Consider the following 53676-nt stretch of genomic DNA (forward strand, 5'->3'; position numbering starts at 1 on the left):
AACGACATCGCCGGCGACGGCACCACGACCGCGACCGTTCTGGCGCAGTCGATCGTCCAGGAAGGCCACAAGGCGGTTGCCGCCGGCATGAACCCGATGGACCTGAAGCGCGGTATCGATCTGGCTGTCACCGAAGTCGTCGCGGCTCTCGGCAAGGCTGCCAAGAAGATCAAGACCTCCGAGGAAGTTGCCCAGGTCGGCACGATCTCGGCCAATGGCGACGAGTCGGTCGGCAAGATGATCGCGGAAGCGATGCAGAAGGTCGGCAACGAAGGCGTCATCACGGTTGAGGAAGCCAAGACCGCCGAGACCGAACTCGAAGTCGTCGAAGGCATGCAGTTCGACCGCGGCTACCTGTCGCCCTACTTCGTCACCAACGCCGACAAGATGGTCGCCGATCTGGAAGACGCCTACATCCTGCTGCACGAGAAGAAGCTCTCCAACCTCCAGGCCATGCTGCCGGTTCTCGAGGCTGTCGTTCAGACCTCCAAGCCGCTGCTCATCATCTCGGAAGACGTCGAAGGCGAGGCTCTGGCCACGCTGGTCGTCAACAAGCTGCGTGGCGGCCTGAAGATCGCCGCCGTCAAGGCGCCGGGCTTCGGTGATCGCCGCAAGGCCATGCTGGAAGACATCGCCATCCTCACCGGTGGCCAGGTCATCTCGGAAGACCTCGGCATCAAGCTCGAGAACGTCGGTCTCAACATGCTCGGCCGCGCCAAGAAGGTGTCGATCTCCAAGGAGAACACCACCATCGTCGACGGCGCCGGCAAGAAGGCCGAGATCCAGGGCCGCGTTGCCCAGATCAAGCAGCAGATCGAAGAGACCACCTCGGACTACGACAAGGAGAAGCTGCAGGAACGTCTCGCCAAGCTGGCGGGCGGCGTTGCGGTGATCCGCGTCGGCGGTGCGACAGAAGTGGAAGTCAAGGAAAAGAAGGACCGCGTTGACGACGCTCTGAACGCGACCCGCGCGGCCGTGGAAGAAGGCATCGTTGCAGGCGGCGGCGTCGCTCTCCTGCGCGCTTCGGCCAACATCAAGGCTGCCGGCGCCAATGCCGACCAGGCTGCTGGCATCAACATCGTGCGTCGTGCTCTGCAGGCTCCGGCCCGCCAGATCGCTGCCAACGCCGGTGCGGAAGCTTCGATCGTTGCCGGCAAGATCCTTGAGAACAAGGGCGCGACCTTCGGCTACAATGCCCAGTCGGGCGAATATGGCGACATGATCGCCATGGGCATCGTCGACCCGGTCAAGGTCGTGCGCACGGCTCTCCAGGACGCGGCCTCGGTCGCCGGCCTGCTCGTCACCACCGAAGCCATGATCGCGGAGGCTCCGAAGAAGGAGTCGGCTGGCGGCGGCATGCCTGGCGGCATGGGCGGCGGCGGCATGGGCGGCATGGGCGGCATGGATTTCTAAGAAATCCATAAAGCACGCCCATGAGCTTAAGTTGCTCAAGCCCGCAAGCGGGCTTGAGTGGCGGCATGGATTTCTAAGAAATCCATAAAGCACGCTTCAGCTACGGAAAGGGCGCCGCAAGGCGCCCTTTTTCGTCGTGCCGTTACAGTTATCAGCACTGTGGAGACTTCCCCTTACCCTACAATCCTAGATCAACGGCGCCCCTGTCATGGCCCGCGCCATCAAATCGCCCAGCGGGTCTCGCCTTGCTGGTACTGCCTATTTCATGAGCAGTTTCCCAGCAAAATCAGCAGCTTCGAGTGCGATCTGGTGACATCGCGCAAATTTGTCGGACAATATTTTTTAACATATTTGCGATTACTAAAGGGCAAGAGCACGGCTGGGTTGCTCCAGCGTGTGGCGTGTCGGGTAATCATCGATGCAATTTCTCCGGCGATTTTTGCAAAACCGCGACGGCAACGTGCTGATTGTCTCGGCGCTTGTGCTGCCGCTACTGATCGGCATGGCCGCGCTGGTCACTGAATATGGCGGCGCCCTGGTGGAGCGTGCCGACAATCAGCGCGTCGCCGACCTGTCCGCCTATGCGGGCGCCCTCGCCTACAACAAGAACCAGTCCACCGATCAGATGACCGCCACCGCCGTCAGCGTGGCGGTGCTCAACGGCGTTCCCGCCGGCAACGTGCAGGTGAGTCTGGTCGCTTCGCCCAAAACGGCCGGCGTCAACGCCGTTTCGGTGTCGATCAATACCTACAAGACCTTGCTCCTGGCGCGTGTCATGAGTGATCGCCAACAATTGCAGATCTACGCCAATTCCGTGGCCGAGATCGGCGCCAAGCCGCAGACGCCCGGATGCATGCTGGCGCTTGACGGCACCCAGACCGGCATAACGCTGAGCGGCGGCACCTCGATCTCGGCGCCGAAATGTACCGTTTCCTCGAACAACACGGTGACTGTTCCCTGCGGCACCAGCATTTCGGCGATCGGCGTCAACTACAATTCGGCCGCTGCCCCGAGCCAGCCCTGCAACGGCATCACCGGGCCCGGCGGAGCGGCGGCGGTGATCACCAAGACGTCGACCCCCGATCCGCTGGCCGGCAATTCGGCGGTCACGGCCGCCGTGGCCCGATTCTCGACGGTCGCGGCAATGTCGGCAGCGACTGCTCCCGCCGCGCCGACCAACACCACCGGGACCAACATCGACTTTGCGTGGGATCAAACCGCGACGACGAATGCCGCCATAGCCGCGGGCTGTACCGCTTCCTGGTCCCAGCCGACCTGGACGTTCAGTTGCGGCAGCAAAACGACGGTCAATCTGGGCACCGTGACCATCGGCGGCGGCATCAATCTGAACTTCGCCACTTCGGGGGCCGCGACGACCGTCTACAATTTCGCGGGTGACTTCACGACCAGCGCCACAACCAATTTCGGTCCAGGCACCTACAATTTCGCCAAGACCTTGACCACCGCGGGGACCACGACTTTCGGCGCAGGCACTTACAACATCGGCAAGCAGGTCACCACGGCCGGCACCACGACCTTCGGCGCAGGCGCTTTCAACTTCACCAAGGGCCTGACGACGGGCGGCGGCGGCACAACCACCTTCGGCGCCGGCACCTTCAAATTCGGCATGAGCGACAACACCTGCGGCGGCACCGCGCGGGTCAGCCTGTGCAACACCAGCACGCTCACCTTCGGCGGACCGAGCACGTTCGAACTGGGTGGCGGGCTGAACAACACCGGCGGCTCGACGATCACTTTCGGCTCCGGTACGTCGAACAGCTACAAGATCGGCCCCGGCGGCAATGGCGATGCCATCACGCTCGGCGGCGGCTCCAAGACAGTCATGGCCGACGCCACCAGCTCGGGCGTGTTCCAGGTCGTCGGCAATGTGAACGGAGGCGGAGGCGGCAGCTGCTTCGTTATTCCCGCCACCGCGCAACATGACGTAGAGGGCAACTTCATCGCCTCGGGCGCGGTGCTGCTCGGCGCCGGCGTCTACACGATCGATGGTTATTTCGCTCTGGGCGGCAGCGGCGGCGGCAGCGCCAGTTGCGGCGGCAGCACGATCAGCGTCAGCGGGACCAACGTGACATTGGTGCTGTCGGGTAAGGCCAAGTCGAATTCGGGAAGCTGCAGCGGCTATGTCTTCTGCGTAGCGGCCGGCTACAGCAACATCGTGCTTACCGCCCCCCAGACCGGCGCCACGGCCAAGCTTGCCGTCATCGGGCCGACATCGACTTCGGTCACGGCCGGCGCCACCTTCGCCGAAGGCGGCTCCAACGCGCAGATTTCCGGTGCATTCTACTTCCCCTACGGCCCTATCATCATGAATGGCGGCTCCAGCGTCCTGGGCTCGGCGAGCGATACGAGCAAATGCCTGCAGATGATCGGCTCGCGCATCACGCTTTCGGGCGGCACGGCGGCCGCATCCGAATGTATTGCCGCCTCCAGCAGCAGCGCCAGCAGCAAGGTGAGTCTCGTCCAATGACAAACCGGGGCCGCTTCGATAGCCATTCGTTCGCCAGCCGACTCTCTTCGTTCGCCACCTTGCTTCGGCGCGACAGAAGTGGCGTGTCGGCGGTCGAATTCGCGCTGATCAGCCCGGTGTTTCTGCTGATCCTGGCCGGCACTGTCGATATCGGCGGCTCGCTGAAGGCAAAGTTCGAGTTGAGCACTGCCGTTTCGGCCGGCTCCAACTATGCCTTGCTCAATGGCGACAAGGTCAACTCCTCCGGCGGCAGCGCGCTGGCCGGCAACATCATGGCAGTCGTCGCCAGCGGCTTGAGCGGCAATGGCGGCGGTGTTCAGGTCGTCATCAACAATGGCGCCGCGGTTGCCTATGACGCCAACACGTCGACCGCGACACAATCCGGCACGGCCGCCAATGCCGACCTCTGCTATTGCACGGGCAGTTCGGGAGCGGTGGCCTGGAGCACGCCAGTGGCATGCGGCAACGTCTGCAGCAACGGCACGATTGCGGGAAAGTTCGTGACGATCACGGCAAGCAAGCCATATACGCCGATTTTTGGCGGTCTGGGCATCGTCCAGAACGGCAGCATCACCGTGCAGTCCGTGGTGCAACCACAATGAGCCTCTACCGGTCATTCCTGCGCGACAGATCCGGCGCCAATGCCGTCGAGTTCGCGCTTCTGTCGGTGCCGGTGCTGCTCATGCTCATGGGCACGTTCGAGTTCGGCCGCATGTACTGGGCACAGCATGTGCTGAATGAAATCGCCGCGGCCGGAGCACGCTGCATGGGTGTGCTGCAGAGCGGCTGCACGCTGAACGGCGCCTACAGCGCAGCCAGTGCGACCAGCTACATCAGCAACCGGGCGGCGACCGACGGCATCATCCTGAACAGTGCCAACATCACTGTGAACAACAACACAACCTGTTCAGGCCTGTCCGGCTTTTCGAGCGTCCAGGTTTCCTACACATTCGCCACCGTGATGCCGGCCTTCATCACATCGCTTGCGAACGGGCCGAACCTCAGCGCCCAGGCCTGCTTTCCGAACCAGGGAGCTTGAATAGCACCGGCGGCCCAGCCGCATGATGCCGAGCGCCGGGCTTTCGCGGCAGCAAGCGCTGTCTTTCGACCGGCCTAGCGGTCCGCCAGCGCCAGCTTGGCACCCAGCATCACGAAGGCGCCGGCAAAAGTCCGGCGCATCCAGGTCAGCAGCATCGGCCGAGACACGACGTGGCTGCGCACCGACGCCGCGAACACGCCGTATATGGCGAAGACCACGAAGGTCATCAGCATGAAGACGCCGGACAGTTCCAGCATCCTGGCAAAGGCATGCGGCTCGGTGGTGCTGACGAATTGCGGCAGGAAAGCAAAGAAGAAGATCGACAGTTTCGGGTTCAGGATGTTGATCAGGATGCCGGAGGTGATGGTCCTGGCGGTCGAGCGCGGCGCGACCGTCTCGTCCACGGCCAACCCGCCGCTCTCCTTCAGCGTGTTCCAGGCCATGTAAAGGAGATAGGCGACACCAAGATATTTCAGCGTTTCGAAGGCGACGGCACTTGTGTGTAGCACCGCGGCAAGGCCGGTGATGGCGGCGGCCATATGTGGAATGATGCCCAGCGTGCAGGCAAAGGCCGCGACAATCGAGGCGCGCGCGCCGCGCGAAAGGCCGGCGCTCAGCGTGTAGAGAACGCCGGTGCCGGGCGAGGCCACGATAATCAGCGACGTCAACAGGAATTCGATGCTCAAGGTTTCCTCCACGGCCCTGCCCTGGCGCAGCGTAGCCAGCGCGGTGACCGCGCGCAAGCTATCCGCGATCCTGGCCGCAATCCTGGCCAGAGTCATGGAATGTCGGCAATCCATGTGCCCGGCGCGCCATCAGGCAATCATCGTCACCGGGCATGCACGCGCGACAGACATCCGGGCGGACTTCGTAGATGCCGCAGGCCGTCGCCTTGCCGACTTCGCCGGACAGCGCCGAGCAACGAACGCCCTCGCATCGCATGCCGGATTCATTGGCTGCCACGAACTTCGCCGGGATTCGGTCGAGCTGCGCATCGTCTTCCGTGGAAAAACGCGGCCATTCGGCCGAATAGGAACAGCAGGCACCGCAGCTCTGGCAGTCGAAGACCAACGCCGGCATGCCGTGCGTTGGCGAATGGTCTGGATCTCGATCCGCGTCTTGCCGCAAGGCGACTACGTCTTCTTTTTCTTGGGCTTGCCCTTCCCCGGCTCGGCGGGAGCGTTGAAAAGGTCGGTCGCGGCGGGCTCACCCGCGGCCTTCGCGGCGGCAACGGCCTTGGCGGGACTGGCAGGGGCAGGAGTCGCAGCCGGCTGGGCCTTGGCGGAGAACTTTATGGCCATCGTCAGTCCTCACTGTCGGGGCGCGAAGGCGCGCGCGGATTGCGCAGCCGGCCGATCAGGGCGGAAACCGCCGTGATATTCATTTCCTCCGGCGACCACATCCCTGCTGCCTCGATGTGGTGCGGTCCAAGTTCACGATGCGTGCTGCCGCTGTAGGCCGCGTCCTGACGGGTGACCAGCTGGCGCGTCTTGGGATCCTCGCGGACATATTCAATGAGGTAATTCGGGCATTCAGCGCGGCTGCGCACGGCGATCCGCACCTGCGCATCGCCAAACGCCCTCTTGCAGCGCTCGAGCCTTTCGAGCACGCGCCGGACATATTCGACAGGCTTGTCCAGGACTTCGACCATATCCGCGATGGTGGCATCGGCCGCGATCGGCGTGGGCGGGACGCGCTTGGTGGCCATCAGCGTTTTCCGGCTCGTTTCGGTAGCGCGGCAAGTGCGGCGGCCGCGGCAATCTCGTCGGCTTCCTTTTCCAGGCGCAATTCACGCAAGCGGGCGGTCTTGGCTTCCCGTGCCTCGCTGACGGCATCGCGCTCGGACAGGATGCGATTGAGCGACATCGACTGGGTCTGCGTCTTGCTGAACAGCGATATCGCCGGATCGGCGGCTGTCTTTGAATGAGCGGTCAAAATCTTTCTCCTGTCAGGAGCCTGGTGCCGATAGGGCGAGACCGGGTCATCGGCCAGGACCACGCACAAAGCAATACGGCAGCGGAATTTTCTGGAGCGTCCTTAGCACGTTCCAGCCGGCGTGCAGCGCACTTTCGACGGCTAGCCAGGCAAAATGAAAAAGGCCAGGCACCGCCTGACCTTCATGAGAACGTCGCGCATCCGGTTGGATGCGCAGGTCCCCTCATACGCACGACATGCCGTGGGACCTCAGGTCTCCGCGGCCATGCGCCAGAATTCATCCCTCACCGGTGCCAGTACATCCGTGGTCACCGGGAGAGCTGAATTCCTTTTTCAGGCCGCCTTCAACTGGTCGGCGGACATCTTGCCCGACTTGTTGTCGCGGACCATCTCGTAGCCGAGCTTCTGGCCCTCGACGATGTCACGCATGCCGGCGCGCTCGACGGCCGAGATGTGGACGAAAACGTCGGCGGAGCCGTCGTCAGGCTGAATAAAACCAAAGCCTTTGGTGGCATTGAACCATTTAACTGTGCCGGTGCTCATGACGAACCCTTTCCATGGTAAATATTCATTCGCCGTCATGCGGATGCACAACGTCGTTTGTCTCGATTTTTGATGTGGGAAGTTCGTCAAAGTCGCGCTTGAAAGCGCGGATAACAAAAGTCAATCAAACAAATATCGACGAATTTCTTCTAGGACTATTTCACCACGATGTCAAACGTCGCTCCGACAGGCGGCAGGGCGGCGCGCTCAGGCAGCCATCCGATCCAGTTGCATGACGGCCCGTTGCAGAGCCTCGAAGCAGGCCGGATCGATCGCCGTGCCGACATCGCCGGCCATGATCGCGAGGGCTTTGGAGACAGGCATGGCCGCGCGGTACGGCCGCTCCGCCGTCAGCGCGTCAAAGATGTCGGCCGTGGTGACGATACGGGTATCGAGATCGATCGCATCGGCGCTCACACCGCGCGGATAGCCGTTGCCATCGAGCCTCTCATGGTGCGCGCCGGCAATGCGCGACAGTTCGCGAAACGCGCCGATCCGCGACAGGATGATCTCGCCGAGCGCGGGATGGTGACGAACGGCGGCCCATTCGGCCTCGTCCAGCTTGCCGGGCTTGTCGAGTATCTGGTTGGAAACGCCGAGCTTGCCGATGTCGTGCAGCAAGGCGGCGCGCTTCAAGCGCCGCCTGCGCTGATCATCCAGCCCGAGTTCCTCGGCAATCAGGTCCGTGAACAAGGCCACACGTTCGCTGTGGCCATTGGTGAAGGGCGATTTGGCATCGACGACCTTGGCGAAGGCCGCGGCAACATCGTCCAGGTAGTCTTCGTCGATAGGCAGGCGATGATCTCCCGGAGACAGCCCGACAACAGCCATCGAAAGTTCCGGTGAATCGAGCATGGCCCAGAATCCGGGCGCGCTGGCCGCCCGCTCGCAGGCCGCGACAAGGGACGGTTCGAACCATGTGCCGGAGCGCGCGCGCAATTCGGCGATGGCTCCTTCGGCGCCGGCACTGGCGTAGAAGACATCGGCGATCTGGGCGACCAGCGCAATGCGCGCGAGAGGCGAGATCGCCTCCCCTGCCAGGCGGGCGGGCTGGCCCTGCCCGTTCCAGTGTTCGTCAAGATCCATGACGCCTCGGGCCACGGGCTCTGGAAACCGCATCTGGCGGACGATTTCGGCGCCTGTCTGGCAACGGGTCTGGAACAGTTCGTTGGCGATGGTGCCGCCGTTCATGGCGATGTTGAGCAGCGCGCGGAAGCGTTCGGCAAGCTTGGCCTTCATGCCTGTGCGTGAAAGAACGAAGCGCAGGATCTGCGGCAGGCTGTCATTGATGAGATGGAAGTCATGCTTGAGCGCGATGTCATCGGCGAGGTAGAGGCTGCAGATGCGCGCCGCGTTGCTGCTGCAGCCGACATCCTTGAGCAGAAGCGTGTAGTAGAGGTTCGAAAGCTCTGCCTGCGACAGCCCGATCTCGAGGCCGATGTGAAAACCGATCCAGCATGCGCGGACACAGTGGCCGGTCGGGTGGCCTTCACTGATATCCAGCGCATAACTCAGCGCGCTGACCAGTTCGGAAAGCCCGACACCGTCGCTCTGCGGTCCTAGCTGCGAAACCCCGGACATGTTGCCACCCCTGACACTTCGGGATGGAAACATGCGGCTGCTTAACGTTCCGTTCCACCTCTGGCTGTGGCCGGTTGCAGATGGCGCATCCGTTGGCCTATTCGTCCGGCCCTGGCTCCGGCCACGGCTCCCTGGCCGCTTCCGCATACCAGTGCCGCATCGCCGGCGTCGCCAGCACCGCGTCGACGTAGGCCCTGGTGTCAGTGGCGAGGTCGCCGCCGTAGGTGTCAAAGCGGGTGGCGACCGGCGCGTACATGGCGTCGGCCGCGGTGAAATGGCCGAACAGGAACGGGCCGCCTTTGCCGTATCTTTGGCGACATTCGCGCCACAGCGCCTCGATGCGCGCCCGCTGCGCCTCACCTTCGGCGTCGAGCGGCTTGTGAGCCTTCGGCCGCCGTAAATTCATCGGCCAGCCATAGCGAACCTCGCGAAAGCCGGAATGCATCTCGGTCGCGGCCGCGCGCGCCAGCGAACGGGCGCCGATGTCGGCAGGCCACAGCTGCTTCTCGGGAAAGAGATCGGCGAGATATTCAAGGATCGCAAGCGTTTCCCAGACGATTCTGCCATTGTGATTCAGGACTGGGACCTGGCCGGTTGGCGACACCTTCGCCAGATTGGCGGCGGTTTCGGGCGTGCGGAGCCGCACAAACCCTTCCTCGAATGGAATTTCCAGATGCCTCATTGCCACCCATGGCCTGAGCGACCATGAGGAGAAGCACTTGTTGCCGATGTAGAGTGTGAATTCCGCCATTGTCCTCCCCATGCGCATGCTCGAACCGGAGCTTCCATCCGGTGCATCCCGCCAACCTAGCGTGCCAGCCTTGCTGCCGGAAGTCGCCGCGTCGCTCATCGGCGCCGGCGACAAGCCTGGAACTTAAGAAGCTTGGAACCTAACCGGTGCCGGCTCGTTAGCTTGCCGCGAATGAATTCCTCCGAATTCAAAACTCCCAGGAGATGCGGACATGGTGAACAAGGATCAGATCGCCGGCGTGGCCAAACAGGTCAAGGGTTCGGTCAAGGAAGCGGCCGGCAAGGCTACCGGTAACCGCCAGACACAGGCGGAGGGCATGGCCGACAAGGCAGCCGGCAAGGTGCAGAAGGCCTATGGCGACGTAAAGGACAAGGTCAAGAAAGCACTCTGATCAGCAAAGTCCTCCGGTCATAACGAAAGGCGGCTGTCAATGGCCGCCTTTCTCATATGGACCATGCCTTGCTGAAGGCGCTGGTGAAGGCGATGCCGCCGTGGTCGTCCGTTGCCTCCCCCAACACGACGTCCATAGCGTTGCCGGTCACCCTGGCCAGTGCAAAGCCACCCATGTAAGCAGCCTTCGGCTTGAACAGGTCGAGCCCGTCACGGCGGTAGACCAACGGCGTCTCGTGCTGGTGGCCGTGAAAGACGGCAACAACATTGTAGCCCTTGAGAGCCGCCAGCAACGCCTGCCTGTCGGAGTCGGCCCACCAGTGCGGCGCGCCGGAGCCGTCATCGTCGAAAGTCCGTCGGACAGGATCCCATCGCTCGGTCGAAAATGTATCCCAGCCATAGTGCTGGAACAGGATGACAGGGCGGCCATCCGCCGCATAGGTCGCCAGATCCTGCTTGAGCCATGGCAGGCTCGAGTCGGCGCCATGCCCGGTGTCACCGGCGAAACGATGCGTCTGCACCAGATGAAGACCGCCCCAATCCCATGAATAGCAATCGGTCTCGACATCGTAGCTGGTGGCCGGCACGGGTGGTTTGAAAAACACGCCGACGCGATGGTTGACCTCGACATAGTCGCGCATTTCGCGCCGGTACCAGTCGACATGGGGCGGCGGGCCGTTCTGGTCGAGATCGTGGTTGCCGAGCCCGACATAGACCGGCATGTGAACACGGTCCGGTCCGACGCCCTGGCTGTAGCGCTGGCTGAACTGGAGAAGCTGCGTGCCCTCGCTCGGCTGGGTGATCTGACCACCGCCATCGTCGGTCATGTCGCCGCCAACGACGAGGCCGAGCGGCATGCCGATCCGGTTGCCGGCCGAACGCAGGCCCGTGGCGACACCGTTGATTTGCGCCGGCCAGTCCTTGTCCGCGACGGCATTCAACGCCGCGACATTGCGCAACAGCGCCGCGTCGGTCTTGCCTTCCTGCTGGCAGTTCGGACTCAAGCCGCTAGCCATGCGGCAGGCATGGACATCGGCAATGAACAGGAAGGTGGCGTCGACCGGCTGGATGCGCTGCCCGGTCTGAGCGAGCGCCGGACGCGCAGCCATACCAGCGGCGGCAAGGCCGGCGGCCTGAATCAGGAAGCTGCGTCTGGAAAACAATGGCCGGGAACGATGATTCATCATCCGCGCAGTTTCAGCATACGCGGCGCCTCTCCGTCCAGTTTCAATCACCGTGACGACGGCCTCGTCATCGATGGCGGGCCGAGCGGCCGAAGGGTCAAGCGGCCGGCTGACCGGAGACTGGCAGGGCCGCAAGGCATTGACGCAGCACCGTGGCTTCCTGAGCGGTCTTGGCCATCGACATCGCACCGGAATAGGTGGCGATCACGAGTGCCGCAAAGCGTTCGGGATCGATGCCTTTCTCCCCGCCATTCTGCTGGTCGGCCCTGACCTTCTCGGCAATCGCCTCGCGCCATGCGCGGAATATGCGGGCAAGAGCGGCGCGGAAATCGGGATCGGCAAGCGACAATTCATGCGCAAGGTTGTTGAGCGGGCAGCCGCGCACGAAACCCTGCTTTTCCAGTTCGTCCGCCGCGGCCTCGAACACCAGCCGCACTCCGTCGCGCGCCGAGGCCGCGGCCAAGACAGGTCCGATCCATGTCTTGGCGACCGCCTCCGCCACACGCTCGTCGATCACCGCCAGGCCAAGCGCCTTCTTGGTCGGGAAGTGGTGGTGCAGCGCACCGCCGCTGACACCGGCGGCCGCCATCAGATCGCCCAGGCTGGAGCCATGATAGCCCTTCTCCTGAAATGACGCCTCGGCGACATCAAGTACCTTTTTGCGCATGCCCTCGGGATCGTTGGTGCGTTTTTGTGCCCCAGGAATGGTTCGAACGATCTCTGCTGTCATGAAGCGACAATAGCAGGTTGACAAAACAGGACAACCGGTCTGTTTATAAACAGGTTGATTGCCCTGTTTTTGGAGACTGCCCGATGAACCTTCCCCCTAATGCCGTGCTGAAGCCCGTAACCCTCGCCTCTCCCGTCATCGAACTGCGCCAGTACACATTGAAGCCAGGCGAGCGCGAGACACTGATCGCGCTCTTCGACGCGGAATTCATCGAGAGCCAGGAGGACGCCGGAATGACCATCATCGGCCAGTTCCGGGATCTTGACCGCCCCGACATGTTCGTGTGGCTGCGCGGCTTCGACGGCATGGACGCCCGCAGGGATGCGCTTTCGGCATTCTACGGCGGCCCGGTCTGGGCGATGCATCGCAATGCGGCCAACGCGACAATGATCGATTCCGACGACGTGCTGTTGTTGAAGCCGGCATGGCCAGGAGCCGCTTTCAATCTGTCGGGCGCACATCGGGCGCCTCTGAAAACCACCGGAGAATCCATTCAAAACAAACAGCTGGCTGAAATCATTGTCATCCAGATTCATCATTTGAAGCGCGGCGCCGAGGTTGGTTTCGCAAACCGGTTCAATATCGAGGCGGCGCCGTTGATGGCAGGGTGCGGCGCCCGCCAGCTGGCCGCCCTTGTTACGGAACATGCTGAAAACAGCTTTCCTCGATTGCCTGTGCGCCCGGGCGAGAATGTCTTCATCAGCGTCACAGCATTCGACAATGCCGGCGCTCATGCGAGCTACAAGGCGACGCTTGCGCAGTCGGCCGAGTGGCAGGCTCTCCAGCACCGTGCGCAAGCCGACTTGGCCAGGCCGGACGAGACGCTGCGCCTCACGCCGACCGCACGCTCGTTGTTGAGATGACTAAATCAGGATGACGTTTCGTTGAATCGCCACCCTGATCTAGCTCCTTGTTGGAGCATGATCTTTTCCGAAAACCGGTTCCCACTTTTCGGGATCATGCTCTATTCCGCGAGATCAGAGAGGCCGAACGCTCCGGCGATAGCCCTGGCGACGGAAGCCGGCGCTTCCCAGTGAGGATTGTGGCCGCATCCTTCCGCCTGGATCAAGCGCGCGTGAGGCAGAGCGGATGACAGCGCCTGCTGATGCGGTTCGTCGAACAGCGGGTCACATGCGCCGGCGATGATCAGCGTGCGGACCCGCACGGCCTGAGCCAGGCCGGTCAGGTCGGTCCGGCATACTTCCTCCAGGATGGCGCGCCAGCGCTGAGCCGGCATCGCCGATGCGTCTGCCGCCAATCCCGCAAGAAAGGCTCCTGGCACGACCGGCTGGCAGGCGTGCCACCAGGCGAAAAGCGGGTCGGCCGGCGATATCGGGTCGTGCAAGGTCTCGACGGCGACCAGCAACGGATGGCCGGGCGTGAAGCCAGGCTTCAATGTGCTGGCCAGCACGACAAGGCCGCCGACAAGATCCGGCTGACGCGCGGCCAGTGAAATCGCCACCATGCCGCCCAGCGAATGGCCGACGAGGATCGGCCGATGCAGCCGCAACCGTCGGATCAGGCCAGCGATATCGGCGGCTAAATCGGCGACGCCATGAGCAGCCCCTTCCTGCGAGGCGCCATGGCCGCGCAAATCCGGCATGATCAGCCGGCGGCCGGCGAGATGCGGCGCGAGCAGCGAGAAGCTGCGGCTGGTGTCGGTAAACCCATGGACCAGCAGAAGCGCCGGTTCGGCCCCCTCGATCTCGACATAGGCCTGGCCCAGACCGTCGACATCGATGAATTGCTTGCGCCCGGCCCAGGCATCCTGCTCCGGAGAGGCTTCCAGGACCACTGGTCTCACAGGCCGAGCTTTTCCTTGACGGCGGCGAGGCCAGGCTTGCCGTCGAATGTCGTGACGCCCGCAAGCCACGCGTCGAGGCGTCCCTTGTTCAGCGTGATCGACTTCAGCGCCCCCTCCTCCGGCTTCATGCCGTCATTGATGAGATAACCCATTCCGACATTTTCCATGTCGATGTCGAAGGCGAGATTCTTGAGGAGCTGCGCCACGTTCGGACATTCCTGCAGATAGCCCTTGCGCACCTGGGTCGTCACCGTCGCGGCACCGAAGTTTGGACCGAAGAATTTGTCGCCGCCGGTCAGGTACTTGAAATCATACATGGTGTTCATCGGATGCGGGGCCCAGCCCTGGAACACGATGAACTGCTTCTCCTTGATCTCATAGCCGACCTCGGAGAGCATGCCGGCCTCGCTCGATTCCACCACATGCCAGCCGTCGAGGCCAAAGGCGGGATCGGCTATGGCGTCCATCATCAGCTGGTTGGAGCCGGGTTCGATGCCGTACATCTTCTTGCCGAACTTGTCGGCGAATTTGTGCAGGTCGGCGACATCCTTGACGCCGGCCTCCCAGACATAGGTCGGCACCGCGAAGGTATATTTGGCGCCCACGAGATTGACGCGCACATTCTCCACCGAGCCGTCCTTCTTGTAGGGCTCGTAGTAGGTGACCATGGCCGGATCCCAATAGCCCAGGAACAGGTCGAGATCCCGGTTCTTCATGCCCTCGTAGATAACGTTGATGCCGAGCACCTCGCTCTGCGGCTGATAGCCGAGCGCTTGCAGCAGCACATTGGCGACCCCCGTTGTGAAAGCGAGATCGTTCCAGCCGGGCTCCGCCATGCGGACAGCGCGACATTGCTCGGGTTCCGCCGCCTGCGCGACGTGCGGGGCCAGCATCAATGCGGCAAGACAGACACCACTTACGGCAATACGCGACATTTCCGTTCTCCTCATGAATTTGACCAATAGGTCTGTTTATTGTCCCATTGGTCAATTCTTGATCTGAGCGGACGAAGATGTCAACGTGGATTCGTCACGCGTGGATTGAACCCATGAAGCTCAAGCGTCTCGGAGATATACGCCGCAAGGAATTGCGGCAGGCGGCCTTCGCAGTGCTGGAGCGTGAAGGCATTGCCGGCGCCACACTGGAAAAGGTGGCGGCCCATGCAGGCGCTTCCAAAGGCATCGTGCTGCACTACTTCCGCAACAAGCAGGAACTGTTCGAGCATGCGATGCGGGAGGCCAACGCGGTTCTGTGCAATGCCGTGGTCGCCAGGCTTCGCCAGGCCCGCACTCCGATCGAGCGCCTGGATGCGGTGATCGAAGGCAATTTCGAGGAACACCTGTTCCTGCCACCACTTTGCCATGCCTGGCTTTCGCTCTGCGCCGAGGTACCGCGCGACGAGAAGCTCGCGCGTATCCAGAAGGTCATCCATGGTCGCATGCGCTCGAACCTGCTGTCGGGCTTGCGCGGGCTCACCTCTGTCGCGGATGCCGACGATATCGCGCTCGGTGTCACTGCACTGATCGACGGGCTTTGGTTGCGGCTCGGCCTGCAGCCGGGCAGCGTTTCGCGAGAACAGGCGATCCGCCAGGTCAAGGGCTATGTCAGTGCGCGTCTGGCCGGTCAGGAACGGCCGGCCACCGGCGCCTGAGCCCATCCCCGGGCGACCGCAACAAAAGAAACCTCAGCCAGGCCAGGCTCTCGACCGCGGGCGGTTTTGAAGGCCGGACTTCAGATTGCCGCCGGCGGTCGCATGGTTCCGCAGAAGCCGCGCCCATGCCGCAACGGCCGCCGCGCGGGTCAACCGGGTCCGCGCGAAATGCTGCGCCTCCCTGGCTATTTCGGCTTCCAACTTCGGATTGGCGCGCAGCCACTCGATGCGCTCGGTCAGGTCGGACATGTCGCGGGCCACGGGCACATAGTGGCGGAACGGCTCGATATCGTCGAAGAACCATTCGCGCCAGGGCCTCTCCTGCAGCAGCACAACGCGCCTGCTATGAAGCAGCATCTTGAAGCGCCCGCTGTAGCCGGCGCCCTCGATGTCGATCATGTAGCGGTAGGTGGCAATCTGCTCCTCCATGGTCTTGAAGGCGCCCGAATACTGGTGGGTCGCGCTGTCATAGCCGGGCGCGGCGTCATAGGCCTCCAGCAGGTCAGGCCGGACCGCGGCTATCTGCACCAACGCCTTGCGCGGATCGTTCATACAGCGCCCGGTCCAGAAGGCACGGTCGTCGCTCGGCGGGCATTCCGACGCCGCCGCTATCGCAACCGTCTTTTGATCGTAGTTGTCGAACTTCGCTTCACACCAGCCGTTGAATGTGAAATCGGGAGCGGCAATCTCGGCATATCCGTCTTCGTTGGAAAAACCAAACCGCGTCCGGAAGCGGCGTTTGTTGGGAAAAGGTCTATCACCCAGATTGACATAGAAGGGCGGAATCTCGCGAACACCCAGCGATGCCAGCGCATCGGCAATGATTCCCAGGATCTGCATATGCCGCTGAAGCCAGGCCTTGCGGAAGGTCACCTTCAATTTTCCCGCTCTAAACCGGCAGTACATTTCCTCACGGTTGAGCCCAAAAAGAAAGCCCCGACGCCGTTCCACCATTTCAACAGGCAGCGGCATATCAGCGACGGTTGAATTCAAAAGAATCATTTCAAAAATACTTTCAAGATCCGATCTTCAATCCAGATTGTTTTCAGAATGGCCCTTCATGACCCGGCTGCCCCGGCCTTGCAAGACCCTCGCCAGAACAGCTGGCCGAAGTCCATGGCCGGGATAGCCAGACGGGCTTGCCCTGGCAGACTCCCAATGGTCGAGACCCGACACATCAACTGCTGAGGTACAGATGACGTAGCTTCGCGGCAGGTGGGCGTTGAGCACCGGTGGCTCGGATGGCATCGCCCCCGGACGGTGGGTACCACCATGCGGCGCAAGACGGTCGACAACCTGCCCGCCGAAGCGCAAGCGGAACTGAAAGCCTATGTCGAACTCAGCTATCCGCTGGGCCGCATCAGCCGCCCAGACGGACCAGTGGCGGCATCTTTGCCATCGACGGCGGATACACGTCGGGATAAGCGCCGGGCCGCGCACGACAGGCCTCAGACGGAGCCCGGCGCATTGCCGTTCCAAACCGAAAGCGCCCACCAAGGGCTGCTTCCAGTAGAGAATTTCAAATCCCATCACCGGGAAATGCAATACTGCACCCTATTTATATATATCATTCAATAACAATTAACCATCGATCTATTGAGGTCGCCGCGCCGATTACTCAAATACAGTATCTTCAGCTACCTTTTACAAGATTTACGGATACTTTCCGCGCCGCCAACTGAGGAGAAGAAATGAATCTCTTGTTTGGATTTTCCGGACGCATCGGGCGCGGCCAATGGTGGCTGGCCCAGCTGGCAATTCTGGCCCTAGTGATTGCGACAGTCGCGGCCCTCATCCATGTCGGAGGCGCGTCGACCGGGCACAGGCTCAGATCGTTTCCCTCGGAAAGGCTGAGCGTCAATCTGGTGCTGCTCACCGGCGCCGCTCTTTCGCTCTGGATCAATTTCGCGGCAACGATCAAGCGATACCATGATCTGGACAAGTCGGGCCGATGGTCGCTGATCCTGTTCGTCCCCTATATCGGCGGACTGTGGGTGCTCGTCGAATGCGGCTTCTTCTCCGGTTCGGATGGTAACAACGACTATGGCCCACCGTCGGGCGCGAATGAGGCGAGGAACGACCTCAGCGCCACCATCTCGCGCATGACGGCCGAACGCCCGATCCAGCAGCAATCACGGTCCACCAGCGTGGCGCGGCAAGCCGGCAGGACGGAGGCCGCATCCGCGGCGTCACAAACGCGGCGCCCCACGGGTCCAGCCGGATTTGGTCGCCGCGGCCTGTAGCTCCAGAAAGGCATCTCCCAACGTATGGCGAGAGGCTGCACGGCAGTTGGACCGGGGAGCGAATTTGCACCAAGCCCCTTCAACCGATTTGCATCCTCATCGTGCTCAATCTCCGCTTGATGCGTTTTGTGCAACGCGATACGCCGTTGCCCAAATCGACAGACCGGAGATTGCCGTGAGCACGCCCAAGACCAGAACCGAAACCGACACGTTCGGCCCCATCGAGGTTGCAGCCGACCGATATTGGGGCGCGCAAGCGCAGCGTTCCCTGGGCAATTTCAAGATCGGCTGGGAAAAGCAGCCGGCCTCGATCGTGCGCGCGCTGGGTGTCGTCAAGCGGGCGGCCGCGGAAGCCAACATGGAGCTGAAGCGGCTCGATCCGGCGATCGGCAAGGCGATCGTCGAGGCTGCGCAAGAAGTGATCGACGGCAAGCTCAACGATCATTTCCCGCTCGTGGTCTGGCAGACCGGTTCGGGCACGCAGTCCAACATGAACGCCAATGAAGTGATCTCCAACCGGGCGATCGAGATGCTTGGCGGCGTCATGGGCTCGAAGAAGCCGGTGCATCCCAACGACCACGTCAATATGAGCCAGTCGTCGAACGACACCTACCCGACGGCCATGCATATCGCCTGCGCCGAGCGCATCGTGCACGATCTACTGCCGGCGCTGAAGCACCTGCACAAGGCGCTGGATGCGAAGGCCAGGGACTTCAACCACATCATCAAGATCGGCCGCACCCACACGCAGGATGCCACGCCCCTGACCCTCGGCCAGGAGTTTTCCGGCTACGCGGCTCAGGTGGCCTCGTCGATCAAGCGTATCGAGCTGACACTGCCCGGCCTGCAGGAGCTGGCGCAAGGCGGCACCGCCGTCGGCACCGGCCTCAATGCGCCGGTCGGCTTCGCCGAACGGGTGGCCGATCGCATCGCCGCCATCACCGGCATCGCCTTCGTCAGCGCGCCAAACAAGTTCGAGGCGCTTGCAGCGCACGATTCCATGGTGTTCTCGCACGGCGCCATCAACGCGGCCGCCGCCGCACTCTTCAAGGTCGCCAACGACATCCGCTTCCTGGGCTCGGGCCCGCGCTCGGGCCTCGGCGAACTGTCGCTGCCGGAAAACGAACCCGGCTCCTCGATCATGCCGGGCAAGGTCAATCCGACGCAGTGCGAAGCGATGACCCAGGTCTGCGTGCAGGTGTTCGGCAACAATGCAGCCGTGACTTTCGCAGGCAGCCAGGGCCATTTCGAGCTCAATGTCTACAACCCGCTGATGGCTTACAACTTCCTGCAGTCGGTGCAGCTGCTTTCCGACGCCTCTGTCTCCTTCACCGACAATTGCGTCGTCGGCATCGAGGCGCGCGAGGACAACATCAAGGCGGCGCTGGACCGCTCGCTGATGCTGGTGACGGCGCTGGCGCCGACCATCGGCTATGACAATGCCGCCAAGATCGCCAAGACGGCGCACAAGAACGGCACGACGCTGCGCGAGGAAGCGCTCGCCACCGGACTGGTCAGCGAGGCCGACTATGACCGGCTGGTGCGGCCGGAGGACATGACACATCCGGGATAAGGCATTTTTTCGCAGCAGATTTTACCGCGGTTCCCTCAGCCGGCGACACGAATTTCGCGCCGCCGGTTCGATCGCGGAAATGTATACTCTGTGAACAATGTGTCGCCACATAGACAGCTTTGGTGAACAGTCGGCATCGTCTATCTCTGGGGGCATTCAACCCATTCGGAGAGCCACCATGTCCGTCAACACTTCCGCCGCCGGCGCCGGCACCGCGTCCAACAGCGCCCTCACCATCCTGCTCGGCCGTATCCTGCTTGCCGTCATTTTCCTGCTTTCGGGTTTCGGCAAGCTCACCGCCATTTCCGGCACCGCGGCCTATTTCGGCGGCCTTGGCCTGCCGCTGCCCACCGTAACGGCGGTTGTCGTCGGCCTGATCGAACTGCTCGGCGGCCTTGCCGTCCTCGTCGGCTTCCAGACCCGCATCGCCGCCTGGGTGCTCGCAATCTTCACGATCGCCACCGGGCTGGTGGCGCATACCGGCTGGGCCGACCAGATGCAGATGATTCAGTTCCTCAAGAACCTCGCCATCGCCGGCGGCTTTATCCTGCTCGCCTCGTCGGGCGCCGGCGCCTACTCGATCGACGCCAAGCGCGGCTGAAGCTTTCCTCCCAAGCACCCGAAATGAGCGGCGCGGAATTTTCCGCGCCGCTTTTTCGTTGTCCAGTTGCAGGTATAGATTGCGGTCGCAGCCGGCGACCGACGCTTGCAAGGGAGGTGACCATGACCCGCAACGCAGTGCTTCTGGTCTCCAGACTGCTGTTTGCCGTGCTGTTCGTCCCGTCCGGTTTCCAGGCGCTCGCCAACATTGCGGGCACGACAGGCTATTTCGCCGGCCTCGGACTGCCATTTCCCACGCTGGCAGCCTGGGGCACAGGCCTGTTCGAGTTGATCGCAGGGCTTTTGATCCTCGTCGGCTTTCAGACCCGCGTCGTGGCGCTGCTGCTGGCCGCCTTCTGCATCGTGGCCGGCTTTATCGGCCATTACGGCCAGGGCGCCGGCGATGCGACGCTGGCCTTCCTGCACCAGCAGATGCTGATGAAGGATATCGCGATCTCCGGCGGCTTCCTGGCGCTCGCCATGGCCGGCGCCGGCGCTTGGTCGGCCGATGGGCGCGGTTAGCTCGCCTTGAATCCAGTGGCGAGCCTGGAACCAACCAGACATGTTGCCCGGGATTCAATCCTGTCTTCAAACACGATGTCCAACATCCGCCTGGGTCAGATGCCGCGCACCGTTGGCCGTCTTCATTTCACCGAAACGCTCTGCCCGCCTTCCACCGCAAGCACCAGGCGGCGGTTGGTAATGCGCGCCAGCTGCGCCATGCGGCCGGCCGGCCGCTCGCCGTAGAGGTCCGACAACGAAGCCGGCAGCACCAGCGCCAGCGCGCCGTTGGGGCGGGTTTCCCATTTCAATCTCGGCATGACGCCGGGCATCGCCGCTGTCAGCAGGTAGACCACGCGCATCATCGCCGCCAGAACGCGAGCGCGCTCGAGCAGGCGCGGCGGCGCCAGGGCCTTGATCTCGGGCGCGATGCCATCGTTGAAGATGCCGTCATGGCGATAGGCGTTGGCGAGCGCCAGATAGGCGCGGCCGGGATGGTCGACGCCGATGAAGGACGCATGCGCGATGATGTTGAGCGACTGCTTGCCGCGATACTCCGGATGCGCGCGCCAGCCTATGTCGGCGAGCAGACAGGCAGCATGGCGATAGCGCGCCTCGTCTTCCGTCTCATCGATGCCGAAGGCCTTGAAGGCCTTGCCGGTCCATTCTACCAGGTCGTGCGCGTGATGGACCGAGCGTGAGCGCAAAAGCGCGAGTTCCTCGGCCGCCGAGATCAGCGGATCCGCCTTCTGTTCTGCCGCATCGAGCAGCGAATAGAGGAAGCCTTCGCGCACGCCTTGCGCCGAAACGATGATCCTCGACGGCTGCATCGCCGCCATGATCTCCTGCAGCACGAGCGCACCGTACGGCAACAACGAACGGCGGTTCTTGGAGACGCCCTCGATCCCCCTCACCTTTTCCACCTCGCCCCTCGCCACCTGCCGGAGGAAGCTCTGGGCGCTGTCGGCCGATATTTCGTAATGGTGCATGACCCCAAGCGGGTAGTTGGTCATCTCCATATGCAGCCGGGCGAGGTTTCGCCAGGTGCCGCCGACGGCGTAGAAGGTCCTGCCCTGCCCGCCCTTTAGGAGCTTTGCCCGCGCCAGTTCCTGGCGTGCGATCTTCTGCGCCTGGACGAGCGAATTCTTGGACATGTCCTGCAGGCGCAGGCCGCCGAGGGGCAGGGTTATGCCGTCGCCGATCGCCTCACCGGCGATATCGATGAGTTCCAGGCTGCCGCCACCAAGGTCGCCGGCAATACCATTGGCCGGGTGGAAACCGGAAATGACGCCGAGCGCGGAATAATGAGCCTCCTGGCGGCCGGAAAGGACGCGGATCTCGGTCTTCAGCACATCTTCGGCACGATGGATGAAATCGGGACCGTTGATGGCCTCGCGCGCCGCGGCCGTTGCCAGCACATACATGTGCTCCGCCCCGGCCTGATCGGAAAGCGCGCGGAAGCGGCGAAACTCCTCCATCGAGCGCGCCACCCCCTCGGGGTCGAGCTTTCCCGTCGAGACAATGCCGCGGCCAAGGCCGGCCAGCATCTTTTCGTTGAACAGCATGGTCGGCGAGCGCGCCAGCCCTTCATAGACGACAAGACGGATCGAGTTCGAACCAATGTCGATGATGGACAGCGGTCGGCGGTCCTGCAGCCGGCCCTGGGAATTGGACAGCATCAGGCGGTGGCGTTCTTCTTGCGGCGCTTGAACTGCGCGATCCGCTTCGGTGCATGCGATTTCAGCGCGTCACCCCGTCCCGAGAGGCTCGGATTGGTCATGAAATATTCCTGCGCGTTGAACGGCTCCTCCCCCTCCTCAAGCACGACGCGCCGGGAGGTTCCATCAGCCAATACGTCGAAACTTTGCTGATTGTCCATGATGTTGCCCAGCATGATCTGGCCCAGAACCTGTTCATGCACAGTTGGATTGGTGATCGGCACCATGGTCTCGACGCGGCGGTCGAGATTGCGTGGCATGAGGTCGGCCGAGGAGATATAGACGATCGCCTCGTCGGCCGGCAGCCCATGGCCGTTGCCGAAACAGTAGATACGGCTGTGTTCCAGGAACCGGCCAACGATCGACTTGACCCTGATGTTCTCCGACAGGCCAGGCACCTGCGGCCTGAGGCAGCATATGCCTCGCACGACGAGGTCGATTTCAACCCCGGCGCGGCTTGCGTCATAGAGCGCGTCGATGATGATCGGGTCGACAAGCGCGTTCATCTTCATCCAGATGCGCGCCGGACGCCCCTCCAGCGCATGGGTGACCTCGTCGGAAATGTGCTGGAGGATGCGGTTGCGCAGCGTGAACGGGGATATCGCCAGCCGCATTTCGGCGGTCGGCTCGGCGTAGCCGGTGATGAAATTGAAGAGCTGGGCGACGTCGCGGGCGATCGTCGCATCGGTGGTGAAGAAGGACAGGTCGGTGTAGATGCGCGCCGTAACCGGATGGTAGTTGCCGGTGCCGAGATGGACGTAGTTGCGCAGCTTGCCATCCTCGCGCCGCACCACCAGCGACATCTTGGCGTGGGTCTTGAGCTCGAGGAAGCCGAATACGACCTGCACGCCGGCGCGTTCGAGGTCGCGCGCCCAGCGGATATTGGCTTCCTCGTCGAAGCGGGCCTTGAGCTCGACCAGCGCCGTCACCGACTTGCCGGCCTCCGCCGCATCGACCAGCGCGCGCACGATCGGGCTGTCGTTGGAGGTGCGGTAGAGCGTCTGCTTGATCGCCACCACTTCAGGATCGGCCATCGCCTGACGCAGGAACTGCACCACCACGTCGAAGGATTCGTAGGGGTGGTGAACGATGATATCCTTCTCGCGGATAGCGGCGAAACAGTCCCCGCCATGCTCGCGGATGCGCTCGGGGAAACGCGGATTGTAAGGCGTGAACTTCAAATCGTCGCGGGCAACCGCGACGATTTCGGAAATCTGGCTGAGCGCCAGCGGGCCAGTCAGCACGCTGATGCGGCTCGATGAAACGCCAAGTTCGCCGGCGACGAATTCGCGCAGTTCAGCCGGCATCAGCATGTCGAACTCGATGCGGATGACGGAGCCGCGGCGGCGGCGCTTCAACGCTGTTTCGAACAGCCGCACCAGGTCTTCCGATTCTTCCTCGACCTCGATGTCGCTGTCGCGGATGATGCGGAACGTGCCGGAGCCCTTGACCTCGTAGCCGGGGAACAGCTTGCCGATGTAAAGGCCGACCGCCTCCTCCAGGGGAATGAAGCGGACATGATGCTTGCGGTCCGGCAGACGGATGAAGCGCTTGAGCGCCACAGGCAAGCGCAAGAGCGCGCTCATCTCCTCGCCGTTCTTGCGGTGCCGCAATTGCAGCGCCATCGAGAAGCCGAGATTGGGGATGAACGGGAACGGATGCGCCGGATCGATCGACAGCGGGGTGAGCACCGGAAACACCTGATCCTGGAAGTGTTCTTCCAGCCAGACCTTCTCGTCCTTGGTCAGCGCGTCGCGGGTGATGCTCTCGATGCCTTCCTTGTTGAGCAGCACGGTCAGCGCCGAAAGGCTTTTCTGCTGATCCTCCTGCAGCCGCTCGACCTCGCGCAGCAATTGCTCGAGCTGCTGTTCGGGGGTGCGGCCATCCGGGCTCTTGAGTGCGATGCCCTCGCGCACCTGGCCGGCAAGGCCGGCGACGCGAACCATGAAGAACTCGTCGAGGTTGGCGGCCGAGATGGACAGGAAGCGCACACGCTCGAGTAGCGGATGGTGTGTGTTCAGCGATTCTTCCAGAACGCGGCGATTGAACTGCAGCCAGGAAAACTCACGATTGACGAAACGGTCGGGGTTGCCCTCCGGGCTCGCCGTCTCGACATTGTTGAATTCGCTCAGTACCGGCTTCAATTCGTTCATGGTTCCTGCTCTTGTCCCGCCTCAGCCGGTTAACCGGCTTAACTTATCCTGTGGCAGGCTTTTGCGACAGTTCTCTGACAGGCTTTTGCGACAGTTTGATTTCATCGAACTTGCAAACAGGCCTGATATGATCCAGATGCAGGAGAGACTGCGTTAAGGAGACGACGATGGCAGGCGGTTCCATTCCCCATTTCCAGAACGATGCGGGCCATCCCGCTATCGACATCGGGGTCAAGGAATTCATGTGCACGGGCGCCAACCCGCCGTTCGACCATCCGCATGTCTTTCTCGACATGGGCGACGACAATGAGAAGGTCTGTCCCTACTGTTCGACCCTTTACCGCTATTCACCGAAGCTGAAGGCGACGGAAACGGTGCCTGCCGGCTGCCTCTATATCGATCAGGCCGCCTGATTCTTTTGCGACAGAGATGATGGACGACACGCGCTCCCGGCAAGTCGTCATCGCCGGGGCGGGCATCGCCGGGCTGACGGCGGCCATCGCGTTCGCCGAACGCGGCTATTCCGTGCAGGTGTTCGAACAGGCACCGCGCCTCGAAGCGGCGGGCGCCGGCATCCAGCTTTCTCCCAACGCCACACGCATCCTTCGCCAACTCGGCGTGCTCGACCGGCTTTTGCCGGCGGCGGTGCGGCCCGAGGCCGTGGTGCTGAAGGACGCAAGGACGCTGCGCCAACTGGCGCGTGTGCCGCTGGGGCAAGCCGGTAAAAGCCGCTGGGGCGCGCCCTACCTCGTCGCGCACCGGGCCGATGTGCAGGGCGCGCTGATGGCGCGTGTTGTGGAATGGCCTGACATCAAAATCCGGACCGGAGCGCGCGTCGGCAAGATTTCCACAAGCCCTCACCACGTCACGGCAAGCGCGGAGATCGGGCAAGAGACAATCGAAGGGCATGGCTTGCTGCTGGTCGGCGCCGACGGCGTGTGGTCATCGGTGCGCGGGCTTGCAGGTTCGAAGGGCGGAGCCGTGTTCGCGGCAAGCCATTTTTCCGGCGAGTTGGCCTGGCGCGCAACCGTGGCGGCCGAAAGCCCTGCCGGACAGGCCTTTGCCGCCCTTGGCGCTGCCGACTGCGTCACCACCTTCCTGCATCCCGGCTTCCACATGGTCGCCTACCCGGTCAGCAAAGGCAGGGTCTTCAACCTCGCCGCCTTCACCAGGGGCGAGCGGATCGCCGAAGGCTGGGCGGGCCATGCCGACCCCGCCATCCTTGGCAAAGCCATGCGCGGCACCGCGCAGGCGTTGGGGAAGCTTGTCGCCCTGGCCGGCCCCTGGACGGCCTTTCCGATCCATACCGTCGAACAGAGCCGGTGGACGAACCCGCAAGGCATAGCGCTGATCGGCGACGCGGCGCATGCGATGACGCCGTTCGCCGCACAAGGCGCGGCGATGGCGATCGAGGATGCGGCAATGCTGGCCAAGACCATGGCCGACTTCCCTGCTGATCCTCAGCAGAGCCTCGCCATCTGGGAGAACCTGCGACGGCCACGCGTCGAAAAGGTGCGCAAGCGCGGCGCGCTCAACCGGCTTGCCTGGCATGCCCGGGGTCCGGTGGCACTGGCCCGCAACCTGGTGCTGGCGATGCGGCCGGCGGAGAAGCTCGCGGCCGATCTCGACTGGCTCTATGGCTGGGAGCAAGCGAAAGTCATCCGGCGCTGACAGTTCGCAATGATGCGGCCGGGGGCATAACCGAGCCTAATTGTAGAGCCGCATCGACAGTCCCAGCGACACCGGCAGCGGGTTCCACCAGCCGGTGCGGAGGCCGGCGGTGCGAAGCGCAGCGGCCGTCCAGGTGTTGCAGCCGACCAGCGCGTTGAAATGGCCGTTGGCTTCGTAGAAGCGGTCGAAGCTGGAATAGCTCGCATTCTCGACCACGACCGGACCATTCGGCCCCTGCTGGAAGCTTGCGGAGATATAGTCGATCAGTGTCGCGAACTGGTCTTCCCCTATGTCGAACCCAGCGACATCGGGATGCGGCTCGACGATGTCGCCGGCAACATCGACATGCATGACCGACGCGTCGAGGGTCAGCGCTTTCATCACCGGAACGGCTTTCAGCTCGGACCAGGTCGGCGTCTGCAGATAGAAGGCGCGGCCGCCCCACCCGAAGACGAGATAGCGCACTTCCGGTGCATCGGAAGGCATTCCGGCGTCCATGAGGAAGTGGAAGCGCTTGCGCACCACGTCATCCACCGGAATGGCGATATCGGTGTGGATCGGGTTGTGCAGCACCAATATGTGTCGCGTGGCCACGCCGGCTCGCGCCGCCGGCCAGAGCGGGCGCGGCACCAGCGTGCCGAGGGCGGCTGCAAGCACGATCGCGGCCGACAGCAGGGAAAGGAACCGCAGGACTTTTCTCATCGATGCCGTCCCCTGCTCCGCCGCCAATCGTATCGGCCGATCCATAAGCGAAAGCCCGGCCGCATCGCGGCCGGGCTTTCGCGCTCGGTGTAAAGCCGCTCAGTGCAGGATCTGGCTGAGGAACAGTTTCGTGCGTTCATGGCGGGGATGGTCGAAGAACTCGGCCGGCGTGTTCTGTTCGACGATCTGGCCCTGATCCATGAAGATTACCCGGTTGGCGACCTTGCGCGCAAAGCCCATCTCGTGGGTGACGCACAGCATGGTCATGCCTTCCTCGGCCAGACCGACCATGGTCTCCAGCACTTCCTTGATCATTTCGGGGTCGAGCGCCGAAGTCGGCTCGTCAAACAGCATGATGCGCGGGTTCATGCACAGCGAACGCGCGATCGCCACGCGCTGCTGCTGACCGCCTGACAACTGGCCGGGATATTTGTTGGCCTGCTCCGGGATCTTGACGCGCTTAAGGAAATGCATGGCGATTTCCTCCGCCTGCTTCTTGGGCGTCTTGCGCACCCAGATCGGCGCCAGCGTGCAGTTCTCCAGGATCGTCAGATGCGGAAACAGGTTGAAGTGCTGGAACACCATGCCGACCTCGCGGCGCACCTCGTCGATCTTTTTCAGATCGTTGGTCAGCTCCTTGCCGTCGACGATGATCTTGCCCTTCTGGTGCTCCTCGAGCCGGTTGATGCAGCGGATCATGGTGGACTTGCCCGACCCGGACGGGCCGCAGATGACGATGCGCTCGCCGCGCATGACTTTCAGGTTGATGTCCTTCAGCACATGGAACTCGCCGTACCATTTGTGCATGGCGATGATGTCGATGGCGACATCGGTGGCCGAGATTTGCATCTTTCCGGCATTGACCTTGAGGTCTTCCGCGCTGACGGCGTTTTCAGTGGCCATGGCCAGTTCCCCTTATTGCTGTGTTTTATCGTTTGTAGCCGGTGTCGAGCCGGCGTTCGGTGTACATTGAATAGCGCGACATGCCGAAGCAGAACAGCCAGAACACAAAGGCCGCGAACACAAGACCGGACTTGGCCGTCTGCGGCGTCGCCCAGTTGGCGTCCGAGAAGTTCTGCTTGACCACGCCGAGCAGGTCGAACATCGAGATGATGAGGACCAGGCTGGTGTCCTTGAACATGCCGATGAACGTGTTGACGATGCCGGGAATAACCAGCTTCAGCGCCTGCGGCAGCACGATCAGGCCCATCTTCTGCCAGTAGCCGAGGCCGAGGGAATCGGCGCCCTCGTACTGGCCTTTCGGGATCGCCTGCAGGCCCCCTCGCACCACTTCGGCCATATAGGCGGCGGCAAACAGCGACACGCCGATCAGAGCCCTGAGGAACTTGTCGAAGGTGACGCCCTCGGGCAGGAACAGCGGCAGCATGACGCTGACGAAGAACAGCACGGTGATCAGCGGTATGCCGCGCACCGTCTCGATGAAGATCACGCAAAGCGTCTTGATGATCGGCATTTTCGAGCGCCGGCCAAGCGCCAGCACGGTGCCCAGCGGCAGCGACACGGCAATGCCGACGAAGGACAGGCTGAGCGTGACCAGCAGTCCGCCCCACCGCGACGTCTCGACATGCGGCAAGCCGAACACGCCGCCGATCAGCAGGAAGAAGGAAACGATCGGCAACACCAGGAAGAGCAGGATTGCGTTCAGCCCCTTGCGCGGCAAGCGCGGCATCAACATCGGCACCAGCAGCGCCACGAACAGGATGGCAACCAGGATCGGCCGCCAGCGCTCCTCGACCGGGTAGGTGCCGAACATGAACTGGCCGAACTTGGCGTTGACGAAGGCCCAGCAGGCGCCGCTCCAGCCATCCGGCTGGATGCCGCCTTGCGCCACCGTGGCGCAGACCGTGCGGTCAGGTCCGGTCCACTGAGCGTTGATGAAGGCCCAGCTCAGAACCTGCGGCAGGATCCAGGCCACGATGGCGATGCCAAGCACGGTCAGGACCGTGTCGCCGACCGAACCGACCAGGTTCTTGCGCGCCCAGGCAACAGGGCCGCGCTCGCTCGTTGGCGCGGGCTGCGCCAGCGCCATTTCGGTGCGCACCCAGGAGGTGTCATGTTCCTGCATGGCTGCTACCTCTCCACCAGCGCCATTCTGGCGTTGACCACGTTCATGACGGCCGAGGTCACCAGGCTGAGCAAGAGATAGGCAACCATCATGATCAGCACGCCCTCGACCGCCTGGCCGGTCTGGTTCAGAACCGTTCCCGCCGTCGCCGTCAGGTCCGGATAGCCGATGGCGATCGCCAGAGAGGAGTTTTTCGTCAGGTTGAGATACTGGCTGGTCAGCGGCGGGATGACGATGCGCATGGCCTGCGGCACCACGACCAGCCGCAGGGTAGGCCCGGAGCGCAGGCCGAGGGCCGATGCCGCCTCGGTCTGGCCTTTGTTGACGCCCCTGATGCCGGCGCGCACGATCTCGGCGATGAACGCCGCCGTATAGCAGGACAGCGCCAGATAGAGCGACAGGAACTCCGGCTTGACCTGGAAGCCGCCAGTCAGGTTGAAGGTCGATTGTTTGGGAAAATCAAAGCTCAGCGGAAAACCACTCAGCACGTAGGCGAGAAGCGGAAGGCCGACGATCAGCGCGATGGAGGTCCACAGCACCGGAAATTGCTGGCCGGTGGCCATTTGCCGCTGACGTGCCGCGCGGCGGACGAACCAGGCCATGGCGATGCCGACGACGAGCGCCACCAGGATAAGCCATGATCCGTCGCCCCACACGGCGCGCGGGAAATAGAAACCGCGCTGGTTGAGGTAGGAGCCGAATGGCAGGTGAAAGCTTTCGCGCGGCGCCGGCAGCACGGCGAGCACCCCGGAATACCAGAAGAAGATGACCAGCAGCGGCGGGATGTTGCGGAAAATCTCCACATAGACCGTGCAGATCTTGCGGATCAGCCAGTTCTGCGACAGGCGGCCAATGCCGATGACGAAACCGATGATTGTCGCTGTGATGATGCCGGCGACAGCCACGATGATGGTGTTGAGAAGGCCGACGATGATGGCACGGCCATAGGTCGAGTCCGACGTATAGGCGATCGGCGTGTCTGAGATATCGAAGCCGGCGCGTCCCCTCAGGAACTGGAAACCGGAGGCAATGTGGAGACGCTGCAGATTGTCGATGACGTTCTGCACGATCCACCAGACAGCGCCGAACAGAAGCACGACGACCAGCGTCTGGAAGAAGAGACTGCGGACTTTCGGGTCGTTGACGAAGGAGCCGCGACTAGGCTCCTCGCGAAGGATTTCCTGCGAAGCCATGGACCATCCCCTGGAAAGAGAAGCCGGAAGGCAGAGTATCTGCCTTCCGGATCACATTTCGATCAGCGGATCGGCGGAGCGTATTGCAGGCCGCCCTTGGTCCACAGGGCATTGATGCCGCGCGCGATCTTGAGCGGGCTGCCGGAACCGACATTGCGGTCGAACAGTTCTCCGTAATTGCCGACGGCCTTGACGATGTTGACGACCCAGTCGTTGGAGACGCCGAGATCGGTGCCGATCTTGGTGTCGGCTTCCTGGCCGAGCACGCGCTTGATCTCCGGGCTCGGCGAGTTCTTCATCTCGTCGACATTGGCCTTGGTGATGCCGAGTTCCTCGGCCTGCAACAACGCGAAATAAGTCCACTTGACGATGTGGTACCACTGGTCGTCGCCCTGGCGCACGGCCGGCCCGAGCGGCTCCTTGGAGATGATCTCGGGCAGCACGACATGGTCAGCCGGCGAACCGAGCGTCAGGCGGATGCCGTAAAGGCCCGACTGGTCGGTGGTATAGACGTCGCAGCGGCCGGCGTCATAGGCGGCGTTGACCTCCTCGAGCTTCTCAAAGACGACCGGATTGTACTCCATCTTGTTCGCCTTGAAGTAGTCGGCGAGGTTGAGCTCGGTGGTCGTGCCGCTCTGCACGCAGACAGCGGCGCCCGAGAGCTGGAGGGCCGAATTGACGCCCGGCAGCTTCTTGGCGTTGATCATGAAGCCCTGGCCGTCATAGTAGGTGACGCCGACGAAGTTCAGGCCAAGTGCCGTGTCGCGGTTGATGGTCCAGGTGGTGTTGCGCGACAGGATGTCGACCTCGCCGGACTGCAGCGCGGTGAAGCGCTCCTTGGCGCTGAGCGGCGTGAACTTGACCTTGGTGCCGTCTCCGAAGACCGCGGCGGCCACGGCGCGGCAGAAGTCCGCATCGATGCCCTGCCAGTCACCCTTGTCGTCCGGCGCCGAGAAGCCGGCCAAACCGGTGGAGACGCCGCACTGGATGAAGCCCTTCGCCTTTACTGTATCGAGCGTGCCGGCCGATGCGGCCGAAGCCATCAATCCGAGCGTGGCGGCGCCAAGAATGCCGATAGCAATATTTTTCATGACCCACAGACCCTTTTCTCTGTTTTTCAGGCAAACCCTGATTTTTTCCCGTGTGAACGCAGCTCCCATTCCAGCCCATCCCCGGAACGCGCATCGAAAACCAACGCGCTGCCCCCGTTCACGAACAGCATCGAAGGCGATAATTCCCGTGAGGTCAAGGGAAATGACCAAATCCGAAGGCGTTTGAAAATCGATTGCCTGAATTGCCTGAATTGCAGACAAACACGCCCGCCGTTTAGTCAGAAGTGCGAATAAACCCGGCAAAGCCCGTTCGACGTCAAGCCGCACACTGTCTCTCTCACCATGATCGCGCGACTACTCTTCATTCGGGCGCTTCCCGTCGCGCGTTGACATGGACAGCACTGTCATGTGAGCGCCCCGGAATCCCGTGAAAGGACACCGCAGGGCGGCCGTTTCTTGCGCGTGCGGGGAAAATTGGCACATCCGAAGTCCGTTTCCTGGCGAACGCCGGGATGTTGCGCGCTCCATGGCGGCGCACTATGGCTAGCCCCTCATCGAGAGGCGACGACACAATGGCAAAAGACGGCAACGAGCAAGGCTCCGGCAAGATGGGCATCAACACCCGCCTTGCCCATTCAGGCAACAACCCGCACGACTATTTCGGCTTCGTCAATCCGCCTGTCGTCCATGCCTCGACCGTGCTTTTCCGCAATGCCGCCGCGATGGCCGGGCGCAGCCAGAAATACACCTACGGGACGCGCGGCACGCCGACGACGGATGCCCTGGCCCATGCCATCGACGCGCTGGAGGGATCCGCCGGCACAATCCTGGTGCCGTCAGGCCTGGCGGCGGTGACCGTGCCGCTGCTCGCTTTCGTATCCGCGGGCGATCATCTGCTGATCGTGGATTCCGTTTACCATCCGACCCGCAATTTCGCCGACACGATGCTGAAGCGCCTGGGCGTCGAGGTCGAGTACTACGCTCCAGGGGTCGGCGCCGGCATCGCCGCCCTGATAAAGGCGAACACCAAGGTGGTGTTCACGGAATCCCCGGCCTCCAACACGTTCGAGGTGCAGGACATTCCGGCCATCGCCAAAGCGGCTCACGCGGCTGGCGCCATCGTGATGATGGACAACACCTGGGCAACGCCGCTCTATTTCAAGCCGCTCGACCACGGCGTCGACATCTCCATCCACGCGGCGACGAAATACCCGGCCGGTCATTCCGACGTATTGCTTGGCACGGTCTCGGCCAATGAGGGCTGCTGGGAGCAACTCTACGAGAGTTTCTGCACGCTTGGCTGCTGCGCAGGACCCGACGATGTCTACCAGGTGCTGCGCGGCCTGCGCACGATGGGCGTCCGGCTCGATCACCACCAGCGCAGCGCTTTAAGCATAGCGTCGTGGCTCGAAGGCCAGAAGGGCGTCGCGCGCGTGCTCCACCCTGCCCTCCCCAGCCACCCTGACCACGGCCTGTGGAAGCGCGACTTCTCCGGTTCGAGCGGCATCTTTTCCATCGTGCTTGCCGGCGGTGGCCAGAAGCAGCAGCATGCCTTCCTCGACGCCTTGCAGATTTTCGGGCTGGGGTATTCCTGGGGCGGGTATGAGAGCCTTGCGGTGCCGGTCTGGCTGGGCGACCGCGTCGTCGCAAAAGCCCCTTATGAAGGGCCGCTGATCCGGCTTCAGATCGGCCTCGAGGATGTCGATGACCTGAAAGCCGACATCATGCGAGGGCTGGCAGCGGCGGGACTCTGATTGCCAGGGAGATTCAGGCAAGGGCCGCAAGGCCCTGACGCTGATGGCAAAGCGCGAGCCGTTCGCAGCATGCCGATGAGGCTCGGCTCGCAATATTATTCTCCTTGGCCGCCCGTTTCGGGATTTGTTTGACTTTCAAATTCGCCGGTTCGGCCGCATTGCCTGCTGGCGGCATCCTCGCCAAATCATCCACTGCGAAAATTGCCATGGCCTTTCGTCTTTTTGTCCCCATCCTTGCCGGCGCGACGCTGCGGGAGCGTCTGCTGGCATGCATCGGGGCGATGATCGGCATCGCGTTGACCGGCGTGATCAGCGGCCTGGCGACGGGCGGCGGCGCGCATGTAGCGCTGCTGGTCGCGCCGATGGGCGCTTCCGCCGTGCTTCTCTTCGCGGTGCCGGCAAGCCCTCTGGCTCAGCCATGGTCGATCATCGGCGGCAATTCCATATCCGCGCTGGTGGGCGTGACCGTGGCGCATTTCGTCCATGACCCCGTCATCGCCTCGGGCCTCGCCGTGGCGCTCGCCATCGCGGCGATGTCGTTCACACGCTGTCTGCATCCGCCTGGCGGCGCAGCGGCGCTGACGGGGGTGCTTGGCGGACCTGCCGTTGTCAGCGCCGGCTTCCTGTTTCCGTTCGTGCCGGTGGCCCTGAATTCGATCATCCTGGTTACGCTGGGTTTCCTTTTCCACAAACTGGCGCGGCGCAACTATCCGCATGTCGCCGCGCCCGCAGCCAACAGCCACGGTACCGCCGATCCGCCGGCGCAGCAGCGCGTCGGCTTCCAGCCGGAGGATATCGACGCGGCGCTGACCGCGCTCGACGAGACCTTCGACATCGACCGCGACGACCTCGAACGGCTGTTGAGACAGGTCGAACTGCAGGCCACGGTGCGCTCGCACCGGACATTGCTGTGCAAGGACATCATGTCGCGTGATGTGGTCTCGGTGCCCGAGCACGCCCGCGTCGAGGAAGCGCGCCAGCAATTGCTCGATCACAACATCCGCACCCTGCCTGTGGTCGATGCCGAGGCAAGACTGGCCGGGGCTGTCGGCCTGCGCGAACTGACGAAAGCCGTCGACACGGTGAAAGCCGTGATGGCGACGGCCGGCACAGCCTTGCCCGACACGCCGGCGATGAGCCTGCTTCCAGTGCTGACTGACGGCCGCAGCCATGCCGTGGTCATCGTCGATGCCGAGCGGCGTATCCTTGGCCTGATCACACAGACCGACCTCCTCGCGACCGCCGCACGGGTGCTGACGGCAGACAAGCGATCGGCAGCGGCTTAGAACTGCGCCGACTGGCGTGAAGCCGGCTCATTTCTGCCGATTGCGTGCCCCCAGCAGAGGCCATCCCGGCGTGGCATCCTTCCCCGCCGCCTGGTCCAGTCGCAGGGAGGCGCGCCTTGCCTCGTCAGGCCGGCTGACATGCGTCCATGAGCCGTCGTAACCGCGCTTGCGCCGTTCCAGCCAGGCATCGAGCCCTTCGCGCAGATCGGCGGTTGGCGCCATGCGGGCGAACTGCTCGGCCTCGACAGCCAAGCCTTCTGCAATGCTCTGGTTGAGGCCCCGCGTCACTGCCGTGAGAATGCTGGCAATGGCCGGCCCGGAGTGCCGAAGGATACGCCTGGTCAGATCAAAAGCGGCCGGCATCAGTTCGGCATGCGGCACAACCTCGTTGACGAGGCCAAGTTCGAGCGCACGCGGTGGGGGAAACCAGTCGCCGGTCAAAAGCAGTTCGAGCGCCCGCTTGCGACCCGCCAGCCTCGGCAGGCGCTGGGTCCCGCCGAAAGTCGGCGGCATCGCCAGATTGATTTCCGGCTTGGCGAACAAAGCGCGGTCGCTGGCAATGGCAAGCGGCACGGCTTCCGTGATTTCACAGCCGCCGCCGAAGGCGATGCCGTTGACGGCGGCAATTATCGGCTTGCGGAACGCTTCAAGCCTTGCCGTCAGCCGCTGCCCCCGCATGACGAAGTCGCGCATCGCGACATCCGAGCCGCGTGCCACGCTCGCCGAGAATTCGTGGATATCGCCACCCGCCGAAAACGCACGCTCCCCCGCTCCGGTGAGAATGACGGCCCGCACGCTGTCATCGACTTCGATGTCGTCGAGAGCAGCGAGCAGGCGATCGATCAGGGCATAGTTCAGCGCATTGAGCTTTTCAGGACGATTGAGGGTGAGGACAGTCACCCCGTCATGGGTGTCGTTCAGGACAAGATCGACCATTGTTCTTCCTTTCCAGATACGAAGGAAAGGGAACACGCTTTCGGTTGCATGTATATTCACTAGTCGGTATACATGCCTGATGCTCGAAGCCGTCAGCCCGACCCGCAAACGCATCGTCGATGCAGCCACCAAGCTGTTTTATGCCGAGGGAATAGGTCGCGTCAGCGTCGACGCCATTGCCGAGGAGGCGGGCCTCACCAAGCGGACGCTTTATTACCACTTCAAGAGCAAGGACGACCTCATCGCGGCCTATCTGGACGGCCGCGACCAACCCAATCTCAAACGCATGGCCAGTTGGTTCGATGCCGCGCAAGGCGGTGTGGAACACAAGGTCGAAGCGATCTTTGCCAATCTGGCCCGGGCCGCGCGCCATCCGAAGTGGAAAGGATGCGGCTTTCTGCGCACGGCCGCGGAACTCGCTTCGATGCCCGGCCATCCGGCGGTCAAGATCGGCTCGCGTCACAAGTCAAATTTTGAAGCATGGCTGGCTGGAGCGTTGTCAGACCACGGCATCAAGGAGCCACAAACGGTAGCGCGCGAGATCGTGCTGCTGATCGACGGCTCGTTTTCGATCATGTTGATCCACCGCAATCCCGACTATATCGACGCCGCCGGTCACGCCGCCGCCACTCTGGTCAGGGCACGCATCTGAGGCAGGAGCTAGATGCTACCTGGTTTGTCTCCAATGCCCATTTCAGCCCAGAAGGCGCGTTGCTCGGGTGTTCGCCTCAAGCTCGCATGACTTTCATGTATTGCCAGGCCAGGGGTGGTGTTGGCCTCGACAATGACGATGTCATCATTCGTCAATGCCACGTCCCAGCCGATGAGGCCCGGATAGGGTAGTTGGCTTGCCAACCTCAACATCCGCGACTTGACGATATCCCAATTGGGTATGACAGCGTTGCGGATTTGGACACCGGAATCCGGATGCCGTTCGCTGACCTGGCGGCGCCTGTTTTTCGAATCGTAAGAGAGCCCGGGGCCAAGAACGCCATTCAGCGGATCGACCCGGGCCGAGATTCCGCCACGCCCGATCTTCCAGTTGTCGGTCGGATAGGTTTCCGGACGGCCCATCTTCATGGTCGCCGCCAAGATGACAGTGCCGTGGCTCGAAAAATGTGTCCCGGTCAGCACGCGAAGTGTGTTCAACGTGGGTGGGAAAAATGCCTCGCTCCATGTTCCCTGCCGGATGATCTCCGAGATCGTGTACGCATCCGGCTTCTGGCGCAAGAAACCGTCAAGCCATTCCCGCGCCTGCACCCTATGGCCATTGACCTGCAATCCATCGGGGCCATGGGCGAGCCTCAATGCTCCCTTCGCGTATCCGCCTGCGGCAGGCTTGAGGAACAATTCGCCCTTCTGCTGCGCAAGCGAAAGTATTTCTTCAAACTCAAGACGTTCTTCCGGCTTTGCAAGATCAACAAGTTGCTGTCCAGCGATATAGTGGGTCATTGGCGGCGCGGCGGAGGGCATGACATGATCAAGCCATGCTTTCTGGTTCAGCTTGTTGAACAAGAACCGGTCAATGCGATTGTTGTAGGTGGCGAGCCGACGAGTATACAAACTGAGGGGAGTATATTCGCTTCGAAGAAACGCCTGATCCTCGAGCATGATCAATGCTTGCGACTGATGGCCACGGAGCAAGCCGCGCAACCGCCATAGGTTGCTTGGCGCGACGTCCTCGAATTCGGTTCGCACAAAAGAACTGTATGCACGCCATCGACGTGCAATTGCTACCGCCACCCCCAAGGATCACCTCTCCCACCACATAGACTGCCCCAGATTCATCGTGAGGGCACTGGCGGCAGATATCAAGCCGGCACACCGAGTTTGTGTCTGTCTGGCGATGCGCGGCCGAACAAGTCCTGAGAGATGGCCGCTGCCGTTTCTTAAGGCGCCAGCGCCATCCATGCCGTGCCGGCAACGAGCGTGACCAGCGTCAGCGGCAGGCCGACCTTGAAGAACGCGCCGAAAGACAGTGGCGTGCCCGCGGCCTTGGACTGCTCGGCAACGATCAGGTTGGCGACCGAGCCGAGCAGCGTAAAATTACCGGCGAGCGTCGAGCTCATCGCAACCACGAGCCACGCGCGCTCGGGGCTTTCCAGCCCGGGTATGAAGGGCCGCAATGCCAGCACCGCCGGGACATTGCTCATGATGTTGGAGAGTACGGCGGTGAACCCGGACAACCGCCAGACATCGTCCAGGCCGAGATTCCTGGCCGAGGCGATGATGTCAGGCGTCAGAAGCGTCTTTTCGGCGCCGGCAACGACCACGAACAGGCCGGCGAACATGAACAGCAGCGGCCCATCGATCTCGCGGTAGATACGCTCCGGCTTGATGGCGCGGGTGAGCAGCAGGATCGCGCCGCCGATCAGCGCCGCCTTGGCAACGGGAACGCCGGCGAAGAAGGCGATGGCCAGACCGACACAGACAATCACTGCCTTCAGCACCTGCCCGCGATGCATGCGGCCGCGCGAAAGCTCGGGTGTCAGTTGCACGGTACGAACGAATTCCGCCCGGTAGACGATGCGCACGATGACGATGACCGCGATGAGGCCGAACAGGGCGACCGGCGCGAGCGCCGCCGAAAAAGCCGGATACGAAATACCCGACAGCGCGCCGATGACCATGTTCTGCGGATTTCCGGTGATGGTGGCGACGCTGCCGCAGTTGGACGCCGTGGCGGTGGCGATCAGATAGGGAACCGGATTGCGGTTGATAACGCGGGTGACGTGGACGACAATCGGCGCCATCACCAGGCAGATGGCGTCATTGACGAGGAATGCCGACAGCACGCCGGTCAGCAGCGTCACCATCACCAGCAGCATGAACGGCGCATGCGCGTGTTCGATGGCGATGGCGCCGAGGCCACGAAAGGCGCCCGAGACCTTCAGATGCGCCACCACGATCATCATGCCCAGCAGAAGGGTGATGGTGTCGAAATTGATGGCCTTGTAGGCGTCCTCCATGCTGACCGCGCCAATGGCGATCATCGCGGCGCCGCCGAGCAGCGCAATACCCGCACGGTCAAGGCGCAAGCCCGGAATGCGGCCGATCGCGACGCCGGCGTAGGTCAGGACCAGGATCAGCAGTGCCGCCGCGCCCATCAACGTCATCAGTGAGGATCCTGCTCAAGGTGTTGGTGCCGACGCCGTCTGTCCGGTGGTTCGGATCACCAGCTTTAGCGTGATGTCGCGATCGATGACAAACGGCATGGATAAAAAGTCGTTCCGGGGCGGTATCGCTAACGCCGGTAGAAATCCAGGCGCTGCCGCAACGCCTGCGGCGAAAAAAGCACCTCGACCGTCTGCCGTGCCTTGCTGCCCACCCTCGACCGCAGCTCAGGATCAGCCTTCAGCCTGGCGAGTATCTCAACGGCCTCTCCCGTCGTGTCGAACAGAAAGCCATTCTCGCCATGCCTGATATGGTCCACGTAGCCGCCATGCGAATGACAGACCACCGGCAAACCGCAGGCCATCGCTTCGAACACCACGCGGCCAAACGTTTCCACATGCGAACCGGTTCGATAATAGAACACGTCCAGCGTCGGCAGGAACTCTTCGGCCGCAAGATGGCCCACCGGCAAAAGTTCGAGTCGTGGATGCGGTTCCAGTCTGTCGCCAAGCCGCGTGCCGCCCTGAATCCTGACCGCGGAGCCATCCGCCAGCAGTGCCTCATAGAGCGGCATGTCGTCGACATGGTGCTTGTCGGGCGTATCGCGGCTTATCCGCCCCACGGTGAACGGACCACCCGGTCTTGTCCGCCTTGGCGAGAAACGCCCGATATCGATCGGAGACGGATGCACGACGCCGTCGGCTCGCAGCATGCGTTTCTGAAAGTCGGAGACGAAGATCAGTTCGGCCGCCGGCCAACCCAGTGTCCGGGGCATACTCGTCGTCAGCGCCATGACCTTGGGGTGAAAAGTGCTGAAATCGTAGATGAGCCGGCGCGGGCGCGCAATCAGGTACGGCCACATCTTGTTTCGCCAGTGCGCGCCGATGAAGACATAAGTGCCGCCATCCGGAACCTGCCGCGTCATCGGGGAGATGGGGCTGATGGGAAATTGCCGCATCAATTCATCCGCGGCTCGTGACGATGCCGCCCAAAGACGCGCCTCAGCCTCGGCGCCTAGCAGCCGATACAATTCGAGGGTCTTCAGTTCACTGCCACCAAATGGATCTTGAAAGCCATTGAACAGGTGGATCATGCGCCGCCGCGCCCGCCCGGCTTGGCCATTGCCTGCCCCTATAACCTTGGTCCCTCTACCAGCAAGCGGATCGGGACGCCCCAACAAGGTCACAGAAATAGGAGGGTCGAGGCAAATGGCCATAGTCGCGCGAACGAATTCATTCACATTTTATGACCAATGTATCGGCGCGCCGCGAGCGAGCCCTGCCGCCCGCCGGCGCTGGAGGGTTGGACTGCGGAGCGCCGCCAGCTAGCGCCGGTAGAAATCCAGCCGGTCCAGCTGGGCTTGCGGCGAAAACAGCGCCTCGACGGATTGCCGCGCCTTCTGGCCCACCACCGCCCTGAGGGCCGGATCGGCCTTCAGCATGGCCAGGATCTGAGCCGCCTGCCCTGTCGTTTCGAACAGGTAACCATTCTCACCATGCCGGATGTGGTCGGCGTAGCCGCCGTGCGAATGACAGACCACGGGCAAACCGCAGGCCATCGCCTCGAACACCACGCGGCCGAATGTCTCCACATGCGAACCGGTGCGATAGTAAAAGACGTCGAGCGTCGGCAGGAAATCCTCTGCGGCGAATTGGCCCTGCGGCAGGAGTTCAAGCCGCGGGCGCGGCGCAAGCCGGTCCTTCAGCGGCATCCCGCCCTGGATGCGGATGGCCGTGCCATCGGCCAGCAGTGCCTCATAGAGCGCCAAATCGTCCGGATGATGCTTGTCCGGCGTATCCCGGCTCAGCCGACCTACCGTGAACGGACCATCGGGCAGCGCCGGACAGGGTTTGAAGCGATCGAGATCGATCGGCGACGGATGCACGGCGCCTTCGACCCCAAGCATGCGTCTTTGAAAATCGGAGATCAGCACCAGCTCGGCATCGGGCCAGCTCAGCAGGCGCGGCATGCGCGTCGTCAGGCCGAGCACCTTCGGATGGAAGGTGTTGAAGACATAGACCAGCCGGCGCGGCCGCGCGATCAGGTAAGGCCACAGCTTGTTGCGCCAATGCGCGCCAAGAAAGACGTACGTGCCTCCATCCGGCACGATACGCCTTGCCGGCGAGACGAGATGAATCGGAAACTGACGCGTCAGTTCGCTGGACATGCGCGAAGATGTCGACCACAGACGCACCCGCGAGCCGCCATCCAACAGCCGGTACAGTTCCAGCGTTTCACGCTCGCTGCCGCCAAACGGGTTCTGAAAACCGTTGAACAAATGGATCATGTTTGCTGCGCTTGGCTTTGCCTGGGCCGTTTGGTCATTCATGCGTCGGCACCAGAAAGGCCGCAGCTTCACCAGCGGCGGGGACTGTCGAGGACTGTGGGCGTCAGGAACGTTTCCTGTAGTATGCTTAGACTACTTGCACGGAGGAAGCACGCCGGCAAGAAAGCGTCAAGCAACCTTTGCAAGATTAGCCGCTATCCGCTGACAGCGCGCTTAGTGCACGGTGGCGGCGCCCGGCTGAGGCAGCGGAGCAGCCTCCGCCGGATCGAAGCTGACCTGATCGCGCCCATTCGACTTGGCGGCATAAAGCCGTCTGTCGGCGGCGGAGAATATCGCCTCATAGGTGGTTGGACCGCTGAAGCTGATGCCGCCGATGCTGACGGAAAGCGGGCAGGAACGGCCACCCGGAGAAAACTCCATTTCACGGATGCGCCGGCGGATGCTCTCTGCGACCAGCCAGGATTGCGAGGGTTCGACGCCGGGTAGAAACACGCCGAACTCTTCGCCGCCGATACGGCCGACTATATCGACGCCGCGCAGTTGCCCCTTGATGGCCTGCGCGATCAGCTTGAGCGCCTGATCGCCGCTGTCATGGCCCAGGCGGTCGTTGATCGACTTGAAATGGTCCGCGTCGATGATCAGCAACGCGCCGGAGCGGGTCTGCTCCTGCTTGCGTGTCTGCTCGAGATAAGCCTCGACCAGCATGGAGAAAGCGCCGCGGTTCAGAACCGCCGTCAGGCTGTCTGTCGCGGCAACGATGCTGAGATCGCGCTGGGCTATTGCCAGCTGGCGGATCTTCCACATGAGAAAGAACAGAAACGAACCGCCCAGCACCAGCGGAAGAAGCAGGTCGGTCAGCTCGGCGCGCCGGACGGCCTCGACCGATAGATAGGGAAAATTGAACGAATCAACGAAAAACGCGACGGCGATGAAGAATGCCGTGCCCGCGACGGTAACGGCGACCACCCTGCCCCAGCTCGTTGGTGACAGGTCGAGCTTCATTCGGTTGCACTCCGTTGGCCGCATCTACTATGGCGTGCCAACGCAAACAAAATGATAAGACTTTCCTTTCAATTCGAGGGTCGACAGGTCTTGCGCCAGGGGAAGCATCGCCTCGGGATCAGCGGCTCCGCGGCAAGACCACCCTTGCCCGCAGGCCGCCGGCGGGCGCGCGCGACAGACCGAGACTTCCGCCATAAAGTTCCACGAGTTCAGCGGCGATCGGCAAGCCGAAGCCGTGACCAGGCGTCGCCTCGTCGATGCGGTGTCCCGGCCGCATCACCTCCGGCATCGCCGTGGCGTCGAGACCGAGACCGTCATCATCGATGTCGATGACCACGCGGCCATCGTCTGTGTTTGCCGAAACGGTGACGCGCAAGCGCGCCCATTTGCAGGCATTGTCGAGCAGGTTGCCGAGGATCTCGTCGAAGTCCTGCGTCTCGATTGCGACCGCGACGTCGGGGGCCGCCGAAACGTCGAAGGCCAAGCCGCGCTCGCGGTGGATATTGGCCATCATGCCAGTGAGGTCGGAGAGCCTTGCGGCGACGTTGGTGCTGGCACGGGCGGGGCCGGCCAGCGCCGCGGCCCGGGCGCGGGCCAGATGATGGCGGATCAGCCGCTCCATCAATTCGAGCTGGTCGCGCATTGCGTCGAGACTCGGGACGGCGACGGCGCGAGCCATGGCACCAGCCGGTCGCTTCTCCAGTGCCAGGCCAAGCGCCGCGAGCGGTGTCTTCAGACCATGCGCCAGGTTGGCGACATGACGCCTGGCGCGTGCCAGCCCCTCGGCATTGTCGGCCAGCAGACTGTTGACCTCCTCGACCAACGGCAGGATTTCGCTGGGCTGGTCGGTGGAGATCGCGCTGCGCCTGCCCGCGCGGATATCGGCCAGCCCGGCGCGCAGGTTGGTGAGCGGGCGCAAGCCGAGCCGCACCTGTGCCAGCATGGCGCCGACCAGCAGAAACCCCAGCACCGCCAGTGCCAGCGCCAGCGGCAGCAGCGCATCGCGCAGCGGCCCGTATATTGCGCGATAAGGCGCGGTCGCGGCCACTGTCACGGTCTCCGCCCTGATCGGCACATCGAGGATGCGCCAATGCAAGGGCTGGCCATCGGCATCCCCGCCATCCGCCGACCTTGGGTGGCCGAGCGAACGCAGCGCCCCGAACCATTCCGGCAAGCCGGGGAGATTGCCGAAACGACCGGAATGGACCGGCGGCAGTTGCATGGCGGCGTGGCCGGCAAGCGAGGCTGAAACAATTTCGCCATCCGGCCCGACCACCTGCCACGCCCAGCCCGAGCCCGGTCGGTCGAAAGGCGGCCCGTTCAACGCCGTAGTAACCGTAAGCCTGCCGTTGCCGTCGCGTTGCACGGCAGCCGCTATCGCAAAAATCTGGCTATCCAGCCGCTGGTCGATCTGGCCGATGACGAAGCGCTGCAGAATCAAGGCGATGGCGATGCCAGCCAGCAGAAGTGCCGCGACAATGGCGACAACCGCCGCCAGCCTCAGCCTTCCCGCCAGCGAACGCGGGATCAGTCTCATGTCGAACCCGCGGTCAGCCGGTAGCCGAGACCGCGCACCGTCTCGATATGCTGGTGGCCGATCTTGCGGCGCAGCCTGGCGACGATCACTTCAAGCGAGTTGGAATCGACCTCGGCGTCACCATCATAGACGCGGTCGAGCAAATCGGTGCGCGTCACCACGATCTCCTTGCGCAGCATCAGGCTGGACAGCACGCGCCATTCCAGCCCGGTTAGTTTCAGCGGCAGACCATCGAGTTCGAAAGTGCCGAGTTGTGCGTCGAAAATCAGCGGGCCGCAGGCAATTTTGGTCTGGGCGTGACCAGCCGACCTGCGCACCAGAGCCCGCAGGCGCATGATCAGCTCTTCGGTCCGGAACGGCTTGGTCAGATAGTCGTCGGCGCCAGCCTTGAAGCCTTCGACCTTTTCAGACCAGCCGTCGCGCGCCGTCAGGATCAGCACCGGCAGATTGCGCCCCGCCGCGCGCCAGGCCTTGAGCACAGCCTTGCCTTCGACCCTTGGCAGACCAAGATCGAGAACGGCGACGTCATACGTGCCGGTGTCGCCAAGATGCTGGCCATCCTCGCCGTTGCGAGCAATGTCGACAACGAAATTCTCGCCGCGCAGCGCTTCACCCAACTGGCTGGCGATCGATCCGTCGTCCTCGACGAGCAGCACCTTCATTGCATTGGTTTTCCCTACCTGGACGCCGGCTCGTAGGCCCGCGGGCTTAACTGAAGCTGAACGGCCCGGTTCAGGCTCGGTTCCTGTCATCCCGCTAGAACGGCTGCCATTCCATCTCAACAGAAAGGTGACCACGATGATCGACACCCCAGAAACCACCAGCACCGCGACAGCGGCCGGACCACAGGCCACAGAACGCCGACGGCCCTACCTGACCAGCCTGTTCGCCGCCGGATTGATCGCCGTCGGTCTGGTTGCCGGCGGCGCCGTCACGATGCTTGCAGCGCCACGCGAAAGCGTCGTGCTGATGCAACCGACGAGCATCGCCGCGCTTTCGCCCTACAGCGTCGTCGCCGTCAAAGGCAAAGTCGCCGAGATCTTCGGCAACAGGTTCGTCATCGACGACGGCAGCGGCCGTGCGCTGGTCGAAACCGGCCGGCGCGGTGAAGGCGGCAAGCTGGTCGCCGCCGGCGAGACGCTGACGGTGCAGGGCCATTTCGACGACGGGTTCATCCATGGTGACCTGCTCGTCCATGCCGACGGCCACGCCGAGAGCCTGCGCCCACCGAGGCCTGGTCCGCGCGGTCTGCTCGACCGGATGCACGGACCCGATGTCGACACGGTCGCTCCGGGAGCGCCCGGCTAACCCTTTACCCCCGCCCTCAAAGATGAAGGAAAAAGACATGAAGAAACTTGTCCTGGCAGGCCTTGCCCTGACCTTGATGGCCTCGGCTGCCTTTGCTCAAGCCGATGCGCCGCCTCCGCCACCGCCGGCCGCAACCGGTTCCGCGGCTTCCGACAATGCGCCACCGCCTCCGCCGGGCCCGGACAGCATGCGCGACCGTCACGGACCGCCGCATGGCCGCGAAGCCGGCCCACCGCCACCGCCGCCTTCGAAGGCAGCCCATTTTCGGCTGCGGCGCGGCGACGTCGAGATCGACGTCAAATGCGCTGACGACGAGACCATGAAGGCCTGCGCCGACACGGCTTCGCAGTTGATCGACAAACTGGCGACTTTACCGCGTTAGAGTTGCGCGAAAGCGCCAAAGGACGGCCGCCCGAGAGGCGGCCGTTCGGATTCCGAAGTTTGAAGGTTGGGACGTCTGGCCGATGGGCCGGTCGCCGTCAGTTGGGCTCACCCGGCACGTTGACGACAAAGGATGCTGCGATCAGGTCGTCAGCATCAAGGCGTAGACAGCCTTCGCCCCCAATGATCGAAGCCACTTTCTGAAAGGTCTTCATCTCGTATTCGGTAATGCTGGCATCCTGCATTCTGGCCTTGAGTTCGGCGATACGTCGCCCCAAGGCAGGGGACGTTCCGATTTCACGTTTCGACATGGCCTGGCTTCTCCTCCCCCAACCCGCGCTCTTGTTTTGCCCCACCCATTCGCCAACCGCCTTTTATGAGGTCTGACGAATACAAGGGCCGCAACGTATGGTCCGGGCTATGGTTCCCGCCTGAAGGATCACGAAATAATTCCGGTGCGCCGGCGCCGATAGGCGCAAGCCCCCCTCATTACGCGGGTGTCGCGGACAATCAAATGCCGAGAGCGTTGCGCAACTTTCGCCGCGGGGACGCTTCTGTCGCGTGGCATATGAGAGGATGGTCGGAGTGGAGAGATTCGAACTCCCGACCCTCTGGTCCCAAACCAGATGCGCTACCAGCCTGCGCTACACTCCGAACGGTCTGTTGCCTATTCATTTCGGTGTTACATGGCAAGTGCAAAAACCTTGCCGTGGTCCGCATTGCGCAGTAATGACGGGCGAAGGGGTGGCGATGCTGCCTTGCACAATAACGAGGTGGCCATGTCCGCGCGCATTTTCAGCCCAGCCAAAACCGCGATGCAGTCCGGCAAGGCCAAGACTGGTCACTGGGTGCTGGAATTCGATCCGGAGATGCGCAAGAAAATCGATCCCCTGATGGGCTACACCACCTCGGGAGACATGAAGAGCCAGATCAGGCTCACCTTCGACACGCGGGAAGAGGCCGTGGCCTACGCCGAAAAGGAAGGGCTTGCCTTCCGTGTCGAGGAACCGAAAGAGACCAAGCGTCGCCAGATTTCCTATGCGGAGAATTTCCGCTATGACCGCAGGACGCCTTGGACGCATTGATCGGCGGCCAGCGCCAAGTTCCAGCCGGCCGGTGGCCGGCCAGCGGTCCCGTAGCTCAGCTGGATAGAGCACCGGCCTTCTAAGCCGATGGTCACAGGTTCGAATCCTGTCGGGATCGCCAATAATTTACGCTCCGGTCTCGGCCGGCGACTTCATGTTCCGTGCCGCATCTCGAAGCCAATATGAGCACGACGGAGGAGTTGTGGTGGCTGGCTTGTCGCACTCCCGAGAACATCGTGATCAATCTGCCCGATGTCGACGACGCCCAACTCGCCGGCTATCGGCGCCGCGCGGCCGAATTGTCGGAGAAGAGTTGATTCCCGTATCCGCGTTTCACCATTTCTAGCTCGCATCCGTCGCCATTGCAGGCTTACACTCGCGCAAATGGGGGAAGGCCGATGCTTGGGATCGATGCATGGGTGTCGCTGTTCGGGCCAGCCTATTTTGCCTATGCCGGCGTGACAGTTCCCTACATGGTGGCCTGGGCGATCGCCTGTGCCGCCCTGGCGATGTGGAACAATCGCGAGAGCCGCCGACACGCAAGGCAGGGCACAGTCACCTCACGCTCCTGGCCCGCGAGCATCGGGATTTTCGTGCTGGTCGCGGCCTGCTACATCGCCGCGCATTCAGCCATCTACCTGCTGGTTCGGCATTTCGCCAGATTGTGGCTTTGAGGTCGCTCCCGGCCTGGAGCCGCCCTAGGCAGCGCCCTAAACTTCGAACTCGCCCTGCCCCTCATCCATGGCGCTGACGGTCTCGGCGGCGAGCGAACGCGTGATCGGCATCTTGCGCTCGAGCGCGGTGCGATCGAGCCGCTCGACGACCCGCATGGCCGTGGCCAGAGAGCGTTCGATGCGCCGCACCAGATATTGCACGACATGCGGTTCGACCTCGACCTGCCGGTCGGCGAACAATTTGGTGATGACGCCGGCGAGCAGGAGATCGTCCGGTTCATGGATCTCGACAGTCGCCGCCGCCTTCAGCCGCGAAGCAAGGTCGGGGAGCGAAACACCCCATGCGGAGGGAAAGCGCCGTGCCGTCAGAAGCAAGGCGGAACCGGCGCCACGCACGGCATTGATCAGATGGAACAGGCCCTGTTCATCGATCGGCCCGGTATCGATGTCGTCGATCAGCGCCGGCCGCGGCCCAAGCCCGGCGATGCTGTCGCCAATGCGCCCCCTGCCAACCGCCACCGCATTGGCGCGTGCACGCCAGATCGAGGCCAGATGCGTCTTGCCGGAACCGGCGGGGCCGGCAAGCACCACCACCGGCGATGGCCAGTCCGGCCAGCGATCAACGAGCGCCGCGGCCTGACTGTTGGTGCCGGAGACGACAAGCTCGTCGCGTGAATAGCCGGTGCCATGGCCGAGGTCGAGCGGCAGCTGGCGCGGAGGGTCGCTACGCTGGGCAGTCATTTCAGCGACGCGGCTGTGATCGATGGCCTCCGCCGCGATCAGCCGGCAAAGGCGGAGCCGCTTCGCCATGGCCCTTGTAGAGCGGCGATTCGAGATAACGGGCAATGGCAAATCGCACCAGCACCGCGACCGCGGCCGAGGCCGGCACCGCGATCAGCAGGCCGACAAACCCAAACAGCGCGCCGAAGGCGAACAGCGCGAACATCAACCACACAGGATGCAAGCCGACGCTCTTGCCGACCAGCCTGGGCTGCAGGATGTTGCCCTCGATGAACTGGCCAACGAAGAACACGCAGGCCACCGCCACGATCATCGTCCAGTCCGGCCAGAACTGGACGAAGGCGACACCGACGGCGAGCACCAGGCCCGTCAGCGACCCGACGTAGGGAATGAAGGAGATCAGGCCGGCAAAGAAGCCGATCAGGATGGCGAAGTTCAACCCGGTGACCGTGAGGCCCGTGGCATACATGGCGCCAAGCACCAGACACAGCGTGCCCTGACCGCGCACGAAACCGGCGGTTGCGGTGTTGATGTCGCGCGCAAGCGCCCGCACGGTCTCGACATAGTCCCGCGGCACCCAGCTGTCGACGGTGGCCACCATACGATCCCAGTCGAGCAACATGTAGAAGGCGACGACCGGCGTGACGACGAACAGGCTGACCACCGAGACCAGAGCCACGCCCGAACTCCAGATCGAGGTGAAGACGGTGGTGAGGAGGCTGAAGCCGGAGGTCAGCAGCGAATTCAGCCCGTCACGCAGGCCGCCGGCATTGACGCCGAAGCGCTGCTCCAGCCATTTCGGGTCGAAGCTGGTGATCAGCGACTGCAACCGGGTGAGATATTCGGGCAGCTTGCGGCCGAAATCGGCCATCTGCGTCGCCAGCACCGGCACCAGGATGACGAAAGCCAGCACCACGATGACGATGAAGGCGATCAGGATGACCACCGTGGCCATCAGCCTGGAGAGGCCGAGCCGCTGCAGCCAGTCGGCGACCGGGTCGAGGAAATAAGCGAGCACCATGCCGGCGACGAACGGCAAGAGGATGCCCGAGAAGACATAGAGGAACAAGGCCAGCAGGACGGCCGAAATCAGCCAGAACGCAAGCTGGCGGCGGAACGCGGTGGTGGCCGTCGCCGTCCAGCCTTCGTCAGGTGTCTGTCGTGGAGCTTTCGCCATAGCCGTTCATATGTCTCAGCCAAGCCACGAGATAGGCCGCGGCCGAAGCCACGGTCAAGACCCCGGACAGTAATATGAGGGCCGGCCGTAGCGGGTCGAGATGGATGGCAAAGGCCAGTTCGCCAAGCACCACCGCCGCCAGCACGATCTGGACGGCGGTGTTGGCCTTCGACACGAACAGCGGCTTCACCTCGACCGGATGGGCCATCACCGTCGACAACAGGACCGCGCAGACGATCAGCGCGTCGCGCGACACCATGGTGACGACCAGCCACAGCGGCAACTGGCCGATGAAGCCCATGACGACAAACACCGAAACCAGAAGCAGCTTGTCGGCCATCGGATCGAGATAGGCACCGAGCCTGGACTGCTGGTCGTAGCGGCGCGCGATATAACCATCGACGCCATCCGACACACCGGCGACGACGAAGCCGGCGAAAGCCCAGTCCCAACGCGCCTGCAGCATGGCCAGCACCACGGCGGGCACCAGGACCAGCCGCAGGATGGTAATCAGGTTGGGGATGGTCAAAGCATTGTCCCGCCATGTCCGTTTCGGGATAGATGAGCAGGACAGAGAGCTGAAACAAGGGACGAGCCGGCCCTTTGCCCGTGTATGAGCGCCATGGCTTGCGCCGCGCTATCCACGCTTTTGTCGGCCCAAACACCGACCGGCTCCGCCGTTATCCTTGCAGGCCGAAACCATTCATGCGAAGAGCCCGCAAACGAGCAGGAAAATTGCGATGAGCAAGCGCGACACAAGCCAGCACAAAACGGCCGAGCGCACGAACGGGCTCACTTATGCCGAGGCCGGTGTCGATATCGATGCCGGCAATCTCATGGTCGAGAAGATCAAGCCGCTGGTGCGTGCCACCCGCCGGCCGGGCGCCGACGGGGAGATCGGCGGCTTCGGCGGACTGTTCGACCTCAAGGCGGCCGGCTTCACAGATCCGGTACTGGTCGCTGCCAATGACGGTGTCGGCACCAAGCTCAAGATCGCCATCGACGCCGGCAAGCATGACACGATCGGCATCGATCTGGTCGCCATGTGCGTCAACGACATCGTCGTGCAAGGCGCCGAACCGCTGTTCTTCCTCGATTATTTCGCGACCGGCAAGCTCGACCCGGACCAGGGCGCGTCGATCGTTGGCGGCATCGCCGAGGGTTGCCGGCAGGCCGGCTGCGCGCTGATCGGCGGCGAGACGGCTGAAATGCCGGGTATGTACCATGGCAACGACTATGACCTTGCCGGCTTTGCCGTGGGCGCGGCCGAACGCGGCCAGCTTCTGCCCACCGACGACATCGTCGAGGGTGATGTGCTGCTTGGCCTCGCCTCTTCCGGCGTGCACTCGAACGGCTTCTCGCTGGTGCGCCGTATCGTGGCGGCGAGCGGGCTGGCATGGACGGATCCCGCGCCATTCAACGATCAGGCGACGCTGGCCGAGGCACTGCTCGAGCCGACGCGCATCTATGTCAAGTCGATCCTCAAGGCGATCCGCAACACGCATGGCATCAAGGCGCTGGCTCACATCACCGGTGGCGGCTTCCCGGAAAACATTCCGCGCGTGCTGCCCAAGGATTTCTCGGCCGAGCTCGATCTGCAGGCCATCGACGTGCCGCCGGTGTTCTCGTGGCTGGCCAAGACTGGCGGCGTGGCGCCGGAAGAGATGATGCGCACTTTCAACTGCGGCATCGGCATGATCCTGGTGGTCGCTTCGGGCCAAGCAGCGCAGGTTGCCGCGGTTCTGCAGGAAGCCGGCGAGACGGTGACGCCGATCGGCCGCATCGTGCCGCGCCGCGACACCGGCGTCATCTACAGGGGCTCGATCGGCCTATGAGCACCCCGAGGAAACGCACCGTCGTTCTGATCTCGGGGCGCGGCTCCAACATGACCGCGCTGATCGCGGCGGCCAGCGATCCGGCCTTCCCGGCCGAGATCGTCGGCGTGATTTCCGACAAGGCGGATGCCGCCGGCCTCGGCGTCGCCAGGGCGCGCGGCATCGCCACGCAGGTCATCGCCCGCGCCGATCATGGCAGCAAGCAGGCGCATGATGCGGCGATCGACGCCGCGCTCGCTACGTTCAATGCCGAGATCGTGGCGCTGGCCGGATACATGCGCATCCTCACCTCCGGCTTCGTCCAGAAATGGCAGGGCCGCATGATCAATATCCACCCCGCCCTGCTGCCGGCCTTCAAGGGCCTCGACACCCATGCGCGGGCGCTTGCCGGCGGCATGCGCATCCATGGCTGCACGGTTCACTTTGTCACGCCCGAGATGGATGACGGGCCGATCATCGCCCAGGCGGCCGTGCCGGTGATGATCGGCGACAATGCCGATACACTCGCTGCCCGGGTGCTGAAAGCCGAGCACCGGCTCTATCCGCTGGCGCTGGGGCTGGTCGCCGAAGGCAAGGCTCGCATGGAAGCCGGCCGGACGGTGCTTGCCCATTTCGCCGACGATGCCGACAACGGCACGTCGGTGGTGATGGCGCCCGACCCGCTGCGCGAGGAAGCCGATCTCGAGCACCTGGCGCGTATTACACCCTGAGCAGAAAGCGCGGCGATGAAACAGCTTCTTCTGCTTCGCCACGCCAAGTCGAGCTGGGACGACCCCGACCTCGACGATTTCGACCGGCCGCTTGCCGAACGCGGCGTGAAAGCCGCCCGATTGATGGGGCGTGAGCTCGCCGCCCGCGACTGGCTGCCGGACCTCGCGCTGGTATCGCCGGCGCGGCGTACCGTTGACACCTGGGGGCTGGTGGCCGCGGAACTGCAGGTGCATCCAAGGATCGCTCTCGCCGAGCCACTCTATGATGCCTTGCCGCAGGATATTCTGGCCCAGATCCGCAGGGCCGACCCCTCAAGCGGTTGCCTCGTGGTGGTCGGCCACAATCCGGGCCTGCAGGAATTGGCCAAGCTGCTGGCCGGCCAAGGCTCGGAGACAAAGGCGCACAAGCGGCTCGAGGAAAAGTTCCCGACGGCAGCCGTTGCGCGCTTTGTCTTCGAGGGTGATTGGTCCGGCCTGTCTTCCGCCAGGCTCACTCACTGCTTGCGTCCGAAGGACCTGGGCTAGACTCGAGGCCTCAATTGCCCCAATTGCCCTGGCCGGGTTCGGGCCATTCGGTGCTGGTGTTGGTCTTGGAAACAACGGCCTTGTGCTTGGCCATGTCGGTGGCCTTCACCGCGCCGGTGACCGCATGATCGACGCCGGTGGCGGGAGCCGCGGGCTGGTTTGCATTGTCCGAGCCAAAGTGGTCGCTGCCGGCAAAAGCACTGCCGGTCGCAATGAGAATGGCGGCGATCGCGAGAGGAATCCTGTTCATTTCAATCTCCTGGTTCATCCGTTGGGCGGCGTCTTGGGAGGACGGTTCCGCTGAGGACAAGACCTGAAGCGGCCTGGTTTTATTCCTGAACCCGAAATTTTTTTGCCGACTGCGAAGCTCGGCTGGCGAACCGGGGCAACGGTTTGGCCCCTCCCAAAAGACAAGAGCGGCGGGTCAAGCCCGCCGCTCTTTGTCGTTGGGGCATCCGCATGGATCAGTTGCCCCAATTGCCCTGGCCGGATTCCGGCTGGTTGGAATCAGGCGTCAGCTTGAAGCCATGGTGCTCGACCGGCTTGCGGATCGAAGCGGTGTAGCCGTGATCGATATTGCCCGCGGGCGCGGTGATGGCCGGCTGGTTGGCACCGTCCGATTCAAAATGGTCGCTGCCGGCGAAAGCGGTGCCCGTGGCAACGAGGATGGCGGCGGCGGTAAGAGCGATCTTGGTCATTTTGGTTACTCCAGTTTTTAGTCCTGTCCGTCTAGTGGCGTGCCCTTGGGAGGAATTTCGCGTCGCTCGGACAATTCGGAAATGGGTCGTTGGTTTGCCGACTTCCAATCACGAACTTGTTCCCTCACGGCGCGATTTCAAAACCTTGAAGCGCAGTGGCGAACCCGCGTAACCGGCTCTTTATTAAATAATATCATATAGTTATTAGATTAATCACGGAGAGTAACATAGTGTTTCAGAGCTCTTCCGCCCGCCTCACCCCTCACGGCTCTTCAACATTAATTGAACCGATCGGTTCGATTTCGGCAAGCACACCGGCTGACACCTCGGGTGGGTAACCGCATAGCGGCTAGTCATCAGCGGAATGGCCGTGGTGATATCGTGGAGCGAACGCTGTTTTTCGTGTGAGATGCTTGCTGTGAGCGCGTCGGCATGCCGACGCTTCCGGCTCAAAACCTCTGCTCAAAAAACAAGAGCGGCGGGCCAAGCCCACCGCTCTTTGTAGTCATGCGAGGTCGAAGGAATTAGCGGCCCCAGATACCCTGGCCCGACTGAGCCGGCACCTTGGCATTGGCATCAGCCTGCGTCTTCTCGGACTTCAGGATCGAGCCGGTGTGGAGGGTGTCGACATTGGAAGTGGACTGGCTGACAACCGGCTGGTTGGCGTTGTCCGAGCCAAAGTGGTCGCTGCCGGCAAAAGCGGTGCCCGTGGCGACGAGGATGGCGGCGGCGGTAAGAGCGATCTTGGTCATTTTAAATACTCCTGAATTGAAGGTTGGTTGACGAGCAGTCGCGATTAGCGGCCGAAGAGGTTGCGGTCAGCGCCCTGCTGGGCCTGGACGGTCGCAGCGGTCGACTTGGAGATCGAAGCGGTCACCGTATGATCGACGGCGGCGGCGGGCTGATTGGCATTGTTGGAGCCGAAGTTGTCGCTGCCGGCGAAAGCGGTGCCCGTGGCAACGAGGATGGCCGCGGCGGTAAGAGCGATCTTGGTCATTTTGGTTACTCCAGTTTTTGGTCCTGTCCGTCTAGTGGCGTGCCCTTGGGAGGAATTTCGCGTCGCTCGGACCACCTCGAAATAGGAGTGGCAGTTTGCGATTTCCAGAGGCGTCGGTTTTGCTCAACTTCATTATATTATGAACAATGCATATTGCATTGCAGCAAGTTTGGCACTTTTTATGCAATAATTTCATGGCTTTACCTATTGTGCCAGATCTGCAAAAGGGGCCTTATCAGACGTCATTGTTCACTATATGCGATACAATCTGTCAACCAGAACCGAACCGTTCGGTTCGATTTGACGCTGAAATCGGCTTGATATGTCCTGTCGCTGAGGGCTCATGGGCGAGACCAGACCGCATTTATCTTGCGTTGACCTCGATACTGTCGCTCATTCAACGCAGATCATCGGGTGCCACGGCCCTTCAAGCCCGGGCGATCCGTTGGAAGAACCTCGGATGGGATCCGGAGCTGCCGTAGACATGCGACTGCTGCTTGTTGAGGACAATCGCGAACTGGCCGACTGGCTGGGCAAGACCTTGCGCCAGGCGAACTACGTGGTCGACATTGTCCATCACGGCGAGGATGTCGAGCATGCGCTGGCGGCTGGCGACCATGCGCTCGTG

Annotated in this window: 63 protein-coding genes and 2 tRNA genes (1 of these 65 only partly in view); 27 read left to right on the top strand and 38 right to left on the bottom strand. The window is 62.8% G+C overall.

The features are described from left to right. The 4 genes from groL to FFS37_RS25355 all read left to right on the top strand — a co-directional run. Positions 1-1413: chaperonin GroEL (gene groL / locus FFS37_RS25340; protein ID WP_137933712.1), on the top strand; the 1413-nt coding region annotated here is incomplete at its 5' end. Positions 1414-1831: 418 nt separating this feature from the next. Then, positions 1832-3901, top strand: coding sequence for a pilus assembly protein TadG-related protein (locus tag FFS37_RS25345; protein WP_232375765.1), 2070 nt, complete (start codon positions 1832-1834; stop codon positions 3899-3901). Next, positions 3898-4503: a TadE/TadG family type IV pilus assembly protein gene (locus FFS37_RS25350; RefSeq protein ID WP_137933713.1), complete on the top strand. Its 606-nt coding sequence runs from the start codon at positions 3898-3900 to the stop codon at positions 4501-4503. The genes FFS37_RS25345 and FFS37_RS25350 overlap by 4 nt, the downstream gene beginning before the upstream one ends. After that, a complete protein-coding gene (locus FFS37_RS25355; RefSeq protein ID WP_137933714.1) occupies positions 4500-4940 on the top strand; it encodes a TadE/TadG family type IV pilus assembly protein in 441 nt (146 codons plus the stop codon). The genes FFS37_RS25350 and FFS37_RS25355 overlap by 4 nt, the downstream gene beginning before the upstream one ends. Positions 4941-5014: 74 nt before the next feature. On the opposite strand, the gene FFS37_RS25360 is transcribed toward FFS37_RS25355, so the two are convergent. The 8 genes from FFS37_RS25360 to FFS37_RS25390 all read right to left on the bottom strand — a co-directional run bounded on the left by FFS37_RS25360 (position 5015) and on the right by FFS37_RS25390 (position 9750). After that, positions 5015-5626, bottom strand: coding sequence for a LysE family translocator (locus FFS37_RS25360; RefSeq protein ID WP_137933842.1), 612 nt, complete (start codon positions 5624-5626; stop codon positions 5015-5017). Between the two features lie 58 nt (positions 5627-5684). Beyond that, complete coding sequence (locus FFS37_RS25365) at positions 5685-6020, bottom strand: YkgJ family cysteine cluster protein (RefSeq protein WP_137933715.1); 336 nt, start codon at positions 6018-6020, stop codon at positions 5685-5687. 53 nt (positions 6021-6073) lie between these two features. Continuing rightward, the gene (locus FFS37_RS35845) at positions 6074-6241 is read right to left on the bottom strand and encodes a hypothetical protein (protein WP_171026415.1); all 168 of its coding nucleotides are present in this window, start codon (positions 6239-6241) and stop codon (positions 6074-6076) included. 2 nt (positions 6242-6243) lie between these two features. After that, the gene (locus FFS37_RS25370) at positions 6244-6648 is read right to left on the bottom strand and encodes a hypothetical protein (protein ID WP_137933716.1); all 405 of its coding nucleotides are present in this window, start codon (positions 6646-6648) and stop codon (positions 6244-6246) included. Next, entirely contained in the window at positions 6648-6875 is a 228-nt protein-coding gene (locus FFS37_RS25375) for a hypothetical protein (protein ID WP_137933717.1), read from the bottom strand. Before FFS37_RS25375 ends, FFS37_RS25370 begins: the two co-directional genes overlap by 1 nt. A 333-nt stretch (positions 6876-7208) precedes the next feature. Then, positions 7209-7418, bottom strand: coding sequence for a cold-shock protein (locus FFS37_RS25380; RefSeq protein WP_010915421.1), 210 nt, complete (start codon positions 7416-7418; stop codon positions 7209-7211). A 207-nt stretch (positions 7419-7625) separates the two neighbouring features. Next, positions 7626-8999: an HD-GYP domain-containing protein gene (locus FFS37_RS25385; RefSeq protein ID WP_137933718.1), complete on the bottom strand. Its 1374-nt coding sequence runs from the start codon at positions 8997-8999 to the stop codon at positions 7626-7628. Positions 9000-9096: 97 nt separating this feature from the next. Beyond that, a complete protein-coding gene (locus FFS37_RS25390; protein ID WP_137933719.1) occupies positions 9097-9750 on the bottom strand; it encodes a glutathione S-transferase family protein in 654 nt (217 codons plus the stop codon). Positions 9751-9961: 211 nt separating this feature from the next. Between FFS37_RS25390 and FFS37_RS25395 the strand changes: the two genes are divergently transcribed. After that, a complete protein-coding gene (locus FFS37_RS25395; RefSeq protein ID WP_137933720.1) occupies positions 9962-10141 on the top strand; it encodes a CsbD family protein in 180 nt (59 codons plus the stop codon). Positions 10142-10193: 52 nt separating this feature from the next. On the opposite strand, the gene FFS37_RS25400 is transcribed toward FFS37_RS25395, so the two are convergent. Both FFS37_RS25400 and FFS37_RS25405 read right to left on the bottom strand, forming a co-directional pair. Then, entirely contained in the window at positions 10194-11327 is a 1134-nt protein-coding gene (locus FFS37_RS25400; protein WP_137933721.1) for a metallophosphoesterase, read from the bottom strand. A 94-nt stretch (positions 11328-11421) separates the two neighbouring features. After that, positions 11422-11991, bottom strand: a complete 570-nt coding sequence (locus tag FFS37_RS25405; RefSeq protein ID WP_137933722.1) for a TetR/AcrR family transcriptional regulator — start codon at positions 11989-11991, stop codon at positions 11422-11424. An 80-nt stretch (positions 11992-12071) separates the two neighbouring features. Between FFS37_RS25405 and FFS37_RS25410 the strand changes: the two genes are divergently transcribed. Next, positions 12072-12917, top strand: coding sequence for an NIPSNAP family protein (locus FFS37_RS25410; RefSeq protein WP_332311904.1), 846 nt, complete (start codon positions 12072-12074; stop codon positions 12915-12917). Between the two features lie 101 nt (positions 12918-13018). Here the strand turns inward: FFS37_RS25410 and FFS37_RS25415 are convergent, their stop codons facing one another. Together FFS37_RS25415 and choX are read right to left on the bottom strand one after the other, a co-directional pair. Continuing rightward, positions 13019-13858, bottom strand: a complete 840-nt coding sequence (locus FFS37_RS25415; RefSeq protein ID WP_137933723.1) for an alpha/beta fold hydrolase — start codon at positions 13856-13858, stop codon at positions 13019-13021. After that, positions 13855-14793 carry a choline ABC transporter substrate-binding protein gene (gene choX, locus FFS37_RS25420; RefSeq protein WP_137933724.1) on the bottom strand — a complete coding sequence of 313 codons (939 nt, stop codon included), beginning with the start codon at positions 14791-14793 and terminating at the stop codon, positions 13855-13857. Before choX ends, FFS37_RS25415 begins: the two co-directional genes overlap by 4 nt. Before the next feature lie 77 nt (positions 14794-14870). On the opposite strand from choX, the gene betI reads away from it, so the two are divergent. Further along, positions 14871-15509, top strand: a complete 639-nt coding sequence (gene betI / locus FFS37_RS25425; protein WP_137933725.1) for a choline-binding transcriptional repressor BetI — start codon at positions 14871-14873, stop codon at positions 15507-15509. 33 nt (positions 15510-15542) lie between these two features. On the opposite strand, the gene FFS37_RS25430 is transcribed toward betI, so the two are convergent. Then, complete coding sequence (locus FFS37_RS25430; protein WP_171026416.1) at positions 15543-16382, bottom strand: glycosyl transferase family 90; 840 nt, start codon at positions 16380-16382, stop codon at positions 15543-15545. A 399-nt stretch (positions 16383-16781) separates the two neighbouring features. Between FFS37_RS25430 and FFS37_RS36205 the strand changes: the two genes are divergently transcribed. From FFS37_RS36205 to FFS37_RS25455, 5 genes are all read left to right on the top strand, one after another. Then, complete coding sequence (locus tag FFS37_RS36205; RefSeq protein ID WP_232375766.1) at positions 16782-17087, top strand: hypothetical protein; 306 nt, start codon at positions 16782-16784, stop codon at positions 17085-17087. Between the two features lie 113 nt (positions 17088-17200). After that, positions 17201-17752, top strand: coding sequence for a DUF805 domain-containing protein (locus FFS37_RS25440; protein WP_137933727.1), 552 nt, complete (start codon positions 17201-17203; stop codon positions 17750-17752). Between the two features lie 175 nt (positions 17753-17927). Then, positions 17928-19325, top strand: coding sequence for a class II fumarate hydratase (fumC, locus tag FFS37_RS25445; protein WP_137933728.1), 1398 nt, complete (start codon positions 17928-17930; stop codon positions 19323-19325). A gap of 178 nt (positions 19326-19503) precedes the next feature. Next, positions 19504-19926 (top strand): DoxX family protein, encoded by a 423-nt coding sequence (locus tag FFS37_RS25450; protein ID WP_137933729.1) that lies wholly within the window; start codon positions 19504-19506, stop codon positions 19924-19926. Between the two features lie 122 nt (positions 19927-20048). Further along, positions 20049-20447, top strand: coding sequence for a DoxX family protein (locus tag FFS37_RS25455; RefSeq protein WP_137933730.1), 399 nt, complete (start codon positions 20049-20051; stop codon positions 20445-20447). 122 nt (positions 20448-20569) lie between these two features. On the opposite strand, the gene ppx is transcribed toward FFS37_RS25455, so the two are convergent. Both ppx and FFS37_RS25465 read right to left on the bottom strand, forming a co-directional pair. Then, a complete protein-coding gene (gene ppx / locus FFS37_RS25460) occupies positions 20570-22105 on the bottom strand; it encodes an exopolyphosphatase (protein WP_137933731.1) in 1536 nt (511 codons plus the stop codon). Continuing rightward, positions 22105-24297, bottom strand: a complete 2193-nt coding sequence (locus FFS37_RS25465; protein ID WP_137933732.1) for an RNA degradosome polyphosphate kinase — start codon at positions 24295-24297, stop codon at positions 22105-22107. Before FFS37_RS25465 ends, ppx begins: the two co-directional genes overlap by 1 nt. Before the next feature lie 167 nt (positions 24298-24464). Here FFS37_RS25465 and FFS37_RS25470 point away from each other — a divergent pair, with 167 nt between their 5' ends. Then, positions 24465-24710, top strand: a complete 246-nt coding sequence (locus FFS37_RS25470) for a zinc-finger domain-containing protein (RefSeq protein ID WP_032929729.1) — start codon at positions 24465-24467, stop codon at positions 24708-24710. A gap of 19 nt (positions 24711-24729) precedes the next feature. Further along, positions 24730-25968, top strand: coding sequence for an FAD-dependent monooxygenase (locus FFS37_RS25475; RefSeq protein ID WP_137933844.1), 1239 nt, complete (start codon positions 24730-24732; stop codon positions 25966-25968). A gap of 36 nt (positions 25969-26004) precedes the next feature. Here the strand turns inward: FFS37_RS25475 and FFS37_RS25480 are convergent, their stop codons facing one another. The 5 genes from FFS37_RS25480 to FFS37_RS25500 form a co-directional block, all read right to left on the bottom strand. Beyond that, the gene (locus FFS37_RS25480; RefSeq protein ID WP_137933733.1) at positions 26005-26670 is read right to left on the bottom strand and encodes a TIGR02117 family protein; all 666 of its coding nucleotides are present in this window, start codon (positions 26668-26670) and stop codon (positions 26005-26007) included. A 99-nt stretch (positions 26671-26769) separates the two neighbouring features. After that, positions 26770-27573, bottom strand: coding sequence for an amino acid ABC transporter ATP-binding protein (locus FFS37_RS25485; protein WP_137933734.1), 804 nt, complete (start codon positions 27571-27573; stop codon positions 26770-26772). Between the two features lie 25 nt (positions 27574-27598). Further along, positions 27599-28756: an amino acid ABC transporter permease gene (locus FFS37_RS25490; RefSeq protein WP_137933735.1), complete on the bottom strand. Its 1158-nt coding sequence runs from the start codon at positions 28754-28756 to the stop codon at positions 27599-27601. Positions 28757-28761: 5 nt separating this feature from the next. Continuing rightward, positions 28762-29949 carry an amino acid ABC transporter permease gene (locus tag FFS37_RS25495; protein WP_137933736.1) on the bottom strand — a complete coding sequence of 396 codons (1188 nt, stop codon included), beginning with the start codon at positions 29947-29949 and terminating at the stop codon, positions 28762-28764. A 62-nt stretch (positions 29950-30011) separates the two neighbouring features. Beyond that, positions 30012-31040: an amino acid ABC transporter substrate-binding protein gene (locus FFS37_RS25500; RefSeq protein ID WP_137933737.1), complete on the bottom strand. Its 1029-nt coding sequence runs from the start codon at positions 31038-31040 to the stop codon at positions 30012-30014. 533 nt (positions 31041-31573) lie between these two features. On the opposite strand from FFS37_RS25500, the gene FFS37_RS25505 reads away from it, so the two are divergent. Next, on the top strand, positions 31574-32755 hold the full coding sequence (locus FFS37_RS25505) for a cystathionine beta-lyase (protein WP_137933738.1): 1182 nt from the start codon (positions 31574-31576) through the stop codon (positions 32753-32755). Between the two features lie 13 nt (positions 32756-32768). Here FFS37_RS25505 and FFS37_RS25510 read toward each other — a convergent pair whose 3' ends face one another. Continuing rightward, the gene (locus FFS37_RS25510; protein ID WP_137933739.1) at positions 32769-32963 is read right to left on the bottom strand and encodes a hypothetical protein; all 195 of its coding nucleotides are present in this window, start codon (positions 32961-32963) and stop codon (positions 32769-32771) included. On the opposite strand from FFS37_RS25510, the gene FFS37_RS25515 reads away from it, so the two are divergent. After that, positions 32962-34041, top strand: a complete 1080-nt coding sequence (locus FFS37_RS25515) for an HPP family protein (RefSeq protein ID WP_137933740.1) — start codon at positions 32962-32964, stop codon at positions 34039-34041. The genes FFS37_RS25510 and FFS37_RS25515 overlap by 2 nt on opposite strands. 27 nt (positions 34042-34068) lie before the next feature. Here the strand turns inward: FFS37_RS25515 and FFS37_RS25520 are convergent, their stop codons facing one another. After that, positions 34069-34977: a crotonase/enoyl-CoA hydratase family protein gene (locus tag FFS37_RS25520; protein WP_137933741.1), complete on the bottom strand. Its 909-nt coding sequence runs from the start codon at positions 34975-34977 to the stop codon at positions 34069-34071. A 79-nt stretch (positions 34978-35056) separates the two neighbouring features. Between FFS37_RS25520 and FFS37_RS25525 the strand changes: the two genes are divergently transcribed. Next, entirely contained in the window at positions 35057-35629 is a 573-nt protein-coding gene (locus FFS37_RS25525) for a TetR/AcrR family transcriptional regulator (RefSeq protein WP_137933742.1), read from the top strand. Between the two features lie 8 nt (positions 35630-35637). Here FFS37_RS25525 and FFS37_RS25530 read toward each other — a convergent pair whose 3' ends face one another. The 7 genes from FFS37_RS25530 to FFS37_RS25560 form a co-directional block, all read right to left on the bottom strand. Further along, complete coding sequence (locus FFS37_RS25530; protein WP_232375772.1) at positions 35638-36720, bottom strand: sugar-transfer associated ATP-grasp domain-containing protein; 1083 nt, start codon at positions 36718-36720, stop codon at positions 35638-35640. Positions 36721-36866: 146 nt separating this feature from the next. Further along, positions 36867-38093 carry an anion transporter gene (locus FFS37_RS25535; RefSeq protein ID WP_137933744.1) on the bottom strand — a complete coding sequence of 409 codons (1227 nt, stop codon included), beginning with the start codon at positions 38091-38093 and terminating at the stop codon, positions 36867-36869. A gap of 128 nt (positions 38094-38221) precedes the next feature. After that, on the bottom strand, positions 38222-39307 hold the full coding sequence (locus FFS37_RS25540) for a glycosyltransferase family 4 protein (protein WP_232375767.1): 1086 nt from the start codon (positions 39305-39307) through the stop codon (positions 38222-38224). A gap of 108 nt (positions 39308-39415) precedes the next feature. Beyond that, positions 39416-40420: a glycosyltransferase family 4 protein gene (locus FFS37_RS25545; protein WP_232375768.1), complete on the bottom strand. Its 1005-nt coding sequence runs from the start codon at positions 40418-40420 to the stop codon at positions 39416-39418. 171 nt (positions 40421-40591) lie between these two features. Beyond that, positions 40592-41380 (bottom strand): GGDEF domain-containing protein, encoded by a 789-nt coding sequence (locus FFS37_RS25550; protein ID WP_137933745.1) that lies wholly within the window; start codon positions 41378-41380, stop codon positions 40592-40594. Between the two features lie 118 nt (positions 41381-41498). Continuing rightward, on the bottom strand, positions 41499-42917 hold the full coding sequence (locus FFS37_RS25555) for a sensor histidine kinase (RefSeq protein WP_137933746.1): 1419 nt from the start codon (positions 42915-42917) through the stop codon (positions 41499-41501). Then, on the bottom strand, positions 42914-43579 hold the full coding sequence (locus tag FFS37_RS25560; RefSeq protein ID WP_137933747.1) for a response regulator transcription factor: 666 nt from the start codon (positions 43577-43579) through the stop codon (positions 42914-42916). The genes FFS37_RS25555 and FFS37_RS25560 overlap by 4 nt, the downstream gene beginning before the upstream one ends. 136 nt (positions 43580-43715) lie before the next feature. Here FFS37_RS25560 and FFS37_RS25565 point away from each other — a divergent pair, with 136 nt between their 5' ends. Both FFS37_RS25565 and FFS37_RS25570 read left to right on the top strand, forming a co-directional pair. After that, positions 43716-44225 carry a hypothetical protein gene (locus FFS37_RS25565; protein ID WP_137933748.1) on the top strand — a complete coding sequence of 170 codons (510 nt, stop codon included), beginning with the start codon at positions 43716-43718 and terminating at the stop codon, positions 44223-44225. Positions 44226-44262: 37 nt separating this feature from the next. After that, a complete protein-coding gene (locus FFS37_RS25570) occupies positions 44263-44607 on the top strand; it encodes a hypothetical protein (protein WP_137933749.1) in 345 nt (114 codons plus the stop codon). Between the two features lie 97 nt (positions 44608-44704). On the opposite strand, the gene FFS37_RS25575 is transcribed toward FFS37_RS25570, so the two are convergent. Both FFS37_RS25575 and FFS37_RS25580 read right to left on the bottom strand, forming a co-directional pair. Further along, positions 44705-44917 carry a hypothetical protein gene (locus tag FFS37_RS25575; protein ID WP_137933750.1) on the bottom strand — a complete coding sequence of 71 codons (213 nt, stop codon included), beginning with the start codon at positions 44915-44917 and terminating at the stop codon, positions 44705-44707. Positions 44918-45183: 266 nt separating this feature from the next. After that, positions 45184-45260: transfer RNA gene (locus FFS37_RS25580), tRNA-Pro, on the bottom strand. A gap of 125 nt (positions 45261-45385) precedes the next feature. Between FFS37_RS25580 and FFS37_RS25585 the strand changes: the two genes are divergently transcribed. The 4 genes from FFS37_RS25585 to FFS37_RS25595 all read left to right on the top strand — a co-directional run bounded on the left by FFS37_RS25585 (position 45386) and on the right by FFS37_RS25595 (position 46365). Further along, complete coding sequence (locus tag FFS37_RS25585) at positions 45386-45691, top strand: ETC complex I subunit (protein WP_115145427.1); 306 nt, start codon at positions 45386-45388, stop codon at positions 45689-45691. 44 nt (positions 45692-45735) lie between these two features. After that, a tRNA-Arg gene (locus FFS37_RS25590) sits at positions 45736-45812 on the top strand. Positions 45813-45873: 61 nt separating this feature from the next. Next, a complete protein-coding gene (locus FFS37_RS36490; RefSeq protein WP_269750918.1) occupies positions 45874-46008 on the top strand; it encodes a hypothetical protein in 135 nt (44 codons plus the stop codon). Positions 46009-46089: 81 nt separating this feature from the next. Beyond that, entirely contained in the window at positions 46090-46365 is a 276-nt protein-coding gene (locus FFS37_RS25595; protein WP_137933752.1) for a hypothetical protein, read from the top strand. Between the two features lie 36 nt (positions 46366-46401). On the opposite strand, the gene hdaA is transcribed toward FFS37_RS25595, so the two are convergent. The 3 genes from hdaA to FFS37_RS25610 are packed head-to-tail and all read right to left on the bottom strand — an operon-like array spanning position 46402 to position 48812. Beyond that, positions 46402-47106 carry a DnaA regulatory inactivator HdaA gene (hdaA, locus tag FFS37_RS25600; protein WP_137933847.1) on the bottom strand — a complete coding sequence of 235 codons (705 nt, stop codon included), beginning with the start codon at positions 47104-47106 and terminating at the stop codon, positions 46402-46404. A 1-nt stretch (position 47107) separates the two neighbouring features. Further along, the gene (locus FFS37_RS25605) at positions 47108-48283 is read right to left on the bottom strand and encodes an AI-2E family transporter (RefSeq protein WP_137933753.1); all 1176 of its coding nucleotides are present in this window, start codon (positions 48281-48283) and stop codon (positions 47108-47110) included. Then, positions 48255-48812, bottom strand: a complete 558-nt coding sequence (locus FFS37_RS25610; protein WP_137933754.1) for a CDP-alcohol phosphatidyltransferase family protein — start codon at positions 48810-48812, stop codon at positions 48255-48257. The genes FFS37_RS25605 and FFS37_RS25610 overlap by 29 nt, the downstream gene beginning before the upstream one ends. 211 nt (positions 48813-49023) lie before the next feature. On the opposite strand from FFS37_RS25610, the gene purM reads away from it, so the two are divergent. The 3 genes from purM to FFS37_RS25625 are packed head-to-tail and all read left to right on the top strand — an operon-like array spanning position 49024 to position 51353. Continuing rightward, on the top strand, positions 49024-50118 hold the full coding sequence (gene purM / locus FFS37_RS25615) for a phosphoribosylformylglycinamidine cyclo-ligase (RefSeq protein ID WP_137933755.1): 1095 nt from the start codon (positions 49024-49026) through the stop codon (positions 50116-50118). Beyond that, positions 50115-50828, top strand: a complete 714-nt coding sequence (purN, locus tag FFS37_RS25620; RefSeq protein WP_137933756.1) for a phosphoribosylglycinamide formyltransferase — start codon at positions 50115-50117, stop codon at positions 50826-50828. Before purM ends, purN begins: the two co-directional genes overlap by 4 nt. A 15-nt stretch (positions 50829-50843) precedes the next feature. After that, on the top strand, positions 50844-51353 hold the full coding sequence (locus tag FFS37_RS25625; protein ID WP_137933757.1) for a SixA phosphatase family protein: 510 nt from the start codon (positions 50844-50846) through the stop codon (positions 51351-51353). Positions 51354-51363: 10 nt separating this feature from the next. Here the strand turns inward: FFS37_RS25625 and FFS37_RS25630 are convergent, their stop codons facing one another. From FFS37_RS25630 to FFS37_RS25645, 4 genes are all read right to left on the bottom strand, one after another. Next, a complete protein-coding gene (locus tag FFS37_RS25630) occupies positions 51364-51603 on the bottom strand; it encodes a DUF680 domain-containing protein (protein WP_137933758.1) in 240 nt (79 codons plus the stop codon). Positions 51604-51817: 214 nt separating this feature from the next. Continuing rightward, positions 51818-52051, bottom strand: coding sequence for a DUF680 domain-containing protein (locus FFS37_RS25635; RefSeq protein ID WP_137933759.1), 234 nt, complete (start codon positions 52049-52051; stop codon positions 51818-51820). A gap of 524 nt (positions 52052-52575) precedes the next feature. Then, on the bottom strand, positions 52576-52803 hold the full coding sequence (locus FFS37_RS25640) for a DUF680 domain-containing protein (RefSeq protein ID WP_137933760.1): 228 nt from the start codon (positions 52801-52803) through the stop codon (positions 52576-52578). Positions 52804-52847: 44 nt separating this feature from the next. Beyond that, complete coding sequence (locus tag FFS37_RS25645) at positions 52848-53048, bottom strand: DUF680 domain-containing protein (protein ID WP_137933761.1); 201 nt, start codon at positions 53046-53048, stop codon at positions 52848-52850. A gap of 484 nt (positions 53049-53532) precedes the next feature. Here FFS37_RS25645 and FFS37_RS25650 point away from each other — a divergent pair, with 484 nt between their 5' ends. Continuing rightward, positions 53533-53676: the 5' portion of a response regulator gene (locus FFS37_RS25650; RefSeq protein ID WP_137933762.1), read on the top strand. It continues 534 nt past the right edge of the window; the window shows 144 of its 678 coding nt (coding positions 1-144); its start codon is at positions 53533-53535; its stop codon lies off the right edge, out of view.

Origin of the sequence: Mesorhizobium comanense (assembly GCF_005503535.1) — a bacterium.
Lineage (GTDB): Bacteria > Pseudomonadota > Alphaproteobacteria > Rhizobiales > Rhizobiaceae > Mesorhizobium > Mesorhizobium comanense.

Coding starts and splice junctions, on each gene's coding strand:
- FFS37_RS25345 (WP_232375765.1), top strand. CDS start 1,832: ATGCAATTTCTCCGGCGATTTTTGCAAAACCGCGACGGCAACGTGCTG.
- FFS37_RS25350 (WP_137933713.1), top strand. CDS start 3,898: ATGACAAACCGGGGCCGCTTCGATAGCCATTCGTTCGCCAGCCGACTC.
- FFS37_RS25355 (WP_137933714.1), top strand. CDS start 4,500: ATGAGCCTCTACCGGTCATTCCTGCGCGACAGATCCGGCGCCAATGCC.
- FFS37_RS25365 (WP_137933715.1), bottom strand. CDS start 6,020: ATGCCGGCGTTGGTCTTCGACTGCCAGAGCTGCGGTGCCTGCTGTTCC.
- FFS37_RS35845 (WP_171026415.1), bottom strand. CDS start 6,241: ATGGCCATAAAGTTCTCCGCCAAGGCCCAGCCGGCTGCGACTCCTGCC.
- FFS37_RS25370 (WP_137933716.1), bottom strand. CDS start 6,648: ATGGCCACCAAGCGCGTCCCGCCCACGCCGATCGCGGCCGATGCCACC.
- FFS37_RS25380 (WP_010915421.1), bottom strand. CDS start 7,418: ATGAGCACCGGCACAGTTAAATGGTTCAATGCCACCAAAGGCTTTGGT.
- FFS37_RS25385 (WP_137933718.1), bottom strand. CDS start 8,999: ATGTCCGGGGTTTCGCAGCTAGGACCGCAGAGCGACGGTGTCGGGCTT.
- FFS37_RS25390 (WP_137933719.1), bottom strand. CDS start 9,750: ATGGCGGAATTCACACTCTACATCGGCAACAAGTGCTTCTCCTCATGG.
- FFS37_RS25395 (WP_137933720.1), top strand. CDS start 9,962: ATGGTGAACAAGGATCAGATCGCCGGCGTGGCCAAACAGGTCAAGGGT.
- FFS37_RS25400 (WP_137933721.1), bottom strand. CDS start 11,327: ATGATGAATCATCGTTCCCGGCCATTGTTTTCCAGACGCAGCTTCCTG.
- FFS37_RS25405 (WP_137933722.1), bottom strand. CDS start 11,991: ATGCGCAAAAAGGTACTTGATGTCGCCGAGGCGTCATTTCAGGAGAAG.
- choX (WP_137933724.1), bottom strand. CDS start 14,793: ATGTCGCGTATTGCCGTAAGTGGTGTCTGTCTTGCCGCATTGATGCTG.
- betI (WP_137933725.1), top strand. CDS start 14,871: ATGTCAACGTGGATTCGTCACGCGTGGATTGAACCCATGAAGCTCAAG.
- FFS37_RS36205 (WP_232375766.1), top strand. CDS start 16,782: ATGCGGCGCAAGACGGTCGACAACCTGCCCGCCGAAGCGCAAGCGGAA.
- FFS37_RS25440 (WP_137933727.1), top strand. CDS start 17,201: ATGAATCTCTTGTTTGGATTTTCCGGACGCATCGGGCGCGGCCAATGG.
- FFS37_RS25450 (WP_137933729.1), top strand. CDS start 19,504: ATGTCCGTCAACACTTCCGCCGCCGGCGCCGGCACCGCGTCCAACAGC.
- FFS37_RS25455 (WP_137933730.1), top strand. CDS start 20,049: ATGACCCGCAACGCAGTGCTTCTGGTCTCCAGACTGCTGTTTGCCGTG.
- ppx (WP_137933731.1), bottom strand. CDS start 22,105: ATGCTGTCCAATTCCCAGGGCCGGCTGCAGGACCGCCGACCGCTGTCC.
- FFS37_RS25465 (WP_137933732.1), bottom strand. CDS start 24,297: ATGAACGAATTGAAGCCGGTACTGAGCGAATTCAACAATGTCGAGACG.
- FFS37_RS25470 (WP_032929729.1), top strand. CDS start 24,465: ATGGCAGGCGGTTCCATTCCCCATTTCCAGAACGATGCGGGCCATCCC.
- FFS37_RS25475 (WP_137933844.1), top strand. CDS start 24,730: ATGGACGACACGCGCTCCCGGCAAGTCGTCATCGCCGGGGCGGGCATC.
- FFS37_RS25480 (WP_137933733.1), bottom strand. CDS start 26,670: ATGAGAAAAGTCCTGCGGTTCCTTTCCCTGCTGTCGGCCGCGATCGTG.
- FFS37_RS25485 (WP_137933734.1), bottom strand. CDS start 27,573: ATGGCCACTGAAAACGCCGTCAGCGCGGAAGACCTCAAGGTCAATGCC.
- FFS37_RS25490 (WP_137933735.1), bottom strand. CDS start 28,756: ATGCAGGAACATGACACCTCCTGGGTGCGCACCGAAATGGCGCTGGCG.
- FFS37_RS25495 (WP_137933736.1), bottom strand. CDS start 29,949: ATGGCTTCGCAGGAAATCCTTCGCGAGGAGCCTAGTCGCGGCTCCTTC.
- FFS37_RS25500 (WP_137933737.1), bottom strand. CDS start 31,040: ATGAAAAATATTGCTATCGGCATTCTTGGCGCCGCCACGCTCGGATTG.
- FFS37_RS25505 (WP_137933738.1), top strand. CDS start 31,574: ATGGCAAAAGACGGCAACGAGCAAGGCTCCGGCAAGATGGGCATCAAC.
- FFS37_RS25515 (WP_137933740.1), top strand. CDS start 32,962: ATGGCCTTTCGTCTTTTTGTCCCCATCCTTGCCGGCGCGACGCTGCGG.
- FFS37_RS25510 (WP_137933739.1), bottom strand. CDS start 32,963: ATGGCAATTTTCGCAGTGGATGATTTGGCGAGGATGCCGCCAGCAGGC.
- FFS37_RS25520 (WP_137933741.1), bottom strand. CDS start 34,977: ATGGTCGATCTTGTCCTGAACGACACCCATGACGGGGTGACTGTCCTC.
- FFS37_RS25525 (WP_137933742.1), top strand. CDS start 35,057: ATGCTCGAAGCCGTCAGCCCGACCCGCAAACGCATCGTCGATGCAGCC.
- FFS37_RS25535 (WP_137933744.1), bottom strand. CDS start 38,093: ATGACGTTGATGGGCGCGGCGGCACTGCTGATCCTGGTCCTGACCTAC.
- FFS37_RS25540 (WP_232375767.1), bottom strand. CDS start 39,307: ATGGCCATTTGCCTCGACCCTCCTATTTCTGTGACCTTGTTGGGGCGT.
- FFS37_RS25545 (WP_232375768.1), bottom strand. CDS start 40,420: ATGAATGACCAAACGGCCCAGGCAAAGCCAAGCGCAGCAAACATGATC.
- FFS37_RS25550 (WP_137933745.1), bottom strand. CDS start 41,380: ATGAAGCTCGACCTGTCACCAACGAGCTGGGGCAGGGTGGTCGCCGTT.
- FFS37_RS25555 (WP_137933746.1), bottom strand. CDS start 42,917: ATGAGACTGATCCCGCGTTCGCTGGCGGGAAGGCTGAGGCTGGCGGCG.
- FFS37_RS25560 (WP_137933747.1), bottom strand. CDS start 43,579: ATGAAGGTGCTGCTCGTCGAGGACGACGGATCGATCGCCAGCCAGTTG.
- FFS37_RS25565 (WP_137933748.1), top strand. CDS start 43,716: ATGATCGACACCCCAGAAACCACCAGCACCGCGACAGCGGCCGGACCA.
- FFS37_RS25570 (WP_137933749.1), top strand. CDS start 44,263: ATGAAGAAACTTGTCCTGGCAGGCCTTGCCCTGACCTTGATGGCCTCG.
- FFS37_RS25575 (WP_137933750.1), bottom strand. CDS start 44,917: ATGTCGAAACGTGAAATCGGAACGTCCCCTGCCTTGGGGCGACGTATC.
- FFS37_RS25585 (WP_115145427.1), top strand. CDS start 45,386: ATGTCCGCGCGCATTTTCAGCCCAGCCAAAACCGCGATGCAGTCCGGC.
- FFS37_RS36490 (WP_269750918.1), top strand. CDS start 45,874: ATGAGCACGACGGAGGAGTTGTGGTGGCTGGCTTGTCGCACTCCCGAG.
- FFS37_RS25595 (WP_137933752.1), top strand. CDS start 46,090: ATGCTTGGGATCGATGCATGGGTGTCGCTGTTCGGGCCAGCCTATTTT.
- hdaA (WP_137933847.1), bottom strand. CDS start 47,106: ATGACTGCCCAGCGTAGCGACCCTCCGCGCCAGCTGCCGCTCGACCTC.
- FFS37_RS25605 (WP_137933753.1), bottom strand. CDS start 48,283: ATGGCGAAAGCTCCACGACAGACACCTGACGAAGGCTGGACGGCGACG.
- purM (WP_137933755.1), top strand. CDS start 49,024: ATGAGCAAGCGCGACACAAGCCAGCACAAAACGGCCGAGCGCACGAAC.
- purN (WP_137933756.1), top strand. CDS start 50,115: ATGAGCACCCCGAGGAAACGCACCGTCGTTCTGATCTCGGGGCGCGGC.
- FFS37_RS25625 (WP_137933757.1), top strand. CDS start 50,844: ATGAAACAGCTTCTTCTGCTTCGCCACGCCAAGTCGAGCTGGGACGAC.
- FFS37_RS25630 (WP_137933758.1), bottom strand. CDS start 51,603: ATGAACAGGATTCCTCTCGCGATCGCCGCCATTCTCATTGCGACCGGC.
- FFS37_RS25635 (WP_137933759.1), bottom strand. CDS start 52,051: ATGACCAAGATCGCTCTTACCGCCGCCGCCATCCTCGTTGCCACGGGC.
- FFS37_RS25640 (WP_137933760.1), bottom strand. CDS start 52,803: ATGACCAAGATCGCTCTTACCGCCGCCGCCATCCTCGTCGCCACGGGC.
- FFS37_RS25645 (WP_137933761.1), bottom strand. CDS start 53,048: ATGACCAAGATCGCTCTTACCGCCGCGGCCATCCTCGTTGCCACGGGC.